The sequence below is a fragment of the Ferrovibrio sp. genome (genome assembly GCF_002796975.1).
Taxonomy (GTDB): Bacteria; Pseudomonadota; Alphaproteobacteria; order Ferrovibrionales; family Ferrovibrionaceae; genus Ferrovibrio.
In genome coordinates this window covers 201,404-256,656 of the sequence record NZ_PEKV01000004.1, presented here as the reverse complement: position 1 = coordinate 256,656, position 55,253 = coordinate 201,404, and the positions used below count along the sequence as shown (strand labels likewise).

The window sequence follows — 55,253 nt, the reverse complement described above, 5'->3', positions numbered from 1 at the left end:
TTTCGCCGACGGCAAGAAGGCCATCGACGCCAAGGATTGGCCGAAAGCCGTCGATCTGTTCCAGAAGGTCGTGGCGAAGGATGAGAAAAATGCCGATGCCTTCAACTGGCTCGGCTATGCCTTGCGCAACCAAGGCGACTATCCGAAGGCCTTTGCGGCTTACGAGAAGGCGTTGAGCATCGATCCGCGTCACAAGGGCGCACATGAATATATCGGTGAGGCCTATCTGAAGGTCAACGATGTGGCCAAGGCAGAGGAACACCTCAAGCGCCTCGACAGCATCTGCACCTTCGGCTGTGCGGAACTGACGGAACTGAAAACCAAGATCGCGGCCTACAAGGCCGCCAAGCCCAGCTAACTTTCAAAGCACAGGAGTTCGGTAACGCCTATGGCGGAGCGCATTCTTATTATCGATTTCGGATCGCAGGTGACCCAGCTGATCGCACGCCGTGTGCGCGAAGCTGGTGTGTATTGCGAGATCGTGCCCTTCCAGAAGGCGGACAAGTGCCTTGATCTCGTCAACGACCACGGCACGCTGAAGGGGATCATCTTCTCCGGCGGGCCGGCGTCGACAACGGAGGAATTCTCGCCGCGCGCGCCGGAAGGTGCGTTCAGGCTGGGCCTGCCGATCTTCGGCATCTGCTATGGCGAACAGACCATCTGCATGCAACTCGGCGGCAGTGTCGAGACCGGCCATCACCGTGAATTCGGCCGCGCCTTCCTCGAGATCAAGGACGACTGCGACCTGTTCGACGGCGTCTGGGCCAAGGGTGAGAAGCACCAGGTCTGGATGAGCCACGGCGACAAGATCACCGAAATCCCGACCGGCTTCCGCGCCGTCGGCGTCAGCGACGGCTCGCCCTTTGCCGCCATCGCCGACGACGTGCGCAAGATCTACGCCGTGCAGTTCCACCCCGAAGTGATGCACACGCTGGACGGCGCCAAGCTGCTGCGCAATTTCGTGCGCAAGGTGGCGGGCTGCTCCGGCGAGTGGACCATGAAGGGCTTCCGCAACGAGGCCATCGCCAAAATCCGCGAACAGGTCGGCAAGGGCCGCGTGATCTGCGGCCTGTCCGGCGGCGTCGACAGTTCGGTTGCGGCCGTGCTGATCCATGAAGCCATCGGCGACCAGCTCACCTGCGTCTTCGTCGACCACGGCCTGCTGCGCAAGGGCGAGGGCGAAGAGGTCGTGCGGCTGTTCCGCGACTATTACAACATCCCGCTGATCCATAAGGATGCTTCGGACCTCTTCCTCGGCAAGCTGGCGGGCGTCAGCGACCCGGAGACCAAGCGCAAGACCATCGGCGGCCTGTTCATCGATGTGTTCGAAGAGGAAGCGAAGAAGATCGGCGGCGCGCAGTTCCTGGCCCAGGGCACGCTCTATCCGGACGTGATCGAAAGCATCAGCTTCTCCGGCGGCCCCAGCGTGACCATCAAGTCGCACCATAATGTGGGCGGGCTGCCGGCACGCATGAACATGAAGCTGGTCGAGCCGCTGCGCGAGCTGTTCAAGGACGAAGTCCGCATGCTCGGCCGCGAACTCGGCCTGCCGGAAAGCCTCGTGGGCCGGCATCCTTTCCCGGGCCCGGGGCTGGCGATCCGCATTCCGGGCGATATCACGCGCGAGAAGCTCGACCTGCTGCGCGAGGTGGATGCTGTCTATCTCGACGAGATTCGCCGCTCGGGTCTGTATGACAAGATCTGGCAGGCCTTCGCCGTGCTGCTGCCGGTGCGCACCGTCGGCGTGATGGGCGATGGCCGCACCTACGATCAGGCCTGTGCCCTGCGCGCGGTGACTTCGACCGATGGTATGACGGCGGATTACTACCCGTTCGAGCACGACTTCCTCGGCCGCGTCGCCACCCGCATCATCAACGAGGTGCGCGGCATCAACCGCGTGACTTACGACATCACCTCGAAGCCGCCCGGCACCATCGAGTGGGAATAAGCGGCCAAGCATAGTCGGTTTTATCAGTTAGTGCAGACCCCATGATTCGCCTCGATAACGTCAGCAAGCAGCACGGCCATCAGATTCTGTTCATCGATGCGTCGATGGGCCTCCAGAAGGGTGAGAAGGCGGGATTGGTCGGGCCGAATGGTGCCGGCAAGTCGACGCTGTTCCGCATGATCGTCGGCGAGGAAAAGCCCGACGATGGCCAGGTGTCGATCGATACCGGCATGACCATCGGCTATTTCAACCAGGATGTCGGCGAGATGTCGGGCCAGAGCGCGGTCGCGGCCGTCATGGATGGCGTCGGGCCGGTCAGCGCGCTGGCCGCCGAGATGGCCGAGCTCGAAGCGGCGATGGTCGACCCGGACCGGGCCGATGAGATGGACGCCATCATTGAGCGCTATGGCGAAGTGCAGGGCCGCTTCCAGGAGCTGGACGGCTATGCACTGGACGCCAGGGCGCGCGAGGTGCTGGCGGGCCTGAGCTTCAGTCCGGAGCGCATGGACGGCGATGTGGGGTTGCTGTCGGGCGGCTGGAAGATGCGCGTGGCGCTGGCCCGGATTCTGCTGATGCGCCCGGACGGCATGCTGCTCGACGAACCGAGCAACCATCTCGATCTCGAAAGCCTGATCTGGCTCGAAGCGTTCCTCAAGAATTACGAGGGTGCGCTGCTGATGACCTCGCATGACCGCGAGTTCATGAACCGCATCGTCGGCAAGATCATCGAGATCGACGGCGGCACGCTCACCACCTATTCCGGCAATTACGATTTCTATGATCAGCAGCGCGCGCTGAACGAGAAACAGCGCCAGGCGCAGTTCGAGCGCCAGCAGGCCATGCTGGCCAAGGAAATCAAGTTTATCGAACGCTTCAAGGCGCGCGCTTCGCACGCCGCGCAGGTGCAGAGCCGGGTGAAGAAGCTCGACAAGATCGAAAAGATCGAACCGCCGCGCCGGCGGCAATCCGTGCAGTTCGAATTCCGCAACCCGCCACGTTCGGGTGAGGATGTGGCGAACTTCCGCGACGTGCACAAGGGCTATGGCAGCCAGTCGATCTATACCGGGCTGGATTTCCAGGTGCGGCGTACGGAACGCTGGTGCGTGCTGGGTGCCAACGGTGCCGGCAAATCCACGCTGCTGAAGCTGATCGCCGGCGATACCAAACCGGACCAGGGCACGGTCAATCTCGGCAGCAGCGTGAAGATGGGCTATTTCGCCCAGCATTCGATGGACCTGCTGGACGGCGACGACACGGTGTTCGAAACCCTCGACAAGGCCTTCCCGCAGGCAGGCCAGGGCACGCTGCGGACTCTGGCCGGCTGTTTCGGTTTCTCCGGCGACGACGTCGAGAAGACCTGCCGCGTGCTGTCGGGCGGCGAGAAGGCGCGTCTGGTCATGGCCATGATGCTGTTCGATCCGCCGAACTTCCTGGTGCTCGACGAACCGACCAACCATCTCGACATGGCGACCAAAGAGATGCTGGTGACGGCCCTGGCGGATTTCGAGGGCACCATGCTGTTCGTGTCGCATGACCGCCATTTCCTCGCCGCGCTGTCGAACCGCGTGCTGGAACTGACGCCCGAGGGCGTGCACCAGTTCACCGGCGGCTACACGGAATATGTGGCCCGTACCGGCCAGGAAGCGCCGGGGCTGCATCCGGGCGGTTGATGGGGTTCGCTGCATCGCGCCCGGAACAGGCAGCCATCGCAGCGGTGGCACGCCGGTATAGTGCGCCCTGGGACGGACGGTATCTGGTACTCGGGGGCCGCCAGGTTGCACTTCAGATCGTCGCGCTCCGTCAGAAAGCCACGCGAGACGACAGACCGAGGCTGCGGTTCGACAGGGTGGTTTTGCGCCTGTTCGCGGACCTGCGGGCAGCAGTGTCGGATATCATTGCACCGGATCAGACTGTCATCGTCACCGTGACGGCGCCGGTGCGCCTGGGCGGTAAAACGGCCGCGGCGATTGCCGACAGGATTTGTGATGGTCTGGGGCGCGGCGATGTACGCACCACGATTCATGGGAATCAGGTTCGCCTGCGGCGCATTGCGGACGTGCCGAAGCCGATGCCGAGGCTGATCGGCTTCGTGCATAACGCGGAGACCGATCCCGGCCCGATTCTGGATTTGACGCAGAGCTTCGTTCACGGGATCGGCGAAGTGGCGCGCAAACGCGTGTCCCGGCCATCCACGCGCGAGCGCTGGCTTGTCCTCACCAACCAGAATGGCCATCTGCACGCGGAAACCTACCGGCGCATCTGGGAGCAGATCGCCCTGCCGTTGGGTTTCACCAAAATCCTGATTGTGCTGCCTGAGGGGGAAGTTGAAGAGCTGACCGTCTGAAGCATATCAGGCCTTCGCCGGCACCCGCGCCACCACCTTGAGTTCGACGTCGAAGCCGGCCAGCCAGTTCACACCGATCGCCGTCCAGGTCGGCCAGGGCGCTGCGCCGAGTTCCTGCGCGCGGATGGCCATGAAGGTCTCGAACTGTTTCTCCGGATCGGTGTGAAAGCTGATCACGTCAATCACGTCGTCGAAGCTGGCGCCTGCCGCCGCCAGCACGGCGTTCAGGTTGTCGAAGGCGAGTTTGACCTGTTTTGCGTAATCCGGTTCGGGCAACCCGTCCCCGCGGCTGCCAACCTGGCCCGAGACGAAAAGCAGGTCGCCGGAGCGGATCGCGGCGGAATACTGGTGCTGGTCATACAGCGCATGCCGGTTGGCGGGGAAGATGGCGTCGCGTTTGGTCATGTCAGGGCTCCTGTGTCGACTACGGACCTGAAGATAGCGGCGCAACATTCCGTAGATTAGACGTTGAAATCGGTATGGGGTGATGCAAAATCACCAGTAATGATCCGGCCATCTTTCAATGACCTGTCCGCCTTCGTGGCGGTCGCCACACATCACAGCTTCCGCCGCGCGGCCGATGAACTCGGCACGGCGCCGTCCACGCTGAGCCATGCCATGCGGGCGCTGGAGGAGCGGCTGGGCGTGCGGCTGCTGAACCGCACGACGCGCAGCGTCTCGCCGACCGAGGCCGGCTTCCGGCTGCTGGAGCGGCTGCAGCCGGCGCTGGCCTCGCTGGATGAGGCACTGGACAGCGTCGCGGCGTTTCAGGGCAGCAACGGGAAGGTAGCCGGCACCGTCCGGATCAACGCGCCGCCGCTCGGTGTCGCCATGCTGATCCGCGACGTGCTGCCGCACATGGCCGAGCGGTTTCCCGATGTCACCGTGGATCTCGTCGCCGAGGGCCGGCTGGTCGATATCGTCGCCGGCGGTTTCGATGCCGGCCTGCGCCTGGGAGATACAGTCCCGCGCGACATGATCGCCGTGCGTTTCGGCCGGCCGGTGGGTTTCGTCTGCGTGGCTTCGCCGGACTATCTTAAACGCGCTGGCATTCCGAAGGCGCCCGACGATCTGATGCGGCATCGCTGCATCCGGCATCGCCTGCCGGGCGGCAAGCTCTATCGCTGGGAGTTCGCGCGCGGCAGGCAGACGCTGGCGATCGATCCGCCCGGCACAGTTATTCTCGATGATGATCGGCTGATGGCAGAAGCGGCGATCCAGGGGCTTGGCATCGCCTATGTGGCGGATGCCGCCGTCACCGCCGCACTGAAGGCGAAGCAACTGCGCCAGGTAATGCCGGACTGGATGCCGGCAGCAGAAGCGCTCGCCATGTATTATCCCGGGCATCGCGCCGTGCCGCCGGCCCTGCGCGCGTTTCTGGATGTGGTGAAGGAAACCGGCAAGGGCAGGAGCAGGTGATGGCTGCAAAAGAAACGACACCCGCGCAACTGATCGACGCGAAGATCAAAGATCTCGGCGACTGGCGCGGCGAGACGCTGGCGCAGGTCCGTGCGCTGATCAAGGCGGCGCTGCCCGATGTAGTCGAGACGGTGAAGTGGCGCGGTGTGCCGGTCTGGGAGCACAACGGCATCCTCTGCACCGGCGAGACCTACAAGGCCGTCGTCAAGCTGACCTTCATGAAGGGCGCGAAAGTCAAAGACCCGAAGGGCCTGTTCAACGCCAGCCTGGAAGGCAACGCCCGCCGTGCCATCGACATTCATGAAGGCGAGAAGATCAGCGCGACGGCATTCAAGGCATTGGTGCGTGCCGCCGCCGCGCTGAACAGGAAGGCCTAGCTTCCCTTCGCTGCGGCTTCCAGCGCGGCGATATCGATCTTCACCATCTTCAGCATGGCTTCGGTGACGCGCTTGGCCACGGCCTTGTCCGGGCCGCGCGTCAGCTCGCCCAGCAGTTTCGGCTGAATCTGCCAGGCAAGGCCCCAGCGATCACGCAGCCAGCCGCATTGTTCGTACTGGCCGTCCTTGCCCAGCGCTTCCCACAGCCGGTCAATCTCGGCCTGGGTGTCGCATTCGATCATGATTGAAACGCAGTGATTGAACGCACCGGGCCGTCCGGCCGCCTGGAACGCCATGTAGCGCTGGTCGCCGAGGGTGAAGCCGGCGATCTTCACGCTGTCGGGCGGACCGCTGGGCGATTCAGCGGGCAGCGCCGAGCCCCAGTCGAGTGATGAGCCGGGGATCAGGGATGTGTAGAGGCGGAGCGCGGCCTCCATGTCCTTGTCGAACCACAGACACTGCGTAACCTGCATTGGATGTTCCTTTCGCCAGAGTCCATCCAAGGACGTGCGCGGGAGCCCGGTTCCGACAGGTGCCTGAAAATAATCTGCGGGACTATAAATTAGTATTGACTAATCAATAAGTGATGACTAATGTGATGTCCATGAACGCCGAACCTATCGATATCTCCGCCGTGATGCGCGCGCTCGCCGATCCCACCCGCCGGGCGGTGTTCGAGCGCGTGGCCGGGGGCAAGGAAATCACCGTCGCCGAACTGACCAAGGGGAGCGGCGTCACCCAGGGCGCCATCTCGCAGCATCTGAAGTCGCTGAAGCAGGCCGGCCTGGTGATCGAACGGCCCGAGGGCCGCAACGTTTACTACCGGGCGCAGCCGGAAGGGCTGACGCCGCTGGCCGACTGGATGAACCATTACAGCGCCTTCTGGCGCGACAACTTCGACAGGCTGCGTGCCGTACTCAGGGAAATCGATCCATGAACAACATCGCCGTGAAATCCGACATGCAGTCCACCGACGCCACTTCCATCGTCATCGACGAAGTTTTCCCGCATGGCGCCGAGGTGCTGTGGAAAGCGATTACCAACGGCGACCTGATGGGGCGCTGGATGATGAAGCCGACCGGCTTCGAACCGGTGGTGGGCAACCGCTTCACCTTCCAGACCACGCCGGCCGGCGCCTGGGACGGCTTCATCCGCTGCGAAGTGCTGGAAGTGCTGCCGCTCGAACGCTTCGCCTTTGCCTGGCGCGGTGGCGATGAGGGCAATGTCGGTTACGGTTCGAAACTCGACACCGTCGTGACTTTCACCTTGCGCCGCGTGCAGACCGGCACACGGCTGCGCATGGAGCATTCCGGCTTCGTGCTGCCGAAGAACGACACGGCCTACACCAATATGGGCAAGGGCTGGGTCAAATGTGTCCAAACTCTCAGCACCGTGGCTGCCGAGCAGAACTGAGTTAACCCACCCGATCTGAACTGTTCCGCCGCTGGCATCCAGCGGACAGGACAACTGCGCCCAACGGAGTCCATGATGACCAAGCCTTATACTGGCGGCTGCATGTGCGGCGCTGTCCGCTATGAAATCCCGACCGAGCCGGTGTTTTCCAACCACTGCCAGTGCCGTCAGTGCCAGCATAAGAGCGGCACCGGTCATGGGTCTTACCTGAGTTTTGTCGGCCGCCAGGATGTACAGCTGAGCGGCAAGGCGACGACCTGGGATATGGTCGCCGACAGCGGCAAGGTGAAGACACGCAGCTTCTGCCCCACCTGCGGTTCGCCGGTCTACCAGACCTATCCGGCGATGCCGGATGTCATCACCGTCCATGCCGCCAGCCTGGATGAACCGGAGCGGTTCCAGCCGCAGGTGGTGACCTATGCCAGCCGCGGCCATGGCTGGGACCAGCTTGATCCGGCTTTGACCAAATTCGAGAAAATGCCGCCATCTTCATAATATTTCGGCCTGCGATGTCGGATGGCATGCCACCGGCACGTCTTTACACCAGCGCCTGATCAGGAACGGAGACGAGGGATGACCAAGCTGCAGTCACACTACAGGTGGGTGATCGTGGCGGCAGGCGGCCTGCTCAGCTGCGTGGCCATCGGCGCGATGTTTTCGCTGCCGGTTTTCCTGCAGCCGATCTCGCATGACACCGGCTGGTCGGTGGCCGGCATCTCCACGGCGATGACCATCGCCTTCCTCGCCATGGCGCTGGGCAGCATGGTCTGGGGTAACCTGTCGGATCGATACGGCCCGCGTGTCGTGGTGCTGTCGGGTTCCGTCATTCTTGCCGCCGGTCTGGCGCTGGCCAGCCATGCCTCGTCGCTGCTCATGTTCCAGATGGTGTTCGGACTCATCGTCGGCGGCGGCACGGCGGGGATCTTCGCGCCGATGATGGCGGCGGTCACGGGCTGGTTCGACACGCATCGCAGCCTCGCCGTCTCGCTGGTTTCGGCCGGCATGGGCGTCGCGCCGATGACCATGTCGCCGCTGGCCGGCTGGCTGGTGACGACTTACGACTGGCGCAGTGCCATGCTGATGATCGCCGTATTGGCCGCCGTGCTGATGATTCCCGCCGCGCTGCTGGTGCGCCGCGCGCCGGCGCTGCAAAGCCCCGCATCCAAAACGACGGAAGACAACGGCGCGGCTGATGGCGACCTGACGCTCGGCCAGGTGCTGCGTTCGCCGGCCTTCATCATCCTGCTGGCCACCAACTTCTTCTGCTGCGCGACTCATGCCGGCCCGATCTTCCACACCGTCAGCTATGCCGTCACCTGCGGCATTCCGCTGCTGACCGCCGTGTCGATCTACAGCGTCGAAGGCCTTGCGGGCCTCGCCGGCCGTCTTGGCTTCGGCATCATGGGCGACCGCTTCGGCGCCAAGCGCGTGCTGGTGCTCGGTCTGCTGGTGCAGGCTTTCGCCGCCCTGGGCTTCCTGGTCGCGCGCGATCTCGGCACCTTCTATGCGGTGGCCGCCCTGTTCGGCTTCATCTATGCCGGCGTGATGCCGCTCTATTCGGTGATCGCGCGCGAGAATTTCCCGCTGCATATGATGGGCACGGTGATCGGCGGCATCGCCATGGCCGGCAGCCTTGGCATGTCGACCGGGCCGCTGGTGGGTGGCCTGATCTTCGACCTGTTCGATGGCTACCGCTGGCTCTATGTCGGCGCCTGGGCCATGGGGTTGGGCGCGGTGCTGATCGCCCTGACCTTCCGGCCGCTGCGTCGTCCTCAGGTGGTGGCTGCCACGGCCTGAAATCCGCAAGTTATCAACAGGGCCGGCCGGTCTGAAACCCGCGCCGGCCCTGCATTTTTACCCCCTGTGCTGCTATAAGCCTGCCCGGGACGGGTGCGCCGACTCGGCGACCTGACGCAGACGCAAGCAGGGAACCGCGACCATGGCCGCCATCAAGAAAATCCTCCTTCTCGGCTCGGGCGAACTCGGCCGCGAATTCGTGATCTCGGCCAAGCGGCTCGGCGCTCATGTGGTCGCCTGCGATGCCTATGCCGGGGCACCCGCCATGCAGGTGGCCGATGAGTTCGAGGTCTTCTCCATGCTGGATGGTGCCGCGCTCGGTGCGGCCATCGACAAGCACAAGCCCGACTTCATCGTGCCGGAAGTGGAGGCGATCCGCACCGAGGTGCTGAAGGACTACGAAGATCGCGGCCAGAATGTGGTGCCCTCGGCGCGCGCCACGCTGATGACCATGAACCGCGACCGTATCCGCGACGTTGCCGCCAATGAACTCAGCCTGCCGACCTCGAAATTCCTCTATGCCGAAAGCCTGGAGGAAATACGCGACGCTGTCGCCAAGGTCGGCATTCCCTGCGTGGTAAAGCCGGTGATGTCGTCCTCGGGCAAGGGCCAGAGTACGGTGAAGGGGCCGGGCGATATCGACAAGGCCTGGGACTATGCCGTGGCCGGCATGCGCGGCGACCGCAAGCGCGTGATCGTCGAGGCCTTCATCGACTTCGACTACGAGATCACGCTGCTGACCATCCGCACGCGCCAGGGCGTGATCTTCTGCCCGCCGATCGGCCACCGGCAGGAGCGCGGCGACTATATGGAAAGCTGGCAGCCGACACCGATGTCGGATAAGGCGATTGCGGAAGCGCAGCGCCAGGCCAAGGCGGTGGTCGACAATCTCGGCGGCTACGGCATTTTCGGCGTCGAATTCTTCATCAAGGATGATGAAGTGATCTTCTCCGAACTGTCGCCGCGCCCGCATGACACCGGCATGGTGACGATGATCTCGCAGAACCTGACCGAGTTCGACCTGCATGCCCGCGCCATTCTCGGCCTGCCGATCCCCAGCATCACCCAGCATGGCCCGGCCGCCTCGGCGGTGATCCTGGCCGACCGCGACAGCACCGATTTCAGCGTGGATGGCCTGGCCGATGCGCTGGGCTCTGCACCTGCCGGAATCGACATCGACTTGCGCATTTTCAACAAACCGACCACGCGGCCCTATCGCCGCATGGGCGTGGCGCTGGCGCTGGCGAAAAACGGCGACACCGACACGGCGCGCAAGGCGGCGAAGGCGGCGGCGGATAGGGTGAAGATCAAGTATAATGGTTAATATTCAGAAGAACTCTTTAGGACGCCTCACATGAGAGATTTGCTGAGTAAAGCAGATTTTGAAGTTCATTTGAGGAAGATGTGGGCGGATAGGGGGTTCCCAATTGAGAATGGAGAGCGTGTCGGAGTCGCGATAAGCGATCTTGTTGCGCATTCGATGCAGAGAAATAATGCTTTATCTCTTCCTTCGCTTGATCTTTGGATTTCTATTTTTGATGAGTGCCTGAGCTGGTTCATCAGTTTAAACACTCTTGTGTATGCAAAGAGAGATAAAACCGGGGAGATGACGGATTTTGAGAAATCCGTCACTTTAATATTATGCAAGATCATCGCGGATGGGACTGCAATACGTCACCTAATTTTATTAGGCTTTGATACAGCTTCTCGATCACTTCTGAGGTCTGTTTCAGAATATATGGAAGTTCTGGTGGCATTGCTTCATAAGCCAGAGTTTTCGGAAGACTTCATCAAGAGCAATACCCCGGAAGGTGCTGAAGAATTCTGGAGAGCGTATCTGCGGGGAGGAAAGATTCGTAAAAGGGTTACTCTCGCTTGGCGAGATTTTTTTGATGGACATGAGGATACTGCGGAGTGGTTTGGAAATTGGGGGCGCAGTTCTCATGTGATACTATCAGGGCTGACGCATCCAAGTTTTGCCGGTGGATTCTTTACTACATTAACCCCTAAAGAAAAGCATGTTGATGAAAACTGGTTGGGCATTTGGGGTGACAAATCAGTTCTGTCAGTCGACACGGTTTATATTTTTCTTAAATTCGCATTCCCCGTGTTGCTTTTAAGTCGTCAATTTCCTTTCGAAGGATTCGATGGTAGTTTGGCCATGCCGATTTTATACGACGAGACCGATGAATTTCATCGCCATGTTCGTATTGGTCGAGACATCTTGGCGAGCGTTGTCTTGTCATTATCGACTGATGAGAATATGCGGCATGTTTTTCCCGAGGCTGATTGGTCTTTTCTTCCTGATGATGCCGACTAACTCGAGAATGGGGCTTATTATTAAGATTAAGCCCAGTTGTCTCGGCTGATTGCCAAGCGGAACAGGGCTTTAGCCGGGCCTGAGATTTCCCCGGTTTTCCTGTCACACGGGCGTATCATCCTTCGTCTTTGCGTATGAACGGGCAGGGCCCTCGACCAGTAAAAGGGCGCGCCTGCCGCCTACCATGGCAACGAAGGACACCACCATGAAAATCGTCGTTATCGGCGGCAGCGGCCTGATCGGCTCCAAGCTGGTCGCCAAACTGCGCCACAAGGGCCATGAGGTGATCGCCGCATCGCCCTCCACCGGGATCAACGCCGTCACCGGCGAAGGGCTCGCCACTGCGCTTGCCGGCGCGCAGGTCGTGGTCGATGTGGCGAATTCGCCGTCGTTCGAGGACAGGGCGGTGCTGGAATTCTTCCAGGCCTCGAGCTGCAATCTGCTGGCGGCGGCAACGGCCGCCGGTGTTGCGCATTATGTTGCGCTGTCAGTCGTCGGTACGGAACGGCTGCTCGACAGCGGCTATTTCCGCGCCAAGATGGTGCAGGAAGACCTGATCAAGGCTGGCAAGGTGCCCTATACGATCCTGCGCGCCACGCAGTTCTTCGAATTCATGGGCGGCATTGCCCAGGCAGGCACGCAGGGCGATACCGTACGCCTGACATCGGCACTGATGCAGCCGATCGTCTCGGACGATGTGGCCGAGGCGCTGGCCGACGTAGCTGTGGCCGAGCCGATCAACGACATTGCTGAAGTGGCCGGCCCCGAGCGTCGCTCAATGAGCGAACTGGTACAGCAGGCGCTGACGGCCGCGAAGGATTCGCGCCAGATCGTCGTTGATGTGGCCGCACCCTATTTCGGTGTGCTGCTGAACGACCAGTCGCTCACACCCGGCGCCGGCGCCCGTATCATGCCGACGCGCTTCGGCGACTGGCTCGCACAGTCGGCGCAGCGCTAGATCCGGAGGCGGTCATGTTCGCATCTTTGTGTATCGCTCTGGCGATATTGCTTGGCATCGCCATGGAAGCCAATGGCGTATTCATGCTGGTGGCGCCGGAAGCCTGGTATTTTATCGTGCCGGGCGTGACGGCAACCGGGCCGTTCAATCAGCATTTCCTCCGCGATATCGGGCTGATTTTCCTTTTCCTCGGCAGCGCCATGCTGATCGGTGCCGCACGGCCGCATCTGCGCGTGCTGATGTGGGGCGCGGCGGCGGTCTGGCTCTGGGGCCATGCCCTGTTCCATTTGTGGGAAGTGGCCGTCGGCATTTGCGGGCCGTCGGTGATCGTTCAGGATTTCCCCGCCGTGACACTGCCGGCAATCATTGCTGCCGCGCTCACCCTCTGGGCCATACGGGAGCGCGCCACCAGATAGTACCTGTCTTGACCTTTGCGGCAGCTTTGCTTCTATAGGGTGCCGCAGAGGAGATATGTCATGCCCATCAGCCACCACAATCCCGACGGCCTGTCGAAGCCGACCGGCTACACGCATGTCACAGCAGTGCGCGCCGGCCGGCATGTGCATATCTCCGGCCAGGTGGCGCTCGATGCCGAGGGCAACGTGGTTGGCAAAGGCGATATTGGGAAGCAGGCCGAGCAGGTATTCAGGAATCTGGAGATCGCGCTGGCCGCAGTCGGCCTGGGCTTCCCGCATGTCTTCAAGATGGTGACTTATGTGGTCGGGCTCAAACCGGAACTGCTGCCACCGGTGCGCGCGGCGCGGGCGAAGCGTTTCGGCGACGGGCCGTTTCCGGCCAGCACGCTGGTTGGCGTGACCGCACTGGTCAATCCCGACCTGCTGATCGAAGTGGAAGTGATCGCCGCACTCGACGATCCTGATGACCCGCCCGGTCCCTGAGGCGGGCTGACCTAGTACCGCAGCTTCGGATACCAGTCGGTGCCGCGCCCGCCCGGCGTGAGGTCGAGCACCGGCCACAGCACGCCGAGATCGGGTGCGTCGCGCGGATCCTGTCCGGGATCGGCCATTTCCTTTGTCATCTCGCTGGCCCAGAACAGCCGCACTTTGTCGCCATCGCGCTTATAGACTGTCAGCGCAGGATATTCGTAGCCGTCGCGCAGCAGGCCAAGATCGTTGGCATACTCGTCGCCAACGGTCTGGATGAAATCGAGGTCGCGCCAGCCGCGTTCCTGCGCAAACAGGAACTGGCGCTCGACCTTGCTGCGGCCGAGGATTTTCAGCGCCACGCGCTGCTTGATGTCCATCGCATTTCCGTTGAGCGAGCCGAGCAGGTTGGTGCACATCGGGCAGGGCCGGTCGCGTTCGGGCCCATACATCCAGAAATAAGTCACCAGCGTGTCCTTGTCGCCGAACAGCTCGGTCAGCCCGACTTCGAAACCGTTCTCGTCCCTGAAGCGGTAATCTTTTTCGATCACCGGGCCGGGCGGCAGGGCGCGGCGCTGCTCCGCCAGCCGCGTCATGTGGCGGCGGAATTCGATCTCCTCGGCCAGCAGATTTTCGCGCGCGGCGTGATAGGCATCGGACTCGCCGGGAAAGGGTGTCTTTGCCAGTTTAGCCAGTTCGGTGGCCGGGATGAGCCTGTCCATGTCGCATCTCCTGCAGAATGTCGCAGGATAAACCCGCACCGTGTTGTCAGGTTCCTCGGGCTCGATTGACTGGCGGTGCGAAAAGCAAGGATCGTGTATAAAAAGGCTGAGGAATGCGAATCGGGCTACAAATGCAATTGGACAGACCGGTCTTTATCGGCGGAACGGGGCGTTCCGGCACCTCGATCATGGCGAAGCTGCTCAACACCCATGCCGATTTCTGCCTGCCGGGCCATGAGAACAAGCTGATCGTCGAGCATGGCGGCCTCAGGGACATCGTGGACCGCCTGAGTGGCCGGTACGACATCACCCGGTTTCACTTCATCATCCAGGACTTCCTGTCGCGCGCGCAGCAGATGCAGCAGTTCGGCTTTCCGGTCGCGGAACTGAACCAGCGCCTCAACCAGCTGCGCAAGGAGCGTAAGCTCGGCTTCCAGCAGGCCTTCGAGATCGTCCAGCGCGAGAATCCCACCATTCCCGGCTCGATCCATGCCATCGGGCAGGGCTTCGGCATCGAGCATTACATCACCTGCACCAAAGCCTTCCTGCTGCGGATCGCGGCGCATATAGCGCCGGATGGCATTGTCGATAGCCATGGCTTGCTCAAGCCGTTCTTCATGGCGAAGACCTTCACACGCGAAGCGATACTTGCCGAATGTCGGCGATTCCTCGATGAACTGTATGCGCAGCCGGTGAGCGCAGCCAAGGCATCGCGCTGGGTCGACGATACGCCGCTGAACTTCGTCAACTTCGATTTTCTGCACGAGCTGTATCCGAAGATGAAGTTCATCCACATGATCCGCGATCCGCGCGATGTGGCGTCGTCCTTCACCAGCCAGCCGTGGTTCCCATCCGATCAGCCGCTGGCCATATCGGTCTGTGCCGCCATGATCCGCAGCTACCGTGCATTGAAGGACAGCGTTCCGGCCGACAGCCTGCTGGAAGTACGGCTCGAAGACCTCGTGCATAAAACCGACGAGACCGTGGTCGCGGTCGCTGCATTCCTGGAGGTCGAGAACCGCTTCAACACGGCCATGGTGTCGCTGGACAAGGCGAATATCGGGCGCAGCAGGGATTTCGATCCGACGCTCACCGAGGCGGTGAACCGCGAACTGGGCGACTGGATGCGCCTGCAGGGTTATCTGGAGTAAACCGCATGTCTGTCACCATCTACGGCATCAGGAACTGCGACACCATGAAGAAGGCCCTCACCTGGCTGAACGACCATGGCGTGAAGCACGAGTTCCACGACTACAAAGCCAGTGCCATCGACAGGGCGCATCTGGAAAGCTGGTGCAAAGCGCTGGGCTGGGAAACGGTGCTGAACCGTGCCGGCACCACCTTCCGCAAACTGCCCGAGTCCGACCGCGAGAACCTCACCGAGAAGAAGGCAATTGCGCTGATGCTGGCGCAGCCCTCGATGATCAAGCGACCGATGCTGGAATACGGTGGCGGCAGGGTGATGGCCGGTTTCAAGCCCGATCTCTATGCAACAGCGCTGAAACGTTAAATTCCCATATCGGGGCCGCGGTCTTCGAAAAAGCGCTGCGATCGACGGAACTGCGGTATTCTGCTTCGATCTGCGGTCGCATGTTGCCGTGGCCTGGGAGGATACCGTGGCATTCCACGTGCCGGTCGAAATCGACAGCCGGGATGCGCGGGCGCAGTTCACGCGCCTGGCGCCGGAGCAGGCCGTGGCCAATCCGGATTGTCGGCTGGCCATCGACCTGTGGCAGGCGAAACGTGCCGGCCGCGCCATGCCGGCGCGCGCCGATTTCGACCCGGTCGAACTGAAACCGATCCTGCCACGCCTGATCCTGATCGAGGTGATCGAGGATCCGCCCGACTTTCGCTACCGGCTGGCCGGCACGATGAGCCGCGACCTGCGCGGCGTGGAAGTGACCGGTCATTCGGTGCTTGAACTTGTGCCGCAGCAGCATGGCCTGCGGCTGTGGAACGACCTCTGCGAGATGCAGCGTGAGCGTAGCCTGCAGTATGTGCAGATCAGCGTGATTGCCAGCAGCGGCGAGCCGATGTCCTATCGCGTGCTGCGCCTGCCGCTGGGGGGCGACGGCGAAACCATGGACATGGTGATGGTGGTGCAGGATTACGGCAACTCGCTGCCGCTGCTGCGCAAGTATTTCGACGATGCCCGCGGCGGCGGGCGCTAGACATTTGCCGGCGGGCACCTAGGTATTGGCGGGCGTATGGGCAGTGCGGAAGGCACTGCCTGCCGTCCCGCCTTTCGGAGTACTCATCCCATGTCATTCTCGATGTATCAGGCCTCGGTGCCGGTCTTTACCCGCAGCCTGAAGATGCTGTCCAACCTGCTGACCAAGGCCGAGGCGCATGCCAAAGCGAATGGGTTGAAGCCGGAAGACCTGGTGGAGGCGCGGCTGGCGCCGGATATGTATCACCTGACCCGCCAGATCCAGGCGGCGGCCGATGCGGCCAAATTCGGCGCGGCGCGCCCAGCCGGCGTCACGCCGCCGAGCCATCCCGATACGGAGACGAGTTTTGCCGACCTGCAGGCGCGCATTACGTCCGTGCTGGAGTTCATCAACGGCATCGGCGAGGCGGCTTTCGCCGGTTCCGAAACCCGCGACGTGGCGCTGAAGACCGGCAGCGGGGAACTGAAATTCAACGGGCAGGATTATCTGCTGTCTTTCGCGCTGCCGAATTTCTTTTTCCACGCGGTCACGGCTTACGACATCCTGCGCCACAAAGGCCTGCCGCTGGTGAAGCGGGATTATCTGAATATCGGCTAAGCGCCAAAAAAATGGGATGCCGGGTCAAGCCCGGCATGACGGAGTATTTCTAATCGTCATTCCCGCGAAAGCGGGAATCCCATTTCTTACCGCGCCAGCCCCTCTCTGAAGCTCCGGTAAAACGGTTGCCAGTCGAGCGCCGCCCTGGCGCGCGTGTTGCGCAGGCGGAACGAGGGGAAGCCGGCCGCGCCGCCGGACGCCGGTTCCGGTTGGCCGAGGCTGGCGGCGATGAAGCCGAAGACCTCGCGCCACTGTGCCGGCATATCGTCGCAGACGATCAGCGTCTGGCGCGACGGCCATCTGTCCACCGTGGCGACGGTTGCCGCCGCCATGTCGGCGATATGCACCAGCGAGACATAGTCGCTGCCGTCGCCCGGCATCTTCAGCTTGCCGCTTGCTGCCCCGGCGAACCAGCGTTCGTCGAAGCCGGTGCCCGGTCCGTAGAACAACCCGCCGCGCAGGATGATCCAGTCGAGCCCTGACGCGCGAATGGTGGCTTCCATCGCTTCGGCGGCATCCATCGCTTTACTTGCGACGGTTTCGCCTGGTGGCACATAGCGGTGATCCTCGTCCGACCATGCGTCGCTGCCCGAGGCATTCAGGAAGCTGATGCTCTGCTGGATCGCGCGAGCCACGCCGGCCTGATTGCTGGCAGCGACGAAATTCGGTGCGCCTTCCACCCGCAATTTATCGTTGGCGGTAAAGTCGCCGCGACCGCTTGGGCCGGGCAGGGAGGTGGCGAGGTTGATGGCGATGTCGCAGCCCGCAAAAGCTGCTGCCATTGAGGCCGTGTCGAAGATATCGCCGATGCAAATCTCCGCACCGCTGTCGCGTGCGATCCCGGCAGCTTCCGGCCGGCGCACCACGGCGCGCACCTTGTGGCTGGCCGCGATCAGGCGCGGAATCAGATGGCGTGCATAGACGCCGTTGCCGCCAAGTACTGCGATAGACTGCGCCATGGTTTCCTCCCGTGCTGGGAGGCTGAGCCTAAGCCGGCGACGCGGCGGCGCTCAAGACTGTCGTAACGTCACTTGCCGTCGAAGCGGCGGGCGAAGATGACACGGGGTTCTTCCTCGTAACCCAGGGCATCGTAAAAGGCGCGCACCTTGTCGTTTTCCGGCCGCACCATCAGCATCACCTTGGGCACGCCGCGATCCTGCAGCCATTTTTCGGCGGCAGCCACCATGGCGCGGCCAAGGCCACCTTTCTGCAGGGTGGGATCGACGGCAAGATAGTAGAGCCAGCCGCGATGGCCGTCATGGCCGGTCATCACGCTGGCAATGACTTTCCCGTCGCGCTCGCCAACCAGAATGGTCGATTCAGGTTTACCTATGCAGAAGCTGATATCGCTGTCCGGATCGTTCCACGGCCGGGTCAGGTCGCAGGCCTGCCACAGCCCAATCACGGCACTGCGGTCGCGCTCCTCGAAAGTGCGAATCTCCATCAGTGTTCCGCCTGGGCCGAGCGGATCGCCTCGACGCGAATTTCCTCGGTCAGGCGGGCCTTATAAGCCGCGAATTCCGGCGAGGTCTTCATCGTGTAATGGCGCGGATGCGGCAGGTCGATGGCGATATCGCATTTCACCTTGCCGGGCCGCGCCGTCATCACCAGCACGCGGTTGGCCATGAAGATGGCTTCGTCGATATCGTGGGTGACGAACAGCACGGTCTTCTTCGCCGCTTCCCAGATGCCGAGCAGCAGCTCCTGCATCAATGCGCGGGTCTGGTTGTCGAGCGCGCCGAAGGGCTCGTCCAGCAGCATGATCTTCGGGTCGTTGGCCAGCGCACGTGCCAGCGCCGTGCGCTGCTGCATGCCGCCTGACAGTTGCTTGGGGAAGTGGTTCTCGAACCCCCGCAGGCCGACCTGGTTGATGAAATGGTCAGCGATCTCGGCCTGTTGCCTGTCCGGTACGTTCTTTTCGCGCAGGCCGAAGCAGATGTTTTCCCGTACGGTCAGCCACGGAAACAGCGTGTAGCTCTGGAACACCATGCCGCGATCCGGGCCCGGCTCGCGCACCGCCTGGCCATCCAGCAATACCTGGCCCGTCGTGGGCTGATCCAGACCGGCAACGATGCGCAGTAGCGTGCTTTTGCCGCAACCGGACGGCCCGAGGATGGTGATGAAGTCGTTGTCTTCGACGCTCAAATTCGTCGGTTCCAGCGCACGGGTCGGTTCACCGCCGCGCACACCCGGGAAAACCCGGCTGACATTCTCGATGCGAAGCTTGCTCACTTGATGAAATACCAGGGATAGAGGCGCGCGTTGGCCTGCTTGAACAGGAAATCGGAAATGAGTCCGATCAGGCCGATGATGAAGATGCCGAAGATCATCTGTCCGGTATCGAGCAGGCGCTGGCTGTCCATGATCATATGGCCGATGCCGCTCTGCGCGCCGATCAGTTCGGCGACGATCACATAGGTCCAGGCCCAGCCCAGCACCAGGCGCAGTGTTTCCGCAATCTGAGGGGCAGCCCCGGGCAACAGCACGCGCAGCACGATGCCGGCGCGTTTGGCGCCCAGTGTCTTGGAGGCCTCGACCAGGTCGATGCGGCTGCCGCCGACGATGACGGCGACCATCAGCACGATCTGGAAGAAGGAACCGATGATGATGACCGCCAGCTTCTGCGCTTCGCCGACGCCGGCCCACAGGATCAGCAGCGGGATGAAGGCGGAGGCGGGCAGGTAGCGGGCGAAGGAGATGAAAGGCTCGAAGAAGGCTTCGACGCTCTTGAAGGCGCCCATCAGGATGCCGAGCGGCACGGCGAAGACCGCGGCGATCACAAAGCCGCCGACCACGCGCCAGATGGTGACGCCGACATCGCCGGCGAAACCATATTCGGTGAAGAGCTCCACACCGGATTTCGCCGCCTTGAGCGGATCGGCCAGAAACAGCGGCGGCACGATGCCGCCCAGCGTGATCCCGGCCCAGCCGGCGAGGAACACCACGAAAAAGAGAATCCCCAGGGCGGTGCGCCGCCCCGGGGAAACAGGCTTAAGCGGATCGAACACTAAAGCAGGCTCACTTGATAAAGCTGTCGTCGACCAGAGCCTTGAGGTCCGGGATCTTCTTGATCACGCCGGATTCAAGCTGGATGTCGGCGGCTTCCTTCATGAAGGCCTGCAGATCGCCCTTGAAATAGGCCTGGTTGGCGGCCTTGTCCTGCCAGGCGATGAACGAGGCCGACTTGGCGAAATCCGGGCCGGTCTGCTTCACCTTGGCACCCATGATCTCGTAGGACTTGTCGGGCTGGGTCTTGATCATCGCCAGCGCGTCGAAATAGCCGTCAACCACACCCTGCACGGTCTTGCGGTTCTTCTTGATGAAGTCGGGCTGGAAAGCAACCATGTCGACCACCACCGGATATTCGATCGTGGTGTGCAGGATCTTGCCCTTGTCCGGCGCATTGCGGATCGACGACAGATACGGCTCATAGGTCGAGGCGGCATCATACTGGCCGGCCACGAAAGCCTGTGCGGCCGGATTCGGTGCCAGTGTGGCCATCTGCACGTCCTTCGGGCCCATGCCGTTCCGATGCAGCATTACCATCAGCACGAAATACGGCGTGGTGCCGGCGCCATCGACGGCGATGGTCTTGCCCTTCAGTTCCTTGATGCTGTTGATGTTGTTGCGCACGGCCACGCCGTCGCCGCCCTTCGACTTGTCGAGCAGCAGCACCTGGGTCAGCGGAATGCCGGCCGAAGTCCAGGCCACATAGGTGTCGACCGTGGTGGCAACCGCCTGCGTCGCGCCGGCGGCCACCGTCAGGTGACGGTCCTTCTGCGGGATGAACTTGATCTCGACATCCACGCCGTGCTTCTTGAACAGGCCGGCTTCGGCAGCCAGCGTCAGCGGCGCAAAGCCGGTCCAGCCGCTCATGCCCAGCACGACCTTCGGCATATTCTGCGCCATGGCAGGTGCCGCGAAAAGGGCGGCTGCCGCAGCAACGCCCGCAATCCAAGTCTTCGTCATATCCTAAAACCCCCGCTCTAGGTCTGAGCGAACAGCCGTCATGGCCATTCGCAGCTGCACAATCTAAGACCCTGCCGCGAAAGCCGGCAAGTCAAATATGCATGTATAGACAAGTGAAGTTCGCCGCCGTACCGTGCTAGGATCGAACTGCCCAGAAAACAGGCCCATAGACGACAGGAGTGCATCCATGTCCTGCCGATTGCTGCCCGGGAAACTGTCGCTGTCAGAGATCGCCGCGCTGTATCGCGGCGGCCGGATGACTGTGACCCTGGAACCGGCGGCAGTACGCCCGGCTGTGGATAAATCCGCCGCGCTGGTGGCAGCCGCGGCTGCCGGCGATGCGCCGGTCTACGGCATCAATACCGGTTTCGGCAAACTCGCCAAGGTGCGCATTCCGCCCGATCAGGTGGCGGAACTGCAGCGCCGGCTGGTGCTCAGTCATGCGGTCGGCACCGGGCCGCTGCTGCCCGATGCCGTGGTGCGCCTGATCCTGCTGCTCAAGATCAACAGCCTCGCGCAGGGCTTCTCCGGCGTGCAGTGGACCACCATTGCCGCGCTGCAGGCATTGCTGAATGCCGATGTGCTGCCCTGCATTCCAGCGCAAGGGTCGGTCGGCGCTTCGGGCGATCTGGCGCCGCTGGCACATCTGGTGCTGCCGCTGCTCGGCGAGGGCAGTGTGCGCATCGGCGGCGTGGAGATGTGCGCCCTCGACGGCCTGAAGCAGGCCGGCCTTGCGCCGCTCACGCTCGGCGCCAAGGAAGGCCTGGCCCTGCTCAACGGCACACAGGTTTCCACCGCGCTCGCGCTGGCCGGATTGTTTGCCACGGAAGACGTGATCGCGGCAGCGCTGGTTTGCGGTGCGCTCAGCACCGATGCCGCCGCCGGCAGCGACACGCCCTTCGATCCCCGCATCCATGCCGCGCGCGGTCAGCCCGGCCAGATCGCGGTGGCCGATCTGCTGCTGCATCTGCTGGAAGGTTCGGCGATCCGCGCCTCGCACCGCCAGGGCGACGAACGCGTGCAGGATCCGTATTGCCTGCGCTGCCAGCCGCAGGTGATGGGCGCGGTGCTGGATATGCTGCGCAATGTGGCCGTTACGCTGGGGATCGAATCCAACGGTGTTTCCGATAATCCGCTGGTGTTCGACGACGGTGCGATTCTGTCGGGCGGCAACTTCCATGCCGAACCGGTGGCCTTTGCCGCCGACATGATCGCGATCGCGTTGGCCGAGACCGGCAATATCTCGGAGCGCCGCATCTCGCTGCTGGTCGATCCGGTGCTCAGTGGGCTGCCTGCTTTCCTCGCCCCAGATCCTGGCATCAATTCCGGTTTCATGATCGCGCAGGTGACGGCGGCGGCGCTGGCCTCCGAGAATAAGCAGCGTGCCCATCCGGCCAGCATCGATACGATCCCGACTTCGGCCAATCAGGAGGATCATGTCTCGATGGCGGCGCATGCCGGCTATCGCCTGCTGGCCATGGCCGAGAATGCCGCCGGCATCGTTGCGGTCGAATGGCTTTGTGCCGCGCAGGGCGTGGATCTGCGCGCGCCGCTGGTGACCTCCGACAAACTGCTGGCGGCGCAGGCGCTGCTGCGGGCTCAGGTGTCGTTCATGGCGCAGGATCGCTATCTCGCGCCCGATCTGGCTGCAGCCAAGGCTTTGGTGCGGTCGGGCGAGTTGCGCCGCCTGCTGCCCGCTGCGCTGCTGTACTGAGCGTTACTTCGGCAGGTCTTTCGACGTCGCGCGGCAGAAGGCCAGTGTCACGCCGAACAGGATGAAGGCGCCGATTACGGCGACCAGGAACAGGGCTTGTGCGAGCGGCATGGGAGACTCCGTGTTTGTCGCCGGATACTCCCTGAAGTCTAAATCGCTCTCTGTCGCGCAACCTTGATCTCGATCAATCGTTCCGACTCGCTGAAGCTCTGATTCGCCGCGCAAATCAAGCCTGTTCTGCCGCCGTTGCGGCTTGTTTGCCGGCGGGGATATGAGTAACTGCTTTCACCCGCTGCGGATCGTCCGATTCTGTATGGCGGGTACGATCCGCAGAAACTGGAGGGGAATATGAACAAGGCTGATCTGATCGAAATCGTGCGCGAAACCACCGGCGCCACCAAGGCTGCGTCGGGCGAGGCGGTCGATGCGGTGTTCGAGGCGATGGCGAAAGCGCTGAAGAAGGAAGGCAGCTTCACCATCGTCGGCTTCGGCACCTTCAAGGTTTCCAAACGCGCCGCGCGCAAGGGCCGCAATCCGCAGACCGGCGAAGCGATCAAGATCGCAGCCAGCAAGTCGGTACGCTTCAAGGCGTCGACCGCACTGAAGGGCCGGCTGTAAGACTTCGCGCAGACGCGCAAAGCATAAGGCCCGCCTTCCGGCGGGCCTTTTCTTTATCTTCTCGTCATCCCCGCGAAAGCGGGGATCCAGTCCACCCACTGGGTTCCCGCCTTCGCGGGAACGACGAAGAATATTTACCCCATATGCAGCTTGAAGAAGGCCACGGCTTTGCCGAAGCCGTCTTCCGCCTGCTCCTTGCGATAGCTCGGGCGGTAGTCGGCATGGAAGGCATGCGGCGTGTCGGGATAGACGTAGAAGGTGTTGAACTTCTTGTTGGCGTCCAGCGCCGCCTTCATCTGTTCCACGGTGGCGACCGGAATGCCCTGGTCGGCGCCGCCGTAAAGACCCAGCACCGGCGCTTTCAGATCCTTCACCAGATCGATCGGATGCTTCGGCGTCAGTTCGGTCGAATTGCCGACCAGTCGGCCATACCAGGCCACGCCGGCCTTCACCTTCGGATTATGCGCTGCATAGAGCCAGGTGATGCGGCCGCCCCAGCAGAAACCGGTGATGCCCAACTTGTTCGGGTTGCCGCCGTTCCTGGCGGCCCAGGCGGCGGTGGCGTCCAGATCGGCCATCACCTGCTTGTCCGGTACCTTGCCGGCAACGGCGACGGCGCCCTGCATGTCGGTCACCTTGCTCATGTCGGCCTGGCGTGCATAGAGGTCGCCGGCGATCGCCTGGAAACCCTGCTTGGCGAAGCGGCGGCAGGTATCCTTGATGTATTCGTGCACGCCGAAGATTTCCTGCACCACCAGGATGGTGGGGAAGGGACCGGCGCCCGAAGGCTGGGCGCGATAGGCCTTCATCGTGCCGCCCGGCACCGGGATGTCGACCTCGCCCGCGGTCAGCCCGGTGGTGTCGGTCTTGATGGCGGTCTGGGCCATCACCGGACCGGCAGCGACGGTAAAGCCGGTGATCAGGCTGGTGGCCATGAAGCCGCGGCGGGAGAAGTCCACCTTCGGCATGAGACTGAGCAGATCGGCATTCATCGGGTTTTCTCCGGTTGCAGGATGCCGCAGGATAGCGGCAGCACTGCACCAGACCCTGATAAAAATTGCGTGAGAAAGCGCGGCTAGTTCAGCAGGCGCCAGAGCAGGGCGATGCCGGCGAAGATCGCCAGCCAGATCGCGGCAAAGGCCAGTATCCGTGTGTTTTTCCACGGTAACCGAAGCGCAGCCGGCAGAATCAGCAAGGCTGCCATCAGGATGGCGGCCAGCTGTAACCAATCCGAACCAGTCATGGGGGAAAGCGGGTGGCGATTACTTCGCCGACGAAACCTTCGCCCCGCTCGGGCGCTGGCACTGGCGATAGAGCCGCTCGGCTTCCGGCTCCTTGAACGACAGGAAGCGTATCTCCAGGCCGCTGACCACCTTGTAGGAGGGATTCTCCTGTGCGCCCGGGCCGGCATATTTCGCCGGCGTAACATGCACCACCGACATCACGCGGTCGGAGCTGATGCGCATCTCGGTGCGGCGACCATCGGCGAAGTTCTCGGTCGCGCAGACACGGCCAAGCTGGCTATCGAAGGTTTTCACCCGGTCGTAATGCGGATCGAGATTGAATTCAGGCACCGCGTTGTTACTGGCAGCCAGCAGCGCCGGGCGGTACTTGTGGAATTCCGCCGTGGCCAGCACGACGCTGCCATAGGGGAAGAAGAGTTCCAGGTTGTCGAGCCGGGCGTGGTCGCCCATGCGGCCGTCCACCACCGGCATCTCGATGATGCGCGTGGCCGACATGCGGGCGACGTCGTCGTTCAGCCGGATCATGCCGCTGCTGCCGCCGCGCTCCTTGGCGCGTTCGATCTCGAAGGGAATCAGGGCAGTCGGCTTGGCGCCCTTCTTCGATTGGGCGGAAGCGACTCCGGCAGCACTGGCGCAGATCACAACCGTGATCGCCGCAATCCAAAATCGACGCATCGAACTTCCCCCTCAGCGACGCCTTATGGCGAAACGGGCCGCAGCCCTCGGTGGCGAATGCGGGCAGAGATTAGGCGATTTCGTCAGACTTGCCAAGAGTCTAAGTATTATCAAATGGTTACCTTAAAAATTGGGAGTCTTCCGGGCTTTGCTATCGCCGGGCGATCCGGGTAATGTGCGCGCTGTTTTCGGTTCGCCTGCGAACCGGATGTGGCGATTCGTGTCTGCGGAGTAGGGGCTTGGCCAATTTTATCGAGGAAGTCGACGAGGAAGTCCGCCGCGACAAGGCGGAAAAGTTCTGGAAACGCTGGAGCCCCGTCATCTTCGGCCTGGTGTTTGTGATCCTGGCCGGTGTCGCCGGGTATGAATTGTGGAAGGGCTGGCAGGCCGAGAAGATCGCCGCCGCCGGCGCCCGCTTCAGCAGCGCGCTTACCATGGCCCAGTCCGGCAAGCCGGCCGATGCCGCCACCGCCTTTGCCGATCTTTCCAAGGGCGGTGCCGACGGTTACGCGCAGCTCGCGCGGTTCCAGCAGGCCGCCAACCTGGTCGAAGCCAAGGACATCGCCGGCGCGGTCGCCGTTTACGACGCTATTGCCGCCGACAGCAGCAATGCGCCGCGCTTCCGCGACCTCGCCCGTTATCTCGCCGTCTTCCATGGCCTCGGCACGCTGGCGCCCGACCAGGTGAAGCAGCGCCTGGCCGGCATCACCAGCGACAGCCCCTGGTCCTACAATGCGCGCGAACTGAATGCCGTGGCCGAACTCAAGGCCGGCAATACCGAAGAGGCGCGCCGCCAGCTCACCGCGCTGGCCGACGATCCGCTGGTGCCGACCGGCCTGCGTGGCCGCGCCACCGAGTTGCTGGCCGCGCTCGGCGGTCCGGTCCAGTAAAACGACGCATCGGGGCAGCTCAATGATCGGCCAGGTGACCATACGGACCAAGCAGCGTCTCGCCATCCTCGCGGTCGTGGCGCTCGGCCTTGCGGGCTGCGAGACCATCGGCAGCTGGTTCGACAACGAACAGAAGATCGAGGCGACCGGTGAACGCATCTCGGTGCTGGCGTTCGACAGTCAGCTCGATCCCGATCCGCAGCTGGCCGAAACGCCGGTGGCTTTGCCCAAGCCGTGGCGCAATCCCGACTGGCCGCAGGCCGGCGGCTATCCTGGCCATGCGATGCAGCATCTTGAACTCGGCGACAAGCTGCGCACCGCCTGGACTGCCGATCTTGGCGAAGAGGCCGATGAAGAACAGAAGATCCTGGCCCAGCCGGTGATCGCCGGCGGCCGCGTCTTTGCCATGGATGCCGCCGCCCATATCAGCGCCTTCGATGCCAAAACCGGCAAGCGGCTGTGGCGCGTCGACCTCACGCCGCGCCGCGAGGAAAGCGGCGCCACCGGCGGCGGGCTGGCCTGGCATGCCGACAGGCTGTTCGTCGCCACCGGCTACGGCGATGTCGTGGCGCTCGAGCCGTCCACCGGCCGCGCCTACTGGGCGACGCAGCTGAAGCAGCCGATCCGCGGCGCGCCGACTGCCGATGCCGGCCGCGTCTTCGTCATCACCCAGGACAACCAGATCCATGCGCTCGACATCGAGCGCGGCGCCGAACTGTGGACCCATGCCGGCATCGCCGAACCGGCCGGTTTCCTCGGCGCCGCCAATCCGGCGGTCGAGGGCAACACCGTGGTGGCGCCGTATTCGTCGGGCGAAATCCTCGCGCTGCGCGCCGATACCGGCACCGTCGCCTGGGGCGAGCAGCTGGTGCGCGCCAGCGGCCGTTTCAGCCAGGCCGGCGCGCTGAACGACATCAACGGCCGCCCGGTGATCGACCGCGGCCGCGTCTACGCCGTCAGTCAGTCGGGCCGCTTCGTGGCGCTCGATCTGCGCACCGGCGAACGCATCTGGGAGCGCGTGATCCCCAGCATCCAGACGCCCTGGATCGCCGGCGATTTCATCTATGCCATCACCATCGATTCCGAAATCCTCTGCCTGTCGCGCCGCGACGGCAAGGTGAAGTGGATCCGCCAGCTGCGCCGCTATCTCGATCCCAAGGCACGCACCAACAAGGGCGTGATCACCTGGTGGGGCCCGGTGCTGGCCGGCGACCGCCTGCTGGTTGCCTCCAGCGACGAACGCATGCTGGCCATCTCGCCCTATACCGGCGATCTGATCGGCGCGATGGAGCTTTCCGACAAGGCTGCGCTGCAGCCGGTCGTGGCTGACGGCACTGTTTATATCGTGACGGAAGATGCGCAACTGACAGCATTACGCTGATCGGGCGCCGCTGAAAGAAGATCATGTCTGCTAAAGTAGCCATCGTCGGCCGGCCCAACGTCGGCAAGTCGACGCTGTTCAATCGTCTGGTCGGCAAGCGGCTCGCCATTGTCGACGACACGCCGGGCGTGACGCGCGACCGGCGCGAAGGCGCCGCCATGCTGGGCGATCTGGAATTCACCGCCGTCGACACCGCCGGCCTGGAAGACTCCGACGTCGAGAGCATGACCGGCCGCATGCGCCTGCAGACCGAAGCAGCGGTGCAGGAAGCCGATGCGGTGCTGTTCGTGATCGACGGCCGCGCCGGCGTCACGCCGCTCGACTCCCACTTCGCCAACTGGCTGCGCAAGCAGAAGACGCCGGTGATCCTGGTGGCCAACAAATGCGAGGGCGGCGCCGGCAAGAGCGGCGTGGGCGAGGCTTATGCGCTGGGACTGGGCGATCCGCTGCCCGTCTCTGCCGAACATGGCGAGGGCATGTACGATCTGGCCGTGGCGCTGATCGAGCATATCGGCGGCCGCAGCGGCGGTGCTCTCGGCGACGACGGCGACGAACTCGATCTCGTCGAGGTCGATATCGATCTCGATCCCGAGAATGAAACGCCGCTGATCGACGATCCGAGCAAGCCGATCCAGCTTGCCATCGTCGGCCGGCCGAACGCGGGCAAGTCGACCCTGGTGAATGCACTGATCGGCAGTGACCGGCTGCTGACCGGACCGGAGCCGGGCCTGACGCGCGACGCCATCGCGATTCAGTGGGAATACGACGGCCGCAAGGTGAAGCTGGTCGATACCGCCGGCATGCGGCGCAAGGCGCGCGTCGAGCAGAAGCTGGAAAAGCTGTCGGTGGCTGACTCCCTGCGCACCATTCGTCTGGCGCAGGTTGTCGTGCTGGTGCTGGATGGCGCACTGGGCTTCGACAAGCAGGATCTCACCATCGCCGACCACGTCCTGCAGGAAGGCCGTTCGCTGGTCATCGCCATCAACAAATGGGATGCGGTAGAAGATCGCGCGCTGGCGCTGAAGGAGATCGAGGACCGGCTGGAGCGTTCGCTGCCGCAGGCGCGCGGCGTTCCTGTCGTCACGCTGTCGGCGCTGACCGGCCGGCATCTCGACCGCCTGCTGCCCGCCGTGATGCAGCAGTACCATCGCTGGAACACCCGCATCCCGACCTCGCGGCTCAATCGCTGGCTGAGCGAGATGACCCAGCGCAATGCGCCGCCGCTGGCCGGCGGGCGCAGCGTGAATATCCGGTATGCCACGCAAGTGAAGGCACGGCCGCCGACGGTGGCGCTGTTTGCCCCGCGCGCCGAATACATCCCGGAATCCTATCTGCGCTACCTGATCAACGGGTTGCGCGAGCATTTCAACCTGCAGGGCGTGCCGGTGCGCATGCATCTGCGCAAGGGCAAGAATCCCTTCGTCGACAAAGACGATTAAACCAGCAGCAATCCGCACCACGCCGCCACGGCCACCAGCACCAGACCCGGAATGACGCGCAGCGCATAACCGGCGCCGCCGCCGATCCAGGCGAAGACCGCCTTGCTGATCGAATTGGTGCTGAAGGCGGCGAGGATCGGCAGCGCCGCCGCCTGCGGTTCGATCTGCAGTGACGCCACCGAAATGGCCGGTGCATGCGTGTCGGCGAAGCCGGCGAGCATGGCCGCCACCAGCACGCCGGCATCGCCATAGACATGCTGCAGCGCCGCCGAGGCAAACAGCATGATCGCCAGGATACCGGCGAAAACCAGCGCGCCGCTCAGCCGGAAGGCGCGGCCGGGCGGTTTCCCGCTCTCATGCGCCTCGCGCAGCGCGGCGATGGTGAAGATCGCGCCATAGGCCAGTGCGGCGATGCCGGCCAGCGCGAGCGGGATCGCGAGTTGACGCAGCACTGGCAGGCTGGTGGCGGCCAGCACCAGCGCCATCTGCCCCACGGTCGCCACCGTGGACAGCACGGCGCCGGCGACGGCGGCGCTGCGGTCGCGCTCGGCCTTGCGCGCGCGCTGGCCCATCGCGCCGATGGTGGCGGTGCTGGAGATGAAGCCGCCGGCGAAACCTGCCAGCACCATGCCGTATTTCGCGCCGAACAGGCGGATGGCGATATAGCCGATGGCGCCGATCGCCATCACCAGGATCACCACGATCCAGAGTTTCGCCGGGTTGAAGGCGGCGAAAGGCCCCATCGCCTGGTTGGGCAGCAATGGCAGGATCACCAGCGTCGATGCCGCAAAGATCAGCGCATCGCGCAATTCGCCGGTGGTCAGCACATGGCGCACGAAGGCATGCATCGGCCTGCGCGCTGCGAGCAATACCGCAGTGGTGACGCCGACACCGGCCGCCAGCGCCGGATGCTCAAGGCAGAGCCCGCCCAGCAGCACCGTCAGCACCAGCGCGATCTCGGAGGTGAGGCCGTAAGTCCGGTCGGCATCGCGCGCTTCCGCTGCCGCGTCGGTTTCACCGGCGGCGGGCGGCGCGGCCATCTGGCGGTAATAGGCCACAGCGCAGAACAGCGCGGTGATACCCACCACCATTGCCAGAAGCAGATCGCCGCCGATGGTCTGGCCGGTGGCGCCGGCGAGCGCGGCCAGGGTGAAGGTGCGGATGCCGGCGGGCGAGCGCGCGCCCTTGCGGCGTTCGCGTTCGGCCCCGATCAGCAGGCCGATGCCCAGCGCCGTGACGAAATGGATGACCTCCGGGTCGATCATGCAGCTTTCCCTGCGGAATGGTTGACAGTGCAACGGCGCCGGCCGAGCGTTCGTTCTAACATCACACCGGGGAGAAGGCCATGATGCTCGACTGGAACGACTACCGCCGCCAGCTCAAAACCACGATGGGCGACCTGGGCAAGCTCAGCCCCGGCACGATGGACGGCTATCGCACCATCGCCACCGCCTATAAGGACAGCGGCCATCTCGATGCGAAAACGCGCGAACTGATGTCGATTGCGGTCGGCGTGGCCCTGCGCTGCGACGGTTGCATCACCGTGCATACCGACGCGGCGATCCGCCATGGCGCGACGAAGGACGAGATCGCCGAGGCCTGCAACGTGGCGATCTCGATCAGCGCCGGTGCGGCGCTGGTCTATTCCGCTCGCGCGCTCGACGCGGTGGCGCAGCATCCGACGGTGCAGGCGGCGAAGGCCGGAGAGTAAGTAAGACCCTCGACCCGCAATGGGCGCCCGCGAAGCGGGAGGGTGAGGGTGGTGAGAAAGAAGAAACGAGAGAAGGGGGCATCGCATGAGTCTGATCGCGACTATCGCCGTTGCGCTGGTGGCAGTTCTGCATGTCTGGATCCTGGTGCTGGAGATGTTTCTCTGGACGCAGCCGGCCGGATTGAAAGCTTTCCGCCAGACACCCGAGAAAGCGCGCGACACGGCAGTGCTTGCTGCCAACCAGGGGCTCTATAACGGTTTCCTTACGGCAGGACTGATCTTCGGCCTGCTGTATCCGGCAGAACCCGCCGCGCTGCATATCAAGAGCTTCTTCCTGGTCTGCGTGGCGGTGGCCGGCGTGTATGGCGCAGCGACGGCGGCGAAGAAGATTCTCTATATCCAGACCGTACCGGCCGCGATTGCGCTGGCGCTGCTGTGGCTTAGCTAACATCGTCGTCCCCGCGAAAGCGGGGACCCAGAACAACGGCTCGACTGGGTCCCCGCTTTCGCGGGGACGACGAGTTCTAATATACGTCACCCTCGGGCTTGACCCGAGGGTCCCATTTTCTCAGCCAAATACTTCGGCCACCGCCGAAGCATTCGCCGCCCACCGCCTGCCATACTCCGGCCTGTACAGAATCAAAAAACACCGGAGTTTCCCCGATATGTCTTTCCCCGTCGCCTTGCCGTTCGAGCCCGTGCTGCTGCTTTGGGTCGGCGCAGTCTTCCTGTTGGCCGGCACAGTGAAGGGCACCATCGGGCTTGGCCTGCCCAGCATCTCGCTCGGGCTGCTGGCGGCCACGATGGATATCAAACTGGCGATGATCCTGCTGCTGGCGCCGAATGTGGTCACCAACCTGTGGCAGGCCTTCACCGGCGGCCATTTCAGGATGCTGCTGAAACGGCTCTGGCTGTTTCTGCTCTGCGCCGCCGTGGCGATCTGGCTCGGCAGCGCGGCGCTCGATCTGGTCGATGCGAAGGCGCTCGGCGCGCTGCTCGGGCTTCTGCTGGCGGTCTATGCACTGCTCGGCCTGCTGCGGCCGCCGCTCAGCCTGTCGCCGCGCCACGAAATCTGGGCCGGGCCTCTCGTGGGCGGACTCAACGGCGTGCTCACCGGCCTGACCGGCAGCTTCGTGGTGCCCGGCGTACCCTATCTGCAGGCGCTCGGGTTCACGCGCGACCAGCTGGTGCAGGCGATGGGCATGCTGTTCATGGCCTCGACGCTCGGCCTCGGTGTCAGCCTCGGCGGACGCAGCATGCTGAGCGTCGACCTGCTTGTGCTCTCGGGCATCTGCGTGCTGCCGGCTTTGCTGGGCATGAGCCTCGGCCGCCGGCTGCGCGACCGCCTGTCGGAAACCGGCTTCAAGAAAGTGTTCTACGGATCGCTGCTGCTGCTTGGCGGCTATATCGTGGCGCGGTGGATCGTTCAGTAATAGCGCGAGATCGCCGGCCGTACCGGTGCAGCCGGGCGCGCGTCGGCCGCATCATGGCTGCGCTCGCGCAGCACCTGGCAGACCTGGATACGGAACCAGGAGAAAAACTCGGCATGCCCGGCCTTCTTTGCCAAGGCGTGCTGGCGGTCGCGCGACCAGAGCCGCACGGCATCCTCTGACTCGTATTCCACCAGCGTGACGCGCTCGCCATCGGGGGCGGTATAGGCCTTGTGCGAGACATAGCCGGGCACGGCCATGGCCAGCGGGCCAATCTGTTGCGCCATGGTGGCGTAGGCGTCGGTGGCTTCGGGCCGCAGGCGGCTGCGGAAGGCGACAAGGATCATGGCGGGGCTCGTTTCTTGTTGGGATGTCGATGCCTGGGGAGGCGATGCGCGCCATCTTGCATCCCGCCATATATCCCGTAAAATGAATAATACTGATCAATATAATCTCAAAACGAGATATATCCATGGACCTGACCGACCTGCATGTCTTTCGTACAGTTGTAGAAGCTGGCGGCGTCACGGCCGCCGCCAACAAGCTGCATCGCGTGCAGTCGAATGTGACGGCGCGCATCCAGAAATTGGAAGAGGATCTCGGCACGCCGCTGTTCACGCGTGCGGGCAAGCGGCTGCAGATCACGCCAGCCGGCCGCACCTTGCTGGACTATGCGCATCGCCTGCTGGCGCTGGCCGAAGAAGCGCGCGCGGCATTGCAGACTGACGCGCCGCCGCGCGGCCTGCTCACACTGGGCACGATGGAAAGCACCGCCGGCGTGCGCCTGCCCGGGCCGCTGGCCGAATATCATCGCAAGTATCCGGACGTGCGCGTCGAACTGCATACCGGTTCACCGCGCGAGCTGATGGCGAAAGTGCTGGCAGGCGAGAGCGATGCGGCGATGGTGACCGAGCCAGTGAGTGAGCCGCGCCTCGCCACCCTGCCGGTGTTCGACGAGGAACTGGTGCTGGTGACGGCCGCGGATCATCCGCCGGTGAAAAAACCGGGCGATATCCGTGGCGAAGCCAGCGTGCTGGTGTTCCATCCCGGCTGTCCGCATCGCGAGCGGCTGGAGCGCTGGTTCGGCCAGGGCGGCCGCGAGATCGCGCGCACGGTGGAACTGGCGTCGTATCATGTGATGCTCGGCTGCGTGGCAGCCGGCATGGGATCGGCGCTGATGCCGCGCAGCGTGCTGGAGGGCTATGTCGGGCGCAGCAAGCTGCGCGAACACAAACTGCCGGCGCCGTTCCAGCGCGCGAAGACGCTCTTGGTGTGGCGCAGGGACCAGCCGCAGGCGAAGGTGTCAGCGCTGGCGGAGATATTGAAGAAGGGTGGGAAGAGGGTGGCGTAATTGCGGCGAGCACAACGAGCCACAATCGCCGCTACCCTGTAAACCACCATCCTCAGGACAGGCCCGAGGATGGCGATCTGCTGTCCAGCCGTTACGCTGCTGCCTTTGCTGCAGCCGCCACCCGTTCGGCCCGTGCCAGAACTTCAGGCGCATGATCGGCGTGGGTGACGATCAGCGGTTCGTCGCGTTCGACCCCGGCCAGTACGATCTGCGCCAGCCTGTCGGCCGGCATCGGGTCGGCCATCAGCTTCTCGAAAGCGGCCTTGATCCTGTCGCGCATCTCAGGCGGTGTGCGCGAGATAACGGTGAGGTCTGCCGGGCGGTTGCGCTCCGAGTGCATGATCTGACTCTGCACGCCGCCCGGACAGACGACCGAAACGCGGATATGCGGCGCCATATACTGCAATTCGGTGGCCAGCGATTCCGACATACCGACCACGGCATGCTTGGCGGCCACATAGGGCGACAGGAAAGGCGGCGAGGTGACGCCCGCTACCGACGAGGTGTTGACCACATGCGCGGGTCGGCCCGGCTGCATCAGCATGGCCGGCACGAAGGCGCGGATGCCGTTGGCGACGCCGAAGACATTGACGTTGAACACCCATTGCCAGTCCTGCGGCTGGCTCAGCCATTGCGGCCCGAGCGAGCCACCGACGCCGGCATTGTTGACCAGCAGATCGATGCGATTGCAGCGCGACAGGATTTCGCTGGCGGCGGCCTGCATGGCCTCCGCATCGCTGACATCGCAGACCAGCGCCTCGACTTTCGCACCCTCGGCGCGCAACTGTTCAGCCGTCGCATCCAGCGCCGGCTGTTCGACATCCAGCAGCGCGAGATGCAGCCCGCGCCCGGCCAGCGCGCGGGCCAGCGCCTTGCCGATGCCGCTGGCGCCGCCGGTGATGACGGCCACCTGGTCTGGCATGAGTTTCATGATCCTGGTCCTTTTTCGTATTTCTATTCAGTGATGTCGCCGGGCAGTATGGCGGTGAAGCGGCCGAGCAGGGAGGACAGCTGTGCGATGTCCCTGTCGCTCCAGCCGGCTCTGAATAGATCGGTCGCCATGCGACGGAATGTGGCTTCGGCTTCGGCAATGCGCGTGCGGCCGGTCCGGGTCAGCGTCACATAGGCCACACGGGCATCGCGCGGATCGGCCTCGCGCTTCACCAGGCCGGACTTTTCCAGCGGCAGGGCCATGCGCGTGATGGTGGACTGGCTGGTATGCAGCCGGTTGGCAAGATCGACGCGGCGCAGCCGCTGCAGCGGCGCGCGCGACAGCTGCAGCAGGAACAGCAGCTCGTTCAGCGCCAGGCCATGCACGGACCCCAGCTCGGGGCTGAAGCGGGCGTCGAGCCAGGCAGCGCTGCGAAACAGCCGCAGCAGAGCGGAAAAGGCGGGGTCATCCTTGGGCATGCGGCCGGATATATGCCGATATACTTCCGGACGCAAGGATTATTATTGTGCAGGCTGGGCCGGCTGGGATGATGGGAGGCTGGCATGTGGCGGCACTGATGCCGGGCAGCTACCCACAATCGTCATGCCTGGGCTTGTCCCGGGCATCCATCTCCATTGCTGCCTGGTCATGGCCGCGCCGGAAGGGGAATGGATCCTCGGGTCAAGCCCGAGGATGACGGTCTTTGGGTGGTTTGGTGCCGCAGCTAAAACTGCCGCTTCAACTTCTCCAAATCCCTCTTCACCCACTCCTCATCCCGCGTCCGCGTCGCGTCATCCATGCCGGGCTGGCGGAACAGCGTGAAGATCACTTCGGTGCTGTCGCCATTCGCAATCGCGCGCATCGGCACGATCACCACGCTGCCATCGGGCAAGGTCACGCGGTGGTCCAGAATCCCGAAGGCGTTCGGCGGGGTGAATACAATTGTCACCAGGCCGACGCCGTCCTGTTGCGCGGTCCAGGCGCCGGTCGCCGCATCGAACTGCATCGCGCCAAGCCCGCTGGCCCAGTGCTTCCAGTTCTCCGGATCGGCCAGAAAGGCATTCACCAGCTCGAAGGGCTGCGGGATCGAGACCGAAAGGTGCTTGCAGGGCAGGGCTGACATGTGGCGCGTCCTCCGCTTGCCGGAATGTCGAGTTCGTGATATGTTCTCATAAGACGGACCGCCTGTCGAGGCATTCTCGCGGCGGCCCACCACCGCATACAGATGTATGTTCAAACTCCGAAAACCAGCAGTCGAAAAACACGCGAAACCGCTAAGTCCGCTTAAAATAAGCACTAAATAAGCCAATATAAGCATCCTATAAGATGAAATAAGCACGCTGTAAGCCGCTCCAGGACGCTCCCAAGATCGGCCAGACGCTCCTTTAAGGCCGGAGTTATGTTGGACTCTCAACTTGTTATGGGCGGAACGGCCGTTATATTCCGCCCGCACGCCAAAACGCCGCAGATCAATGACCGCCACGACCGCCACCACTGCCGTCAATTCGCTGGGCTTTGCCAAAGCCCCGGCGGACACGCGCGTGGTCGTCGCCATGTCGGGCGGGGTCGATTCCTCCGTGGTCGCCGGGCTGCTCAAGCGCCAGGGCTATGACGTCATCGGCATTACGCTGCAGCTCTATGACCACGGCGCGGCGATTGCGAAAAAAGGCGCCTGCTGCGCCGGCCAGGATATCCACGACGCGCGCATGGTGTCCGAGCGGCTGAACATTCCGCATTACGTGCTGGATTACGAAAGCCGCTTCCGCCAAGCGGTGATCGACGAATTCGCCGACTCATATGTGCGTGGCGAGACGCCGATCCCCTGCATCCGCTGCAACCAGCGCGTCAAGTTCCGCGACCTGCTGGAGACCGCGCGCGATCTCGAGGCCGACTGCCTCGCCACCGGCCATTATGTGCAGCGCGTGGTCGGTGAGGATGGCCGCGGGCAGTTGCTGCGCGGCAGCGATCCGCGCCGCGACCAGAGCTATTTCCTCTACACCACGACGCAGGAGCAGCTCGATTTCCTGCGCTTCCCGCTGGGCCATCTGGAAAAGCCCGACGTGCGCAAGCTGGCGGAAGAATTCGGGCTCATCGTCGCCGACAAGCCGGACAGCCAGGATATCTGCTTCGTGCCCAATGGCGACTATGCGTCGGTGGTCAGCAAGCTGCGGCCCGAAGCGGCCGAGCCGGGCGAGATCCTGCATGTCGACGGCAGCGTGCTGGGCAAGCATGACGGCGTGATCCATTTCACGGTCGGTCAGCGCAAGGGGCTTGGTATCGCCGCCGCCGAACCGCTTTACGTGGTGAGGCTCGATGCCGCCACGCGCCGCGTCGTGGTCGGCCCGCGCGAGGCGCTGGCGCGCAAGGTCGTGGCCCTGCGTGAACTGAACTGGCTGTCGGGCCCGATCCCGGCTGAAGGACTGGATGTGACCGTGAAGCTGCGGTCGGCGCAGCCGGCGGTCGCGGCGCGGATTTTCGCGGCCAGCGAAAAGGCGACCGCCCGCCTTGAACTCTATTCGGCCGAATACGGCGTCGCACCCGGTCAGGCCGGTGTGGTCTACGCCGGCGACCGCCTGCTCGGCGGCGGCTGGATCGCGCGTGCCGAGGGCGTTGAAGGCGCCGGATTAGCGGCCTGAAAACAAGGGCTTGCGGCCCGCTTGACAGAATCGGGCCGGCCCCGTATTTCATGCGCCTCCCGGGCTTCCCGGGGTCTTTAGTGTGGCTGGATAGCTCAGTTGGTAGAGCAAGGGACTCATAAGCCCTGGGTCGGCGGTTCAAATCCGCCTCCAGCCACCACTAAACCTCCCTTCATTCGATCCGGTACGCATCTTGCTACGTGACAGGGACCAGTTCCCGTCCGGTACCCAATGCTGATGTCCGTCGCCACCCCTACCATTCGCCTGCTTCTGATCGACGAAAATCCCGATCGCGCCGTCGTGCTGGCCGCGGCGCTGCAGGGCGAGGGCTATACGCTGGTGGCGCAGCTGACGCCCGGCGAGGTCTCGGCCAAGCGTGTGCAGGAGATCGCGCCCGACGTGATCATCGTCGACATGGAAAGCCCGTCGCGCGACACCATCGACAGCATGCGCCAGATCAACGCCGACCAGCCGCGTCCGATCGTGATGTTCGTCGATGAATCCGACGACGGCATGATCCGCGACGCCATGCAGGCCGGGGTTTCCGCCTATGTGATCGACGGTATGAATCCGAAGCGGGTGAAGCCGGTCATCGATGTTGCCGTTGCGCGCTTCCGCGAATTCCAGGCGCTGCGCGACGAGCTGAAAAAGACCAAGGCGACGCTGTCGGAGCGCAAGCTGATCGAGCGCGCCAAGGGGCTTCTCATGCGCGAACGCCAGCTCAGCGAAGATGAGGCGCATGCCGCCCTGCGCAAGCTGGCGATGGATCGCCAGCAGCGTCTGGTCGAGGTGGCGGAGGCGCTGCTCGCCTTTGCCGACGTGCTGAAGAAGAAGTAGGCAGTCCGCCGCGGCATCCGCCTGAAATTTGTGCAGTGCAGTGAAGCTGCCGCGGTTTTTCCGACTATCTGTGCAGCCAGAGGCTGGCACACTTCCTGCTAATTAAAGATCGAGCTTCCCGCTGCAATGGCGCAGCGGGATCGACCGGATCCTCCAAGCAGGGCCTCCCCAGGCTTGTCTCAGAGGCGACCGGTCCCGGACCGGACAATGGCGTCCCGCGATGTGGCCTCTTCACAGGGCCGATGTCGAGGGACGCTTTTTTATTGGCCGCAGCAGGCGGAAGGACCAGTGCATGCAGACCACGACGCTCACGGCCATGCGGATCGGTTTCATCGCACTGACCGACTGCGCGCCGCTGATCGTGGCGAAGGAGAAGGGCTTCTTCGAACGGCATGGGCTCGACGTCACGCTGCAGCGCGAACCCAGCTGGGCCAACCTGCGCGACAAGGTGGCGCTCGGTGCGCTGGATGCAGCCCACATGCTGGCACCGATGCCGCTCGCTGCCACGCTGGGCGCCGGCGGCTGGAAACAGCAGCAGATCACGTCGTTTGCGCTCAACCTGAACGGCAATGCCGTCACCATCTCGACGCGCCTGTGGAACCGTCTGGCCGATGCCGAGCCGGCACTGGTGCAGGATCGTCACGAAGCCGGCAATGCCCTGCGCCGCCTGATCGCCGCCGACCGCAAGGCGGGACGGCCGCAGCTCACCTTCGCCACCGTGTTCAACTATTCCTCGCACCAGATCCAGCTGCGCTACTGGCTGGCTTCGGCCGGCATCGATCCGGATCGCGACGTGCAGCTGGTGATCGTGCCGCCGCCGCAGATGACGGATCGCCTGGCACTCGGCGAGATCGACGGCTTCTGCGTCGGCGATCCGTGGAATTCGCTCGCTGTGCTGCGCGGCGTCGGCCGCATCCTGATCACCGGCTATGAAATCTGGAACAACCGCATCGAAAAGGTGATCGGCACCAATCGCGACTGGGTCGAGCGCAACCCGCTCACTCACAAACAGATGCTGATGGCGCTGCTTGAGGCTGCCGCATGGCTCGACCGGCCGGAGAACCGTCTGGAAGGCGTCGAGATCATGGCCAAGCCCGACTATATCGGGCCGGAAGCAGTTGAAGCGATCCGCCTCGGCATGCTCGGCATGCTGCGTTACGGCCTCGATGTCAGCCCGGAGCAGATACCGGATTTCTTCGTCTTCGGCCGCTACAGCGCAAACTTCCCCTGGCGCAGCCAGGCCGACTGGTACTTGACCGAGATGCGGCGCTGGAAGCTGATCGATCCCGCCACCGATATCGCGGCGGTCGCGGACTGCGTCTACCGCACGGATCTCTACCGCGAGGCAGCCGCCGCACTCGGCAAGCCGTTTCCGCTGATCGACCGCAAGCCGGAGGGCCTGCATGCCGGTCCCTGGACGCTGGCGCAGGCCAGCGCGCCGATCCCGATGGGCGCCGATCTGTTCTTCGACGGGTCTTACGTGTCCTCGGCGCGGCCGGTGGCGCACGCAGATGTCAGTACGGCCGCCGCACCGACGGATCGGACCATAGCATGGGAGGACGTCGCCGGTCGCGACGCAGTGGGGAGTAAGAGCAGTGGCTGAGAGATTACTCATCGTCGGTAATGGCATGGCACCGGGGCGGATGCTGGAGCATCTGCTGGAGAAAGCGCCGGGCCGCTACGACATCACCATCTTCAATGCCGAGCCACGTGTGAACTACGACCGCATCATGCTGTCGCCGGTGCTGTCGGGTGAGAAGAACTACGAGCAGATCGTTATTCATGGCGACGGCTGGTACATCAAGAACGGCATTACCCTGCACAAGGGCACCAAGGTGGTCGGCATCGACCGCGCAGCCAAAACCATCAGCACCGACAACGGCCTGGTCGAAAGCTACGACAAGCTGGTGATCGCCACCGGCTCGGTGCCTTTCATCATTCCGGTGCCGGGCCATAATCTGCCCGGTGTGCTGAGCTACCGCGATCTCGACGATGTCGATGCGATGATCCTGGCGTCGAAAGCGCGCGGCAATGCGGTAGTGATCGGCGGCGGGCTGCTCGGGCTGGAAGCCGCTGCGGGTTTGGCCGAACAGGGCATGGATGTCACTGTCGTGCATCTGATGCCGACGCTGATGGAGCGCCAGCTGGATGCCAATGCCGGCTATCTGCTGAAGAAGGAAATCGAGAGCCGCGGCATCAAGGTGATCACCGGCGCCAATACCAAGGCGATTCTCGGCAGCAATCGCGTCGAAGGCGTGCAACTGGAAGACGGCACGGTGATTCCGGCCGCGCTGGTGGTGATGGCGGTCGGTATCCGGCCGAATGGCTGGCTCGGCAAGGAAGCCGGTCTGACAGTGAACCGCGGCATCGTGGTCGATGACCAGATGCGTACGTCCGATCCCGACATTTTCTCTCTGGGCGAATGCGTCGAGCACCGCGGTGCCACCTATGGTCTGGTCGCGCCGCTTTACGAGATGGCCGGCGTGCTGGCCAAAACGCTGATCGACGAACCGGCCGCCTATAACGGCTCGGTCACCGCCACCAAGCTGAAGGTCACCGGCATCAGCCTGTTCTCGGCCGGAGATTTCGCCGAGGCGAAGGATCGCGAGGAGATTGTGCTGCGCGATGCCGCCCGCGGCGTCTACAAGCGGCTGGTGCTGCAGGATGGCAAGATCATCGGCACCGTGCTTTACGGCGATGTGGAAGACGGCGCCTGGTTCTTCCAATTGCTGCGCGAAGGCGCCGACATCACCGAGATGCGCCAGACGCTGATCTACGGGCAGGGTTATGCCGGTGGCGCCAAGCTGGATCCGATGGCGGCCATCGCCGCCTTGCCGGATGACGCGGAGATCTGCGGCTGCAACGGCGTGTGCAAGGGCAAGATCACCGGCGCGATCACGGCCAATGGCCTGACCAACCTTGAGGAAGTGCGCGCTGTTACCAAAGCCTCCGCTTCCTGCGGTTCCTGCACCGGCCTGGTCGAGAAGCTGATCGGGCTTACGCTCGGCGACTCTTACGCGCCGAAGACCAGCAAGGCGGCCTGCGGCTGTACCGATCTCGGCCATGACGATATCCGCCGGCTGATCGTGGCCAAGGAGCTGAAGTCGATCCCGGCGGTGATGCAGGAGCTGGAGTGGAAAACCTCCTGCGGCTGCAGCAAATGCCGCCCGGCGCTGAACTACTATCTGCTCGCCACCTGGCCCGGTGACTATGTCGACGACAACCAGTCGCGTTATATCAACGAACGCGCGCATGCCAACATCCAGAAGGACGGCACCTATTCGGTGATCCCGCGCATGTGGGGCGGCATGACCAGCGCCGCCGAACTGCGCGCCATCGCCGACGTGGCCGACAAGTTCAATATCCCTTCTGTAAAGGTGACCGGCGGGCAGCGTATCGACCTGCTGGGCGTGAAGAAGGAAGACCTGCCCGGCGTCTGGGCCGATCTCAATGCCGCCGGCATGGTTTCGGGCCATGCCTATGCCAAGGGTTTGCGCACGGTGAAAACCTGTGTCGGCAGCGAATGGTGCCGTTTCGGTACGCAGGATTCGACCGGGCTCGGCATCAAACTGGAGAAATTCACCTGGGGCAGTTGGACGCCGCACAAGGTGAAACTCGCGGTCTCAGGCTGTCCGCGCAATTGCGCCGAAGCGACAGTGAAAGACATCGGCATCGTCTGCATCGACTCTGGCTACGAGTTTCATATCGGCGGCGCCGCCGGGATGGAGGTGAAAGCCACGGTTCTGTTATGCAGGCTGGAGACCGAGGAAGAGGTGCTGGAATATACCGGTGCCCTTATGCAGCTCTATCGCGAGCAGGCGCATTACCTCGACCGCATCCACAAATGGCTGCACCGCGTCGGCCTCGACACGGTGAAAAAACAGATCGTCGAGGACCACGAGCGCCGCCGCGCCCTGTTCGCCCGCTTCGTACATGCGCAGAAGTTCGCGCAGATCGATCCCTGGGCCGAGCGCGTCAACGGTGCCTTCGGGCATGAATTCAAGCCGCTGGCCGATCTGCGGCTGGCCAGCGCGGCTGAATGAGGAGTATTGCGATGAACACCACCGACTGGCTCGAGATCGGCAGGCTGGACGATATCCCGAAGCGCGGCGCGCGCGTGGTGAAGACTGCGCGTGGCGATATCGCCATCTTCCGCACCATGGACGATCAGGTCTTCGCGCTTGACGACAAATGCCCGCATAAGGGCGGGCCGCTGTCGCAGGGCATCGTTCAGGGCGAGTCCGTGACCTGCCCTTTACATAACTGGGTGATCAGTCTGAAAACCGGCGAAGCTCAGGGCGCCGACCAAGGTTGCACCCGGACCATCGCGGTGCGGCTGCAGGATGGCCGCATCCAGCTATCCTGGCCGGCCGTCCCCGCTGTCAAAGCGGCATGACATGACGGAAACCCGCAGCATTCTGCCTGCACCGCAGCGCATCGGTCCGCTTGCCAAACTGCCGGTCTTTCTCGACCTGCAGGGCAGGCGCGTCGTTGTGGTTGGCGATACGCCGGCTGCCGCCTGGAAGGCGGAACTTCTGGCGGCGGCCGGCGCGGATGTGGTGTGTATCGCACGCGGCTGGCGGGCCGAGGATCTGACCGGCGCCACGCTGGTCGTGATTGATGCGGCGGATGCGGCCGAGGCCGCTGCGTTCCGTGCGGCGGCGAAAGCGGCCGGTGCGATCTGCTCGGCCATCGACAAGCCGGATCATTGCGACGTGCAATTCGGCGCTATCGTCAACCGCTCACCGGTGGTGATCGGCATTTCCACCGATGGTGCGGCGCCCATTCTGGCGCAGGCGATCCGCCGTCGCATCGAAACGCTGCTGCCGGCCTCGCTCGGCGCCTGGGCGTCGGTGGCCAAACGCATTCGCAAGAAGATGGCCGAACGGCTGCCGGCTGGCGGTCTGCGCCGCGCTTTCTGGGAACGCTTTGCTGAGCGTGCCTTTATCGAACCGACCGTGCCGACCGATATCGAGATCGCACCGATGAAATCTGCAGGCGGCCATGTCACGCTGGTGGGTGCCGGTCCGGGCGATGCCGAACTGCTGACGCTGAAAGCGATGCGCGCGCTGCAATCGGCCGATGTGATCCTGTTCGACGATCTGGTATCGGATGAAGTGCTGGAACTCGCGCGCCGCGAGGCCAGGCGCATGATGGTGGGCAAGCGCGGCGGCCGGGTGAGTTGCCAACAGGAAGACATCAACGCGCTGATGATCAAGCTGGCACGCCAGGGCAAACGCGTCGTGCGGTTGAAGTCCGGCGATCCGATGGTGTTCGGCCGTGCCGGCGAGGAGATTGCAGCGTTAGAGTCCGCCGGTATTCCGGTCGCTGTCGTCCCTGGCATTACGGCGGCGCTGGCTGCGGCCAGCAGCCTCGGCGTGTCGCTCACCCATCGCGATACGGCGCATTCGGTACGCTTCGTCACCGGTCATTCGCGACAGGGCGCGCTGCCCGACGACCTTGACTGGCGTGGGTTGGCGGACGCGGAAACGTCGCTGATGGTCTATATGGGCGGTCGCACCGGCGGCGCCTTTGCGGCGCGCCTGATGCGGGAGGGCCTGCCGGCGTCGACGCCGGTGGTGGCTGTCAGCGCCGTGTCGCGCCGCGATGAGGTGCGCTGGACCGGGCTACTCTCGGAGCTTGGCGATGCGCTGTTGCGGATGGGTGTCGAACAACCGGTGCTGGTCGGGATCGGGCAGGTGTTTGCTACCGCGCGCGTTGCTGCGGGCAGCATTGAAAAGGTCGCCTAGTTACAGCAGCGGCCCTTCGACGAAGATGCGGCCTTTGCCGTCTTCCACTTCGATCACATAGACATCGGGATCGCGTTTCACGGCCTTCTCGATAGCCGCCTCGGCATCGGCCTCTGCAATCGCGCCACCACCCTGACGCAGCCAGCCGGGCCGGCCTTCGGCATCGCGCGCCTGGCTTAACAGCAGGGCCTCTCGCGGTCCGAGCGCAATCTTCAGCAGCACCGTGCCGGAATCGGGATCGCCCTTGCGCCGGATATAGGCGGGGATCGCTTCCAGGTCGTAGCGACGCAGGATGGCCTGCACCAGCAGCCGGGCTTTCAGGCGAGGTTCGGTCATGGCCTCAGGCTGCACCAGCTGGAGAAATTATTCCACCGGTTCGCTTCGAAGCGCCTCGTCGCGCGCCTTGATGCGCTCGCGGTGCAGCACGTAGAGTCCGCTGCCCACCACAATGACGATGCCGGCAAAGGCGAGTGTGTTGGGGATATCGCCCCAGACCAGGTAGCCCGCACCCAACGCCCAGATCAGGCCGGTATAGCGGAAGGGGCTGATGGTGGCGATGTCGCCATGGCGGAAGGCATCGACGATCAGCAGATATCCGACGATCAGGAACAGGCTGGCGCCGCCGAGCAGCAGCATCTCGCGCCAGCCGACCGCCACCCAGCCCTCGAAGGCCGAGAGCGCCAGCGCGCCGACCAGAACGAAGATCGCATTGGCCAGCGCCACCGCCAGCGAGGACACAGTCTTGTCGATCCGCCGCGTGCTGAGGTCACGGGCGACGATGAAGATCGTGGATGCGAGCGCCACCAGCGCATAGGCGTTAAAACCTTCTGCGCGCGGCTGCACGATCAGCGTAACGCCGACGAAGCCGAAGACGACGGCTGTCCAGCGTCGCCAGCCGACGGGGATATGCAGGAAGATGGCAACCACTGCGGTGAGCAGCAGCGGCGTGCTCATGTTGATCGCCGTAACATTGCCGATCGGCATATGGAACAGCGCGATCAGATAAAGGATCGTGGCCACCACATCGATGGCGCTGCGGGTTATCACCGCACGATCCATGCAGCGGCGCAGTTGTGCGGCCTGGCCGGTCGCCAGCAACAGCAGGAGCAGCAGCGCGGCGGTCAGCACATTGCGCGTCGAGATCAGCTGGCCGGTCGGCACGGTGGTGCTGGCCAGCTTGATCAGCGAATCATTGGTGACGAAGGCGGCCATGCCGAGCACCATCGAGGTGATGCCGCGACGGGTGCCGGTACCGAACAGGCGGGAATAAAAGGGCGTGGGGGGCACGGGGATGACGACAGACACGAAATGAGGGGAGAAGGCGGCGAAAGCGGTGTTGTGCTTTTGATTTCCTTGATCAGGCACACTACCTTTTATTCACCCCGCCGCAAGGCAGGTCGCCGCAGGGCAGGGCTGAGCGAAACGCAGGTCTCTGCCTTCCAGGGGCGCTGCAACATACTTCGGAGGATGCCATGTGGTTCCAGGCGCCACGCCATAAAGTCGAGATGCCGCCGCGCGACCGCGCGCTGCCCGGCCGGGCCGAGGTCATGCCGGTACCGGCAAAGCATGATGTGAATGGCAATCCGCTGAAGGGGCCGTTCCCCGAAGGCATGGAGGTTGCGGTTTTCGGCCTCGGCTGCTTCTGGGGTGCCGAGCGCAAATTCTGGCAGGCCGGGCCCGGCGTCTACAGCACGTCGGTCGGCTATACCGGCGGCTACACGCCCAATCCGACCTATGAAGAGGTCTGTTCCGGCCTGACCGGCCACAATGAAGTGGTGCAGGTGGTTTTCGATCCGAAGCTGATCAGCTACAGCGAACTGCTCAAGCTGTTCTGGGAGAGTCACGATCCCACCCATGGCATGCGTCAGGGCAACGACGTCGGCACGCAGTACCGCTCGGGCATCTATGTCACCACGCCGGCGCAGAAGCAGGCGGCCGAGGCCTCGCGCGATGCCTATCAGGCGGCACTGACTAAAGCGAAGCGGGCCAAGATCACCACCGAGATCATCGCCGCGCCGGATTTCTATTATGCCGAGGACTATCACCAGCAGTATCTGGCCAAGAATCCCAACGGATACTGCGGGTTAGGGGGTACTGGCGTGTCCTGCCCGATCGGCTTGGGTGTCGCGCCGTAAGTTTTTCTTAACTTTTGGCTATCTGCCGGATATATTTCCGGCATGGACGAGTTAGACCAGAAAATTATATGGCATATTCAGCATTTCGGCCGTAGTTCGTATGCCGAGATCGGCGGAGCTGTCGGTCTCTCGGTCTCGGCGGTGAACGAGCGGCTGAAAAAGCTGGAAAAGCAGGGTGTGATTGCCGGCTGGACGGCGCGGATCGACCCGCTGGCGGCCGGCAACGGCGTGCTCGCCTTCGTCTATGTACTGATCGAGCGGCCGGAACACGAGGCGGCCTTCCATGCGCTGGTGCGCGACGAGCCGGCGATCCAGGAATGCCACCATGTCGCCAGCGACTGGTCGTATCTGCTGAAGGTGCGGACGGCGAGCCTGCTGGCGCTGGAGGAACTGGTGGCGCGCAAGATCAAGGCGCTGCCGGGCATCCCGCGCAGCCAGAGCATCATCGTGATGTCGACCGCCAAGGAAACCGCCGCGGTGCCGGTGCATCTGTCGCAGCCAACATGATACCGGAGGCGGATCTGTTCCTGCGCGGCATCCTGCTCGGGCTTGCCGTGGCAGCACCCGTGGGGCCGATCGGCGTGCTGTGTATCCAGCGCAGCCTCGCTGGCGGATTCTGGACCGGATTCAGCGGCGGAATCGGTACGGCAGTCGCCGATGCGCTTTATGCCGCGCTGGCTGCTGCCGGTTTCGCCGTGCTGCTCGGCGGAAATCTCGGCACGGCCGGTCCGGTGCCGGTTCAGCAGATTCTGCAATGGGGCGGAGCGCTGTTCATCGCCTGGCTCGGCTGGCGCACTTTTTCGTCGGCACAGGCGACGGAAGATGCTGCGAATGCGCCCAATCAAGAGCAATTCGGCCAGGGAAGTCCGCTGCGGCTGTTCGCCGTCACCTTTGCGCTGACCATGAGCAACCCGGCGACAATTCTTTCTTTCGCGGCACTGTTCGCCGGCCTGGGTCTCGCGGCCGATCCCAGCCTCGCCGCGGCGACCAGTGCGGTTGCCGGAGTTTTCATCGGTTCGCTGCTGTGGTGGGCACTGCTGAGTGGCGGAATCGCCGCGCTGCGGCATCGCGTGGGTGCAGAAATGCGCCGCGGGATCAACCGCATTGCGGGCCTGATCCTGATCCTGTTCGCAATCGCACTCGTCATTTAGCCGACCCTTGTCTCGCTTCGCCTGAATCGGCAAGCTGCCTCCCAGTCTGGCGCAACGAGGCGCCCATTGAGGGGAGACGAATCTGATGATGATGATGCGATGGAAAACGCTGACCGCGGCTGTCGCGCTGTCGGCCGGCCTGATGGCGGGTCCGGTACTGGCGCAGGAGCTCAAGATCGGACTGTCGGCCGAGCCGAGCGCGCTCGATCCGCATTACCACAATCTCGGTCCGAACAATCAGATCGCCTATACGATCTTCGACACGCTGATCCTGCAGGATGAGAACCAGAAGCTGGTGCCGGGTCTGGCCGAGAGCTGGAAGCCGATCAACGAAACCACCTGGGAATTCAAGCTGCGCAAGGGCGTGAAATTCCATGACGGTACGCCGTTTAATGCCGCCGACGTGGTGTTCTCGATCAACCGCCCGGCCAAGGTGCCGAACAGTCCGTCGTCGATGATCATCTTCACGCGCTCGATCGCCGAAATGAAGGTGGTGGACGATTACACGATTCATTTCGTCACCAAGGCGCCGTATCCGCTGCTGCCGACCGATCTCAGCCGTGTCGCCATCATGTCGGCCGAGGCCGCCAAGAGCGGCGTCGCCGAAGGCATGACCACCGAGGCCCTGTCGAAGGGCGAGGGCCTGGTTGGCACCGGTCCGTACAAGTATGTCGAATGGGTGCGCGGCAACCGGCTGGTGGTCGAAGCCAACAAAACCTACTGGGGCGGCAAGCCGAACTGGGAGAAGGTGACTTACCGTCCGATGTCGAACGATGCCGCGCGCGTTGCCGCCTTGCTGTCGGGCGATGTCGACATGGTCGAGAATCCGCCGCCGGCCGATCTCAAGAAGCTGCGCGCCAATCCGAATGTGAAGATCAGCCAGGCCGTTTCGAACCGCCTGATCTACATCCATCTCGACAGCTTCTCGGATCCGACCACCGTCGGCATCCCGGACGCGAACGGCAAGAACCCGCTGAAGGATGTGCGCGTGCGCAAGGCGCTGTCGATGGCCATCAACCGGCAGGCGATCGCCGATCGCGTCATGGAAGGCCTCGGCCAGCCGACTGGCGACTTCCTGCCTTATCCCATGTTCGGTACCCGCAAGGATGCCAAGCCGGACAAGTACGACCCGGATCAGGCAAAGAAGCTGCTGGCGGAAGCCGGGTATCCGAACGGCTTCTCGATCACGCTCGGTACGCCGAACGACCGCTATATCAACGACGCGGAAATCTCGCAGGCGGTGGCCTCGCAATGGACCCGCATCGGGGTGAAGACCAAGGTTGAAGCCGTGACCAAGACCGTATTCTTCAAGAACCGCGACTCCCATGCCTATTCAGCTTATCTCGCGGGCTGGGGTGCCGGCACCGGCGAGATGTCGGATCCGTTGCGTGCGCTGGTCGCCACGCCCAACAAGGACAAGGGCATGGGCACCACCAACAAGGGCCGCTATTCCAATCCGAAGATGGATGCGGTGCTGGAAGAAGCGCTGAAGACCGTGGACGATACCAAGCGCGAGGCCCTGCTGCAGCAGGCCTCGAAAATGGCACTCGACGATCAGGCGCTGATCCCGATCCATATCGAAGTGACGCCCTGGGCCACCCGCAAGGGCCTGAGCTACAAGGCGCGCGCCGATCAGTACACCTTTGCCAATGGCGTGACGCGCAACTGATCGCGGTCACATCGTAGACAGAAACGCCGCGGCAGCAATGCCGCGGCGTTTTCTTTTCCGGCGGCCTTTAAGTGAGGAACTGTTCGTTCAGAATGCGCTCTTCGAGGCCATGGCCGGCATCGAACAGCAGACGCAGGCTGATCTCCGGCGCCTCGGCGATCTCCACGCTGGCTACCTTGCGCACTTCGTCGAAATCCGCCGTAGCCGAAACCGGGCGTTTGTCGGTTTCCAGCACCTCGATCTTCACCGTGGCCGAGCGGCCGAGCAGGGCGCCGCGCCAGCGTCGCGGGCGGAAGGCGCTGATCGGTGTCAGCGCCAGCACGCCGGCTGAGAGTGGCAGAACCGGGCCATGGGCGGAGAGGTTGTAGGCGGTGGAGCCCGCCGGCGTCGCCACCATGGCGCCGTCGCAGACCAGTTCGGGCACTCGCACGGTGCCGTCGATCGAGATACGCAGCTTGGCGCTCTGGCGGGTCTGGCGCAGCAGCGCCACCTCGTTGATCGCCAGCGCCTCATGGCTGGTGCCTGTCACGCTGACGGCGCGCATGCGCAACGGGTGCAGCCGGGCCGACTGCGCATCCGCCAGCCGTTCGGGCAGGCCGTCTTCGCTGTATTCGTTCATCAGGAAGCCGACGGTGCCCTGGTTCATCCCATAGATCGGGATGTCGGCCATCATATGCTGGTGCAGGGTCTGCAGCATGAAGCCATCGCCGCCCAGTGCCACGATCACCTCGGCTTTCTTGGCCGGACAGTCGCCGTAGCGGGAGGCCAGCCGTTCGCGCGCCGCCTCGGCGGTATCGCCTCTGGCCGCGACAAAGGCGATCTTGCTAACATGCGTCATTCGAATACGTGCCCGGCCTGGAGGGGGGTAAAATCCCGGCCAGTATAACCAGTGACACGGGGGGCGGAAGCCCCGGACTGCACGTCGGGGACGGGGAACTGGGGGAGAGAATGGCAAATCGAAACGCGATACGGCGCATCATGCTGGCGGCAGGGTTTGCGATCCTGCTGCTGCCGGCCACCATGTGGTCGTTTGGGGCGGCGGCCGAGAACGACCGCCATGCCGGCTACTACTATCCGCCGATCACCTCGCGCGAGGTCTACAAGGCGCGTGCCGTGGTGATGCCCGAGGCGAGCAGCGATCTGCGGCTCAATTTCATCACCGGATTGGCCTACCAGCAAAATCAGCGGCCCTATCCGCCCAGCTTCGTGATGTTTGCCAAAGGCGAGCAGTTCGAACGGCTGATCATCGTTGGCATCGGCAGCAACGGCTTCCGCGGCATCTACCAGGCGCGCGCCGTGCTGGCGCAGATGACCAGCATCGCGCGCACCAGCCCGATCTTCCGTGAAAATAATGTACAGGACATGTTTACCTTCCTCGATCTGGCGCGCATGCTGGGTTTCGACGAACTGACCATTTCCGATGGGCAGAACTTTGCGCATCGGATTGCACTGAAATAATCAAGCAGAGGGTGTGATGATGAGTCTGGATTGGCGACAGCTGACGGCGGCGGCGATTCTGGCAGCTGGCGTGGCTACTGGCGTGCAGGCGCAGGAACTGCGGATCGGGCTTTCGACGGACCTGAATTCGCTCGACCCGCATTACTTCAACCTGACGGTCAACAACCAGATCGCTTATACGATCTTCAACACGCTGATTCAGCAGGACGAGACGCAGCAGCTGACGCCCAGCCTGGCCGAGAGCTGGCGGGCGATCAACGAGACGACCTGGGAGTTCAAGCTGCGCCGCGGTGTGAAATTCCACGACGGCTCGCCGTTCACCGCCGCCGACGTCGTCTTCTCGATGGCGCGTCCGGCCAAGGTGCCGAACAGCCCATCACCCTTCACGCTGTTCACCCGCACCGCCAGCGAAGTAAAGGCGATCGACGACTTCACCGTGCACTTCATCACCAAGGTGCCGACGCCGCTGCTGCCCAACGATCTCAGCCGCGTGGCGATCATGTCGGCGAAGGCTGCCAAGGCCGATGTCGCCGAGGGCATGACCACGGAGGCACTGAATCATGGCCAGGGTCTGGTCGGCACGGGTCCGTATAAATTCGCGGAATGGACGCGTGGCAATCGGCTGGTGCTGGTGGCGAACCCGGATTACTGGGGCGGCAAGCCGAAGTGGCAGCAGGTCATCTACCGCCCGATGTCAAATGATGCGGCCCGCGTCGCTGCATTGCTGGCCGGCGATGTCGACATGATCGAGAATCCGCCGCCAGCCGATATGAAGAAGCTGCGCGACAATCCGAATGTGAAGATCAGCGACACGGTCTCGAACCGGCTGATCTACATCTCGCTCGACCAGAGCGAGCCGACCGCCGGTATTCCGGATGCAGATGGCAAGAATCCCCTGAAGGATGTGCGCGTGCGCAAGGCGCTCTCCATGGCGATCAATCGCGACGCGATTACCAGCCGCATCATGGAAGGCCTGGGCACGCCCGCCGGCGATTTCCTGCCCAGCCCGATGTTCGGCACCCGCAAGGACGCCAAGCCCGAGACCTATAATCCGGATGCGGCAAAGAAGCTGCTGGCCGATGCCGGCTATCCGAACGGCTTCTCGATCACGCTGGGCTCACCCAACAACCGCTACATCAACGATGCCGAAGTGGCGCAGGCAGTGGCGTCGCAATGGACGCGCATCGGCGTGAAGACCAAGGTGGAAGCGGTGAATGCTACGGTCTTCTTCAAGAACCGCGACCAGTATAAGTATTCCGCTGGCCTGGTCGGTTGGGCAGCTGGCACCGGCGAGATGTCGAACCCGCTACGCTCCATCGTGGCCACGATGAATCGCGACAAGGGGTTCGGCGCCGCCAACAAGACGCGCTATTCCAATCCGAAGCTCGATGCCATCATCGAACAGGCGATCACGACGGTGGACAATGCCAAGCGCGAGGCGTTGTTGCAGCAGAGCTCGAAGATGGCGCTGGATGACCAGGCGCTGATTCCGTTGCATACGGAAGTGACCAGCTGGGGCCTGCGCAAGGGCTTCAGCTACAAGGCACGCGCCGACCAGTACACGCTGGCCAACGGCGTGAGCAAAGACTAAGCGTCAACCGCCCGTCACGCTCATATGCCGCGGCACCGCGGTGGGAGCGTGACGGCGGTCGATGATGAAGTCGTGGCCCTTGGGCTTGCGCGCAATGGCGGCGCGGATCGCGTCTTCCAGCAGATCATCGCTCTGTGATGCGCGCAGGGGGCCGCGCAGATCGGCGGCATCATTCTGGCCCAGGCACATATACAGCGTGCCGGTGCAGGTCAATCGCACGCGATTGCAGCTTTCGCAGAAGTTATGCGTCAGCGGCGTGATGAAACCGAGGCGTCGCCCGGTTTCGGCGACGGTGTAATAGCGCGCCGGCCCGCCGGTCTTGTAATCGGTCTCTTCCAGTGTCCATTTACGCTGGATCTGGGCGCGCGCCATCGACAACGGCATATACTGGTCTATGCGGGCCTCTTCGCCGATCTCGCCCATCGGCATCACTTCGATGAAGACGAGGTCGAAGCCTTCGGCGCCGCACCAGGCGATCAGGTCGTTGAATTCCATGTCGTTGACGCCGCGCAGCGCGACGGCATTGATCTTGACCTGCAGGCCGGCTTGTTTTGCTGCCTGCAATCCGGCCATCACTTTGTCGAGCTTGCCCCAGCGGGTCAGCTCGGTGAATTTTTCTGCATCCAGCGTGTCGAGAGAGACGTTGATGCGCTTCACACCGGCGGCAGCAAGACCGTCGGCGTATTTCTCCAGCTGGCTGCCATTGGTGGTCAGCGTCAGTTCGTCCAGCGCGCCGGTCTTCAGGTGGCGGCCCAGGCTGTCGATCAGCGTCATGATGCCGCGCCGCACCAGCGGCTCGCCGCCGGTCAGGCGCAGCTTGCGGACGCCCATGCGAACGAAAGCCGAGCAGAGTCGGTCGAGTTCTTCCAGACTGAGCAGATCGGCTTTGGGCAGGAAAGTCATGTCTTCCGCCATGCAGTAGACACAACGGAAGTCGCAGCGGTCGGTGACCGATACGCGAAGGTAGGAAATCGAACGGCCGAAAGGATCGATCATGAGGCACTGCTGCTTCGGGCCCACCGCCCGGCTGATGACTTAAGATAGTGGGCCGACAGGGCAGGGGCAACCCTACGGAAAGCTGGGGAAAAGCCGTGATTCCGCGTGTTTTCAGCCCTGCAGAGGCAGCCGCACTTCCAATACGTCGGACCCTGCGGCACCAACCGGATGGAAGCCGAGTTCGGAGGCCAGGGCGCGCATGGCCTGGTTCTCGCGCAGGATGTCGCCGACGATCTCGCGCGTGCCGCGCTGCCGGCAATAGGCGATGATTTTCCGCATCAGAGCCTCGCCCAGGCCCTGGCCCTTCATGTCGGTGCGCACCAGCACGGCGAATTCGGCGCGCAGGTTGTCGGGATCGGTAATGGCCCGCACCACGCCCAATGTTTCTGAATGCTGGGTCTCGCTGCGATCGTCGACCGAGCGCGTTGCGATGAAGGCCATCTCGCGTTCGTAGTCGATCTGGGTAAAACGCGCCATCTCGGTATGCGGCAACTGGCGCAGCGGCGAGAAGAAGCGCAGGCGGAAATCCTCGGCCGAAACCCTGTGTACGAAATCCTCATGCGCCGGCTCGTCTTCCGGCCGCACCGGACGCAGCAGCACGGTCTCGCCGCTGCGGAGGGTGAAGTTTTCTTCCAGTCCGCTCGGATAGGGGCGGATCGCCAGCCGGTCATGGCCCACCACGGCGCTTGGCCGGATCACCATGCGGGCATCCAGGGCCAGCATGCCCTGATCGTCGGCATAGAGCGGGTTTATGTCGCATTCGGCGATCTCGGCATGGTCGGAAATCATCTGCGCCACGCGGATCAGCAAGGCGGCCAGCGCATTGCGGTCGACCGGCGGGAAGTCGCGATAGCCGGCCATCAGGCGGCTCACCTTGGTGCGGTCGATCAGGTCGAGCGCCAGATGCATGTTCAGTGGCGGCAGGGCCACGGCGCGGTCGCCGATCACCTCGACGCCGACGCCACCCTGGCCGAACATGATGGCGGGACCGAAGATCGGATCGGTCAGCGCACCGACGATCAACTCATGTGCGCGCGGCCGGCGAATCATTGCCTGAATGGCAAAGCCGTCGATGCGTGCGTCGGGTCGGCGTTCGCGCACGCGGGTCAGCATGGCCTCGGCGGCGGTGACCAGCTCGGCCTCGCTGCTCAAATTCAGAGCCACGCCGCCGACATCGGATTTATGCGTGATATCGGGCGACAGGATCTTGAGCGCCACCGGATAGCTGATGCGATGTGCCGCCACTGCCGCAGAGGCCGGATCGGCAGCGGCCTCGGTCGCCACCGCCGGAATGCCATAGGCAGCGAGAATCCGCTTGCCTTCGATCTCGTTCAGCATGCTGCGGCCTTCGGCCAGCGCGGTGCCGATCACTGCGCGCACGGATGCATGGTCGGGTGCGAAATCCTCCGGCAGCTCAGCCGGAATTTCCATCAGGTTCTTCGTATTGCGGCGATAGTTCACCATATGCATGAAGGCGCGCGCTGCTGCATCGGGGGTCTCGTAAGAGACCAGCCCGGCTTCGGCAAAGGCGCGCCGTGCCGCTTGTACGGCTTCGCCACCCGACCAGCAGGTCAGAACATTTTTCGGTGAGTTGCGCGCCGCCGCAATCACCGCCTGCGCCGGTTCCAGCGATGGCACGATGGCGGTCGGCGCATGCATCACCAGCACGGCATCCACATTCGTATCGGCCAGCACGATCTTCAGCGCATCGGTGTAACGCTGGCTCGGCGCGTCGCCGATGATGTCGACCGGATTGCCATGCGACCAGGTCGGCGGCAGCACCTTATCCAGTGCCGCCAGCGTTTCTGACTGCAGATCGGCAAGCATGCCGCCGCGTTCGATCAGTTCGTCCACCGCCATCACGCCGGGTCCGCCGCCGTTGGTGATGATGGCCAGCCGCTCGCCGGGCAGGCGGCGGCTGCGCGCCAGCGTCTCAACGGTATCGAACAGTTCCTCGACGCCATCGACACGCAGGATGCCGGCGCGGCTGAGCGCTGCGGTATAGACATCGTCGCCGCCGGCCAGTGCGCCGGTATGCGAGGCGGCGGCCTGGGCGGCGCGGGCATTGCGGCCGGATTTCACCGCCACGATTGGTTTGTTGCGCGCCGCCGCGCGCGCCGCCGACATGAACTTGCGCGCATTCTTGACGGACTCGATGTAGAGCAGGATTGCGCGCGTCTGCGGATCGGAAGCGAGATAGTCGATGATGTCGCCGAAATCGACGTCGGCAGAATCGCCGACCGAGAGGAAATGGCTGAAGCCGATGCCATGCTGCCTGGCCCAGTCGAGCACGATAGTGCAGAGCGCACCCGACTGGCTGACGAAGGCCAGCTGGCCGGGCTGCGCTTCGGTGTGGGCGAAGCTGGCATTCAGCTTCAGGCCGGGAATCATCGTGCCGATGCCATTGGGGCCGAGGATGCGCAGCAGATGGGGCTTGGCGGCATCCAGCATGGCTTGCTGCAGGGTACGGCCGTCCGGTGCCATCTGCGTCGACAGGCCTGCGGTCAGCACCACGGCGGCGCGGCAGCCGATTTCGCCCAGCGCGGCGATCTGCCCCGGCACAGCCGCCGGCGGCACGACGATGACGGCAAGGTCGGGAGTGCCGGGCAGGGCGCGCACGTCCGCGTAGCAGGGCAGGCCCTCCAGCGTGCGGTATTTCGGATTGACCGGCCAGACCGGTCCGGCGAAGCCGCCGCGGATCAGGTTGGCGAGTACGACGTTGCCGAC

60 protein-coding genes, 1 tRNA gene and 1 pseudogene (2 of these 62 running past the window's edge) are annotated in these 55,253 nt (G+C 63.6%); 41 read left to right on the top strand and 21 right to left on the bottom strand.

Annotated features, from left to right (window positions below; genetic code table 11):
• The 4 genes from CTR53_RS03940 to CTR53_RS03925 form a co-directional block, all read left to right on the top strand.
• Positions 1–358, top strand: partial view of a tetratricopeptide repeat protein gene (locus CTR53_RS03940; protein WP_290809496.1) — the 3' portion only. 143 nt of this gene lie to the left of the window's left edge; only the last 358 of its 501 coding nucleotides appear in the window; its start codon lies off the left edge, out of view; the stop codon is at positions 356–358.
• 30 nt (positions 359–388) lie between these two features.
• Positions 389–1,948, top strand: a complete 1,560-nt coding sequence (gene guaA / locus CTR53_RS03935) for a glutamine-hydrolyzing GMP synthase (protein ID WP_290809495.1) — start codon at positions 389–391, stop codon at positions 1,946–1,948.
• A 41-nt stretch (positions 1,949–1,989) separates the two neighbouring features.
• A complete protein-coding gene (locus CTR53_RS03930) occupies positions 1,990–3,618 on the top strand; it encodes an ABC-F family ATP-binding cassette domain-containing protein (RefSeq protein ID WP_290809494.1) in 1,629 nt (542 codons plus the stop codon).
• A 176-nt stretch (positions 3,619–3,794) separates the two neighbouring features.
• Entirely contained in the window at positions 3,795–4,292 is a 498-nt protein-coding gene (locus CTR53_RS03925; RefSeq protein WP_290809493.1) for a hypothetical protein, read from the top strand.
• Between the two features lie 6 nt (positions 4,293–4,298).
• Here CTR53_RS03925 and CTR53_RS03920 read toward each other — a convergent pair whose 3' ends face one another.
• Positions 4,299–4,697, bottom strand: a complete 399-nt coding sequence (locus CTR53_RS03920; protein WP_290809492.1) for a RidA family protein — start codon at positions 4,695–4,697, stop codon at positions 4,299–4,301.
• A gap of 99 nt (positions 4,698–4,796) precedes the next feature.
• On the opposite strand from CTR53_RS03920, the gene CTR53_RS03915 reads away from it, so the two are divergent.
• Complete coding sequence (locus CTR53_RS03915; RefSeq protein WP_290809491.1) at positions 4,797–5,711, top strand: LysR family transcriptional regulator; 915 nt, start codon at positions 4,797–4,799, stop codon at positions 5,709–5,711.
• On the top strand, positions 5,711–6,088 hold the full coding sequence (locus CTR53_RS03910; protein ID WP_290809490.1) for a DUF1801 domain-containing protein: 378 nt from the start codon (positions 5,711–5,713) through the stop codon (positions 6,086–6,088). The genes CTR53_RS03915 and CTR53_RS03910 overlap by 1 nt, the downstream gene beginning before the upstream one ends.
• Here the strand turns inward: CTR53_RS03910 and CTR53_RS03905 are convergent.
• Positions 6,085–6,561, bottom strand: a complete 477-nt coding sequence (locus tag CTR53_RS03905; RefSeq protein WP_290809489.1) for a VOC family protein — start codon at positions 6,559–6,561, stop codon at positions 6,085–6,087. The genes CTR53_RS03910 and CTR53_RS03905 overlap by 4 nt on opposite strands.
• A 131-nt stretch (positions 6,562–6,692) precedes the next feature.
• On the opposite strand from CTR53_RS03905, the gene CTR53_RS03900 reads away from it, so the two are divergent.
• The 9 genes and pseudogenes from CTR53_RS03900 to CTR53_RS03860 all read left to right on the top strand — a co-directional run bounded on the left by CTR53_RS03900 (position 6,693) and on the right by CTR53_RS03860 (position 13,475).
• Positions 6,693–7,025, top strand: coding sequence for a helix-turn-helix transcriptional regulator (locus CTR53_RS03900; protein ID WP_290809488.1), 333 nt, complete (start codon positions 6,693–6,695; stop codon positions 7,023–7,025).
• Positions 7,022–7,501, top strand: coding sequence for an SRPBCC domain-containing protein (locus CTR53_RS03895; protein ID WP_290809487.1), 480 nt, complete (start codon positions 7,022–7,024; stop codon positions 7,499–7,501). Before CTR53_RS03900 ends, CTR53_RS03895 begins: the two co-directional genes overlap by 4 nt.
• Before the next feature lie 72 nt (positions 7,502–7,573).
• On the top strand, positions 7,574–7,996 hold the full coding sequence (locus CTR53_RS03890; RefSeq protein WP_290809486.1) for a GFA family protein: 423 nt from the start codon (positions 7,574–7,576) through the stop codon (positions 7,994–7,996).
• A 78-nt stretch (positions 7,997–8,074) separates the two neighbouring features.
• Complete coding sequence (locus CTR53_RS03885) at positions 8,075–9,298, top strand: MFS transporter (protein ID WP_290809485.1); 1,224 nt, start codon at positions 8,075–8,077, stop codon at positions 9,296–9,298.
• A gap of 136 nt (positions 9,299–9,434) precedes the next feature.
• Positions 9,435–10,622, top strand: a pseudogene (purT, locus tag CTR53_RS03880) (formate-dependent phosphoribosylglycinamide formyltransferase); the annotation flags it as partial.
• 30 nt (positions 10,623–10,652) lie between these two features.
• Positions 10,653–11,618 (top strand): hypothetical protein, encoded by a 966-nt coding sequence (locus tag CTR53_RS03875; RefSeq protein WP_290809484.1) that lies wholly within the window; start codon positions 10,653–10,655, stop codon positions 11,616–11,618.
• Between the two features lie 205 nt (positions 11,619–11,823).
• Positions 11,824–12,576, top strand: a complete 753-nt coding sequence (locus tag CTR53_RS03870; protein WP_290809483.1) for an SDR family oxidoreductase — start codon at positions 11,824–11,826, stop codon at positions 12,574–12,576.
• Positions 12,577–12,590: 14 nt separating this feature from the next.
• Positions 12,591–12,992: a hypothetical protein gene (locus CTR53_RS03865; RefSeq protein WP_290809482.1), complete on the top strand. Its 402-nt coding sequence runs from the start codon at positions 12,591–12,593 to the stop codon at positions 12,990–12,992.
• 60 nt (positions 12,993–13,052) lie between these two features.
• Positions 13,053–13,475: a RidA family protein gene (locus CTR53_RS03860; protein ID WP_290809481.1), complete on the top strand. Its 423-nt coding sequence runs from the start codon at positions 13,053–13,055 to the stop codon at positions 13,473–13,475.
• 11 nt (positions 13,476–13,486) lie between these two features.
• On the opposite strand, the gene CTR53_RS03855 is transcribed toward CTR53_RS03860, so the two are convergent.
• Entirely contained in the window at positions 13,487–14,182 is a 696-nt protein-coding gene (locus tag CTR53_RS03855; protein WP_290809480.1) for a DUF899 family protein, read from the bottom strand.
• 131 nt (positions 14,183–14,313) lie between these two features.
• On the opposite strand from CTR53_RS03855, the gene CTR53_RS03850 reads away from it, so the two are divergent.
• The 4 genes from CTR53_RS03850 to CTR53_RS03835 all read left to right on the top strand — a co-directional run bounded on the left by CTR53_RS03850 (position 14,314) and on the right by CTR53_RS03835 (position 16,950).
• Positions 14,314–15,333 (top strand): sulfotransferase, encoded by a 1,020-nt coding sequence (locus CTR53_RS03850; protein WP_290809479.1) that lies wholly within the window; start codon positions 14,314–14,316, stop codon positions 15,331–15,333.
• Positions 15,334–15,338: 5 nt separating this feature from the next.
• Positions 15,339–15,692 (top strand): ArsC family reductase, encoded by a 354-nt coding sequence (locus CTR53_RS03845; protein WP_290809478.1) that lies wholly within the window; start codon positions 15,339–15,341, stop codon positions 15,690–15,692.
• 106 nt (positions 15,693–15,798) lie between these two features.
• Positions 15,799–16,353, top strand: a complete 555-nt coding sequence (locus tag CTR53_RS03840; protein ID WP_290809477.1) for a PAS domain-containing protein — start codon at positions 15,799–15,801, stop codon at positions 16,351–16,353.
• A 90-nt stretch (positions 16,354–16,443) separates the two neighbouring features.
• A complete protein-coding gene (locus CTR53_RS03835) occupies positions 16,444–16,950 on the top strand; it encodes a DUF1993 family protein (protein WP_290809476.1) in 507 nt (168 codons plus the stop codon).
• Between the two features lie 86 nt (positions 16,951–17,036).
• Here CTR53_RS03835 and CTR53_RS03830 read toward each other — a convergent pair whose 3' ends face one another.
• The 5 genes from CTR53_RS03830 to CTR53_RS03810 form a co-directional block, all read right to left on the bottom strand.
• On the bottom strand, positions 17,037–17,909 hold the full coding sequence (locus CTR53_RS03830; protein WP_290809475.1) for an NAD(P)-dependent oxidoreductase: 873 nt from the start codon (positions 17,907–17,909) through the stop codon (positions 17,037–17,039).
• A 68-nt stretch (positions 17,910–17,977) separates the two neighbouring features.
• Positions 17,978–18,394 (bottom strand): GNAT family acetyltransferase, encoded by a 417-nt coding sequence (locus CTR53_RS03825; RefSeq protein WP_290809474.1) that lies wholly within the window; start codon positions 18,392–18,394, stop codon positions 17,978–17,980.
• The gene (locus CTR53_RS03820; RefSeq protein WP_290809473.1) at positions 18,394–19,182 is read right to left on the bottom strand and encodes an ABC transporter ATP-binding protein; all 789 of its coding nucleotides are present in this window, start codon (positions 19,180–19,182) and stop codon (positions 18,394–18,396) included. The genes CTR53_RS03825 and CTR53_RS03820 overlap by 1 nt, the downstream gene beginning before the upstream one ends.
• On the bottom strand, positions 19,179–19,895 hold the full coding sequence (locus CTR53_RS03815; protein WP_290809472.1) for an ABC transporter permease: 717 nt from the start codon (positions 19,893–19,895) through the stop codon (positions 19,179–19,181). The genes CTR53_RS03820 and CTR53_RS03815 overlap by 4 nt, the downstream gene beginning before the upstream one ends.
• 73 nt (positions 19,896–19,968) lie before the next feature.
• Positions 19,969–20,919, bottom strand: a complete 951-nt coding sequence (locus CTR53_RS03810) for an ABC transporter substrate-binding protein (RefSeq protein WP_290809471.1) — start codon at positions 20,917–20,919, stop codon at positions 19,969–19,971.
• A gap of 187 nt (positions 20,920–21,106) precedes the next feature.
• Between CTR53_RS03810 and hutH the strand changes: the two genes are divergently transcribed.
• Together hutH and CTR53_RS03800 are read left to right on the top strand one after the other, a co-directional pair.
• Positions 21,107–22,633 (top strand): histidine ammonia-lyase, encoded by a 1,527-nt coding sequence (hutH, locus tag CTR53_RS03805; RefSeq protein WP_290809470.1) that lies wholly within the window; start codon positions 21,107–21,109, stop codon positions 22,631–22,633.
• Positions 22,634–22,981: 348 nt separating this feature from the next.
• A complete protein-coding gene (locus CTR53_RS03800; protein WP_290809469.1) occupies positions 22,982–23,251 on the top strand; it encodes an HU family DNA-binding protein in 270 nt (89 codons plus the stop codon).
• Between the two features lie 134 nt (positions 23,252–23,385).
• Here CTR53_RS03800 and CTR53_RS03795 read toward each other — a convergent pair whose 3' ends face one another.
• The 3 genes from CTR53_RS03795 to CTR53_RS03785 form a co-directional block, all read right to left on the bottom strand.
• A complete protein-coding gene (locus tag CTR53_RS03795; protein WP_290809468.1) occupies positions 23,386–24,243 on the bottom strand; it encodes a dienelactone hydrolase family protein in 858 nt (285 codons plus the stop codon).
• An 83-nt stretch (positions 24,244–24,326) separates the two neighbouring features.
• Positions 24,327–24,494 carry a hypothetical protein gene (locus CTR53_RS03790; RefSeq protein ID WP_290809467.1) on the bottom strand — a complete coding sequence of 56 codons (168 nt, stop codon included), beginning with the start codon at positions 24,492–24,494 and terminating at the stop codon, positions 24,327–24,329.
• A 19-nt stretch (positions 24,495–24,513) separates the two neighbouring features.
• Positions 24,514–25,170, bottom strand: a complete 657-nt coding sequence (locus CTR53_RS03785; protein WP_290809466.1) for a hypothetical protein — start codon at positions 25,168–25,170, stop codon at positions 24,514–24,516.
• Between the two features lie 239 nt (positions 25,171–25,409).
• Between CTR53_RS03785 and CTR53_RS03780 the strand changes: the two genes are divergently transcribed.
• From CTR53_RS03780 to der, 3 genes are read left to right on the top strand one after another with little or no spacing between them, the layout of a single operon-like run.
• Positions 25,410–26,060 carry a tetratricopeptide repeat protein gene (locus tag CTR53_RS03780; RefSeq protein ID WP_290809465.1) on the top strand — a complete coding sequence of 217 codons (651 nt, stop codon included), beginning with the start codon at positions 25,410–25,412 and terminating at the stop codon, positions 26,058–26,060.
• Between the two features lie 22 nt (positions 26,061–26,082).
• Positions 26,083–27,441 (top strand): PQQ-binding-like beta-propeller repeat protein, encoded by a 1,359-nt coding sequence (locus CTR53_RS03775; protein ID WP_290809464.1) that lies wholly within the window; start codon positions 26,083–26,085, stop codon positions 27,439–27,441.
• Positions 27,442–27,464: 23 nt separating this feature from the next.
• Positions 27,465–28,880 carry a ribosome biogenesis GTPase Der gene (gene der, locus CTR53_RS03770; protein ID WP_290809463.1) on the top strand — a complete coding sequence of 472 codons (1,416 nt, stop codon included), beginning with the start codon at positions 27,465–27,467 and terminating at the stop codon, positions 28,878–28,880.
• Here the strand turns inward: der and CTR53_RS03765 are convergent.
• Positions 28,877–30,145, bottom strand: a complete 1,269-nt coding sequence (locus CTR53_RS03765) for an MgtC/SapB family protein (protein WP_290809462.1) — start codon at positions 30,143–30,145, stop codon at positions 28,877–28,879. The two genes, der and CTR53_RS03765, sit on opposite strands and share 4 nt — an antisense overlap.
• Before the next feature lie 83 nt (positions 30,146–30,228).
• On the opposite strand from CTR53_RS03765, the gene CTR53_RS03760 reads away from it, so the two are divergent.
• The 3 genes from CTR53_RS03760 (at position 30,229) to CTR53_RS03750 (ending at position 32,024) form a co-directional block, all read left to right on the top strand.
• A complete protein-coding gene (locus CTR53_RS03760) occupies positions 30,229–30,591 on the top strand; it encodes a carboxymuconolactone decarboxylase family protein (RefSeq protein ID WP_290809697.1) in 363 nt (120 codons plus the stop codon).
• 85 nt (positions 30,592–30,676) lie between these two features.
• Positions 30,677–31,039 (top strand): DUF1304 domain-containing protein, encoded by a 363-nt coding sequence (locus tag CTR53_RS03755; protein WP_290809461.1) that lies wholly within the window; start codon positions 30,677–30,679, stop codon positions 31,037–31,039.
• A 217-nt stretch (positions 31,040–31,256) separates the two neighbouring features.
• Positions 31,257–32,024: a sulfite exporter TauE/SafE family protein gene (locus CTR53_RS03750; RefSeq protein ID WP_290809460.1), complete on the top strand. Its 768-nt coding sequence runs from the start codon at positions 31,257–31,259 to the stop codon at positions 32,022–32,024.
• Here CTR53_RS03750 and CTR53_RS03745 read toward each other — a convergent pair.
• A complete protein-coding gene (locus CTR53_RS03745) occupies positions 32,018–32,368 on the bottom strand; it encodes an antibiotic biosynthesis monooxygenase (protein ID WP_290809459.1) in 351 nt (116 codons plus the stop codon). The two genes, CTR53_RS03750 and CTR53_RS03745, sit on opposite strands and share 7 nt — an antisense overlap.
• 125 nt (positions 32,369–32,493) lie before the next feature.
• Between CTR53_RS03745 and CTR53_RS03740 the strand changes: the two genes are divergently transcribed.
• On the top strand, positions 32,494–33,372 hold the full coding sequence (locus CTR53_RS03740; protein ID WP_290809458.1) for a LysR family transcriptional regulator: 879 nt from the start codon (positions 32,494–32,496) through the stop codon (positions 33,370–33,372).
• 91 nt (positions 33,373–33,463) lie between these two features.
• Here CTR53_RS03740 and CTR53_RS03735 read toward each other — a convergent pair whose 3' ends face one another.
• The 3 genes from CTR53_RS03735 to CTR53_RS03725 form a co-directional block, all read right to left on the bottom strand.
• Positions 33,464–34,303: an SDR family NAD(P)-dependent oxidoreductase gene (locus CTR53_RS03735; protein ID WP_290809457.1), complete on the bottom strand. Its 840-nt coding sequence runs from the start codon at positions 34,301–34,303 to the stop codon at positions 33,464–33,466.
• 23 nt (positions 34,304–34,326) lie between these two features.
• A complete protein-coding gene (locus CTR53_RS03730) occupies positions 34,327–34,782 on the bottom strand; it encodes a MarR family transcriptional regulator (protein WP_290809456.1) in 456 nt (151 codons plus the stop codon).
• A 245-nt stretch (positions 34,783–35,027) separates the two neighbouring features.
• The gene (locus CTR53_RS03725) at positions 35,028–35,426 is read right to left on the bottom strand and encodes a polyketide cyclase (protein WP_290809455.1); all 399 of its coding nucleotides are present in this window, start codon (positions 35,424–35,426) and stop codon (positions 35,028–35,030) included.
• 349 nt (positions 35,427–35,775) lie between these two features.
• Between CTR53_RS03725 and mnmA the strand changes: the two genes are divergently transcribed.
• From mnmA to cysG, 7 genes are all read left to right on the top strand, one after another.
• The gene (mnmA, locus tag CTR53_RS03720; RefSeq protein WP_290809454.1) at positions 35,776–36,939 is read left to right on the top strand and encodes a tRNA 2-thiouridine(34) synthase MnmA; all 1,164 of its coding nucleotides are present in this window, start codon (positions 35,776–35,778) and stop codon (positions 36,937–36,939) included.
• Between the two features lie 84 nt (positions 36,940–37,023).
• A tRNA-Met gene (locus CTR53_RS03715) sits at positions 37,024–37,099 on the top strand.
• A gap of 77 nt (positions 37,100–37,176) precedes the next feature.
• Entirely contained in the window at positions 37,177–37,776 is a 600-nt protein-coding gene (locus CTR53_RS03710) for an ANTAR domain-containing response regulator (RefSeq protein ID WP_290809453.1), read from the top strand.
• Positions 37,777–38,068: 292 nt separating this feature from the next.
• Positions 38,069–39,379 carry a CmpA/NrtA family ABC transporter substrate-binding protein gene (locus CTR53_RS03705; RefSeq protein ID WP_290809452.1) on the top strand — a complete coding sequence of 437 codons (1,311 nt, stop codon included), beginning with the start codon at positions 38,069–38,071 and terminating at the stop codon, positions 39,377–39,379.
• Complete coding sequence (nirB, locus tag CTR53_RS03700; RefSeq protein WP_290809451.1) at positions 39,372–41,819, top strand: nitrite reductase large subunit NirB; 2,448 nt, start codon at positions 39,372–39,374, stop codon at positions 41,817–41,819. The genes CTR53_RS03705 and nirB overlap by 8 nt, the downstream gene beginning before the upstream one ends.
• Before the next feature lie 11 nt (positions 41,820–41,830).
• Positions 41,831–42,172 (top strand): nitrite reductase small subunit NirD, encoded by a 342-nt coding sequence (gene nirD / locus CTR53_RS03695; protein ID WP_290809450.1) that lies wholly within the window; start codon positions 41,831–41,833, stop codon positions 42,170–42,172.
• 1 nt (position 42,173) lies between these two features.
• Positions 42,174–43,526, top strand: coding sequence for a siroheme synthase CysG (cysG, locus tag CTR53_RS03690; protein WP_290809449.1), 1,353 nt, complete (start codon positions 42,174–42,176; stop codon positions 43,524–43,526).
• Here cysG and CTR53_RS03685 read toward each other — a convergent pair whose 3' ends face one another.
• Both CTR53_RS03685 and CTR53_RS03680 read right to left on the bottom strand, forming a co-directional pair.
• Positions 43,527–43,862, bottom strand: a complete 336-nt coding sequence (locus tag CTR53_RS03685) for a DUF1491 family protein (RefSeq protein ID WP_290809448.1) — start codon at positions 43,860–43,862, stop codon at positions 43,527–43,529. It lies immediately after the preceding gene.
• A 27-nt stretch (positions 43,863–43,889) separates the two neighbouring features.
• Positions 43,890–44,813 carry a DMT family transporter gene (locus CTR53_RS03680; protein WP_290809447.1) on the bottom strand — a complete coding sequence of 308 codons (924 nt, stop codon included), beginning with the start codon at positions 44,811–44,813 and terminating at the stop codon, positions 43,890–43,892.
• A gap of 185 nt (positions 44,814–44,998) precedes the next feature.
• Between CTR53_RS03680 and msrA the strand changes: the two genes are divergently transcribed.
• The 4 genes from msrA (at position 44,999) to CTR53_RS03660 (ending at position 48,481) form a co-directional block, all read left to right on the top strand.
• The gene (gene msrA / locus CTR53_RS03675; protein ID WP_290809446.1) at positions 44,999–45,661 is read left to right on the top strand and encodes a peptide-methionine (S)-S-oxide reductase MsrA; all 663 of its coding nucleotides are present in this window, start codon (positions 44,999–45,001) and stop codon (positions 45,659–45,661) included.
• A gap of 42 nt (positions 45,662–45,703) precedes the next feature.
• Positions 45,704–46,168, top strand: a complete 465-nt coding sequence (locus CTR53_RS03670) for an Lrp/AsnC family transcriptional regulator (RefSeq protein WP_290809445.1) — start codon at positions 45,704–45,706, stop codon at positions 46,166–46,168.
• Complete coding sequence (locus tag CTR53_RS03665; protein WP_290809444.1) at positions 46,165–46,812, top strand: LysE family transporter; 648 nt, start codon at positions 46,165–46,167, stop codon at positions 46,810–46,812. Before CTR53_RS03670 ends, CTR53_RS03665 begins: the two co-directional genes overlap by 4 nt.
• Before the next feature lie 85 nt (positions 46,813–46,897).
• Positions 46,898–48,481 carry an ABC transporter substrate-binding protein gene (locus CTR53_RS03660; RefSeq protein WP_290809443.1) on the top strand — a complete coding sequence of 528 codons (1,584 nt, stop codon included), beginning with the start codon at positions 46,898–46,900 and terminating at the stop codon, positions 48,479–48,481.
• 67 nt (positions 48,482–48,548) lie between these two features.
• Here the strand turns inward: CTR53_RS03660 and CTR53_RS03655 are convergent, their stop codons facing one another.
• Complete coding sequence (locus CTR53_RS03655) at positions 48,549–49,319, bottom strand: NAD kinase (RefSeq protein WP_290809442.1); 771 nt, start codon at positions 49,317–49,319, stop codon at positions 48,549–48,551.
• 110 nt (positions 49,320–49,429) lie between these two features.
• Between CTR53_RS03655 and CTR53_RS03650 the strand changes: the two genes are divergently transcribed.
• Entirely contained in the window at positions 49,430–49,939 is a 510-nt protein-coding gene (locus CTR53_RS03650; RefSeq protein ID WP_290809441.1) for a molybdopterin-guanine dinucleotide biosynthesis protein A, read from the top strand.
• Positions 49,940–49,955: 16 nt separating this feature from the next.
• Positions 49,956–51,530 (top strand): ABC transporter substrate-binding protein, encoded by a 1,575-nt coding sequence (locus tag CTR53_RS03645; protein WP_290809440.1) that lies wholly within the window; start codon positions 49,956–49,958, stop codon positions 51,528–51,530.
• A 3-nt stretch (positions 51,531–51,533) separates the two neighbouring features.
• Here CTR53_RS03645 and moaA read toward each other — a convergent pair whose 3' ends face one another.
• A complete protein-coding gene (moaA, locus tag CTR53_RS03640) occupies positions 51,534–52,526 on the bottom strand; it encodes a GTP 3',8-cyclase MoaA (protein WP_290809439.1) in 993 nt (330 codons plus the stop codon).
• 111 nt (positions 52,527–52,637) lie between these two features.
• Positions 52,638–55,253 carry the 3' portion of a bifunctional acetate--CoA ligase family protein/GNAT family N-acetyltransferase gene (locus CTR53_RS03635; protein WP_290809438.1) on the bottom strand. The gene runs 78 nt beyond the window's last position, so the window shows 2,616 of its 2,694 coding nt (coding positions 79–2,694); its start codon lies off the right edge, out of view; the stop codon is at positions 52,638–52,640.

Coding starts and splice junctions, on each gene's coding strand:
- CTR53_RS03825 (WP_290809474.1), bottom strand. CDS start 18,394: ATGGAGATTCGCACTTTCGAGGAGCGCGACCGCAGTGCCGTGATTGGG.
- CTR53_RS03930 (WP_290809494.1), top strand. CDS start 1,990: ATGATTCGCCTCGATAACGTCAGCAAGCAGCACGGCCATCAGATTCTG.
- CTR53_RS03910 (WP_290809490.1), top strand. CDS start 5,711: ATGGCTGCAAAAGAAACGACACCCGCGCAACTGATCGACGCGAAGATC.
- CTR53_RS03900 (WP_290809488.1), top strand. CDS start 6,693: ATGAACGCCGAACCTATCGATATCTCCGCCGTGATGCGCGCGCTCGCC.
- CTR53_RS03740 (WP_290809458.1), top strand. CDS start 32,494: ATGGACCTGACCGACCTGCATGTCTTTCGTACAGTTGTAGAAGCTGGC.
- CTR53_RS03745 (WP_290809459.1), bottom strand. CDS start 32,368: ATGATCCTTGTCGCCTTCCGCAGCCGCCTGCGGCCCGAAGCCACCGAC.
- CTR53_RS03915 (WP_290809491.1), top strand. CDS start 4,797: ATGATCCGGCCATCTTTCAATGACCTGTCCGCCTTCGTGGCGGTCGCC.
- CTR53_RS03835 (WP_290809476.1), top strand. CDS start 16,444: ATGTCATTCTCGATGTATCAGGCCTCGGTGCCGGTCTTTACCCGCAGC.
- CTR53_RS03830 (WP_290809475.1), bottom strand. CDS start 17,909: ATGGCGCAGTCTATCGCAGTACTTGGCGGCAACGGCGTCTATGCACGC.
- mnmA (WP_290809454.1), top strand. CDS start 35,776: ATGACCGCCACGACCGCCACCACTGCCGTCAATTCGCTGGGCTTTGCC.
- msrA (WP_290809446.1), top strand. CDS start 44,999: ATGTGGTTCCAGGCGCCACGCCATAAAGTCGAGATGCCGCCGCGCGAC.
- CTR53_RS03845 (WP_290809478.1), top strand. CDS start 15,339: ATGTCTGTCACCATCTACGGCATCAGGAACTGCGACACCATGAAGAAG.
- CTR53_RS03790 (WP_290809467.1), bottom strand. CDS start 24,494: ATGACTGGTTCGGATTGGTTACAGCTGGCCGCCATCCTGATGGCAGCC.
- CTR53_RS03875 (WP_290809484.1), top strand. CDS start 10,653: ATGAGAGATTTGCTGAGTAAAGCAGATTTTGAAGTTCATTTGAGGAAG.
- CTR53_RS03850 (WP_290809479.1), top strand. CDS start 14,314: ATGCAATTGGACAGACCGGTCTTTATCGGCGGAACGGGGCGTTCCGGC.
- CTR53_RS03760 (WP_290809697.1), top strand. CDS start 30,229: ATGCTCGACTGGAACGACTACCGCCGCCAGCTCAAAACCACGATGGGC.
- cysG (WP_290809449.1), top strand. CDS start 42,174: ATGACGGAAACCCGCAGCATTCTGCCTGCACCGCAGCGCATCGGTCCG.
- CTR53_RS03865 (WP_290809482.1), top strand. CDS start 12,591: ATGTTCGCATCTTTGTGTATCGCTCTGGCGATATTGCTTGGCATCGCC.
- CTR53_RS03665 (WP_290809444.1), top strand. CDS start 46,165: ATGATACCGGAGGCGGATCTGTTCCTGCGCGGCATCCTGCTCGGGCTT.
- CTR53_RS03705 (WP_290809452.1), top strand. CDS start 38,069: ATGCAGACCACGACGCTCACGGCCATGCGGATCGGTTTCATCGCACTG.
- CTR53_RS03685 (WP_290809448.1), bottom strand. CDS start 43,862: ATGACCGAACCTCGCCTGAAAGCCCGGCTGCTGGTGCAGGCCATCCTG.
- CTR53_RS03735 (WP_290809457.1), bottom strand. CDS start 34,303: ATGAAACTCATGCCAGACCAGGTGGCCGTCATCACCGGCGGCGCCAGC.
- CTR53_RS03785 (WP_290809466.1), bottom strand. CDS start 25,170: ATGCGTCGATTTTGGATTGCGGCGATCACGGTTGTGATCTGCGCCAGT.
- CTR53_RS03800 (WP_290809469.1), top strand. CDS start 22,982: ATGAACAAGGCTGATCTGATCGAAATCGTGCGCGAAACCACCGGCGCC.
- CTR53_RS03860 (WP_290809481.1), top strand. CDS start 13,053: ATGCCCATCAGCCACCACAATCCCGACGGCCTGTCGAAGCCGACCGGC.
- CTR53_RS03710 (WP_290809453.1), top strand. CDS start 37,177: ATGTCCGTCGCCACCCCTACCATTCGCCTGCTTCTGATCGACGAAAAT.
- CTR53_RS03905 (WP_290809489.1), bottom strand. CDS start 6,561: ATGCAGGTTACGCAGTGTCTGTGGTTCGACAAGGACATGGAGGCCGCG.
- CTR53_RS03670 (WP_290809445.1), top strand. CDS start 45,704: ATGGACGAGTTAGACCAGAAAATTATATGGCATATTCAGCATTTCGGC.
- CTR53_RS03895 (WP_290809487.1), top strand. CDS start 7,022: ATGAACAACATCGCCGTGAAATCCGACATGCAGTCCACCGACGCCACT.
- nirD (WP_290809450.1), top strand. CDS start 41,831: ATGAACACCACCGACTGGCTCGAGATCGGCAGGCTGGACGATATCCCG.
- CTR53_RS03645 (WP_290809440.1), top strand. CDS start 49,956: ATGATGAGTCTGGATTGGCGACAGCTGACGGCGGCGGCGATTCTGGCA.
- CTR53_RS03855 (WP_290809480.1), bottom strand. CDS start 14,182: ATGGACAGGCTCATCCCGGCCACCGAACTGGCTAAACTGGCAAAGACA.
- moaA (WP_290809439.1), bottom strand. CDS start 52,526: ATGATCGATCCTTTCGGCCGTTCGATTTCCTACCTTCGCGTATCGGTC.
- CTR53_RS03920 (WP_290809492.1), bottom strand. CDS start 4,697: ATGACCAAACGCGACGCCATCTTCCCCGCCAACCGGCATGCGCTGTAT.
- CTR53_RS03775 (WP_290809464.1), top strand. CDS start 26,083: ATGATCGGCCAGGTGACCATACGGACCAAGCAGCGTCTCGCCATCCTC.
- der (WP_290809463.1), top strand. CDS start 27,465: ATGTCTGCTAAAGTAGCCATCGTCGGCCGGCCCAACGTCGGCAAGTCG.
- CTR53_RS03870 (WP_290809483.1), top strand. CDS start 11,824: ATGAAAATCGTCGTTATCGGCGGCAGCGGCCTGATCGGCTCCAAGCTG.
- guaA (WP_290809495.1), top strand. CDS start 389: ATGGCGGAGCGCATTCTTATTATCGATTTCGGATCGCAGGTGACCCAG.
- CTR53_RS03750 (WP_290809460.1), top strand. CDS start 31,257: ATGTCTTTCCCCGTCGCCTTGCCGTTCGAGCCCGTGCTGCTGCTTTGG.
- CTR53_RS03655 (WP_290809442.1), bottom strand. CDS start 49,319: ATGACGCATGTTAGCAAGATCGCCTTTGTCGCGGCCAGAGGCGATACC.
- CTR53_RS03725 (WP_290809455.1), bottom strand. CDS start 35,426: ATGTCAGCCCTGCCCTGCAAGCACCTTTCGGTCTCGATCCCGCAGCCC.
- CTR53_RS03795 (WP_290809468.1), bottom strand. CDS start 24,243: ATGAATGCCGATCTGCTCAGTCTCATGCCGAAGGTGGACTTCTCCCGC.
- CTR53_RS03885 (WP_290809485.1), top strand. CDS start 8,075: ATGACCAAGCTGCAGTCACACTACAGGTGGGTGATCGTGGCGGCAGGC.
- CTR53_RS03755 (WP_290809461.1), top strand. CDS start 30,677: ATGAGTCTGATCGCGACTATCGCCGTTGCGCTGGTGGCAGTTCTGCAT.
- CTR53_RS03765 (WP_290809462.1), bottom strand. CDS start 30,145: ATGATCGACCCGGAGGTCATCCATTTCGTCACGGCGCTGGGCATCGGC.
- CTR53_RS03730 (WP_290809456.1), bottom strand. CDS start 34,782: ATGCCCAAGGATGACCCCGCCTTTTCCGCTCTGCTGCGGCTGTTTCGC.
- CTR53_RS03650 (WP_290809441.1), top strand. CDS start 49,430: ATGGCAAATCGAAACGCGATACGGCGCATCATGCTGGCGGCAGGGTTT.
- CTR53_RS03660 (WP_290809443.1), top strand. CDS start 46,898: ATGATGATGATGCGATGGAAAACGCTGACCGCGGCTGTCGCGCTGTCG.
- CTR53_RS03890 (WP_290809486.1), top strand. CDS start 7,574: ATGATGACCAAGCCTTATACTGGCGGCTGCATGTGCGGCGCTGTCCGC.
- hutH (WP_290809470.1), top strand. CDS start 21,107: ATGTCCTGCCGATTGCTGCCCGGGAAACTGTCGCTGTCAGAGATCGCC.
- CTR53_RS03810 (WP_290809471.1), bottom strand. CDS start 20,919: ATGACGAAGACTTGGATTGCGGGCGTTGCTGCGGCAGCCGCCCTTTTC.